This window comes from Paenibacillus doosanensis (assembly GCF_025060755.1).
Taxonomy (GTDB): domain Bacteria; phylum Bacillota; class Bacilli; order Paenibacillales; family NBRC-103111; genus Paenibacillus_S; species Paenibacillus_S doosanensis.
Genome location: NZ_JANYUY010000020.1, coordinates 1 through 56,837, shown reverse-complemented (window position 1 = coordinate 56,837; position 56,837 = coordinate 1). Strand labels below are relative to the sequence as shown.

The window sequence follows — 56,837 nt, the reverse complement described above, 5'->3', positions numbered from 1 at the left end:
AACATGTCCAAGGGCGTAAAGGTCGATGTAGGCCAGAGAGAAGCGGCGATTGACGTCTCCATAGTCATCGAGTTCGGCACGAGAATACCTGAAGTTGCTTCCGGTGTGCAGCAAAATGTGAAACATGCGATTGAATCCATGACGGGACTCAGCGTCGTTCAAGTGAATGTGCACATTCATGATGTCATTTTCAAGGGTGCGGACAAAGTGGAAGAGGTTGAGGTAACGCCTACCAGAGTCAAGTAGACACGTAAATATGCACTTGGCAAACCCCCTTCAACCTGCAAGGGGGTTTCCTCTAATTGGAAGGAGTCCGGTTGTGTGATCAAAGTTATCGACAGACTGCTGCTTTTTTTGTTTAGCCTGGCTATTTTGATCGGATGCGGATTTTTGCTTGTAGGCGCATTCGGATGGATTTCTTATGAAACCGCCATATCTTTCATACATAGCGTTTATTACGATATGGATACGGCGCTGATCTTTATTGCGCTGGCCGTCATCGTCGCGCTTATCAGCATACGCTTTTTATTCGTGTCGGTGCGCAGAGGCAAAGCCGACGTTCCTTCTATCGATCAGCGTACGGATTTCGGGGATATTCGCATTTCCATCGAGACGGTGGAAAACTTGGCTTTGAAGGCGGCACGGCGTTCCCGCGGCGTCAAGGATTTGAAAGCCCGCATCAGAGTCAGCCAAGCGGGACTGGAAATTATTATCCGCGCCATCGTGGACGGGGAGAGCTCGATACCGCAGCTCACGGAGGAGATGCAGGCCGGCATCAAAACCCATATCGAAGAAATTACCGGCATTCCCGTAGCTCTCGTTTCCGTATTCATCGCTAACATTCAGCAGGCATCCCCCACTTTTAAAAGTAGAGTGGAATAGAGGTGATCGCCCAGATGTGGATTCGGCTGTGGGAACAACTATGGGAGGCGCATAGAGGGAAAACGCTCTTCACCCTATTGGGAGCGGTATTAGGACTTATTTACTTGATTTGCGGTCTATGGCATATGTTAATTTTTGTCCTAATCGTATATACTTGTTATCATATAGGGAAAAGAGTGGACCGTGGCGAACGGGCCGTTCCCGTAAAAGAAATGTGGCGCTGGTTAATGGACAAATGGAGATTGTTTAGATGAAATCCCTGGTTCTATCCAAGGATTTTTTTGTTTGCTGGATAGGTTATGATGTAAATGCTTACGATGCAGGCTTTTCTTCGAAAAGCCCTTAGGAGGAAAACAAACGCAATGAGAAGAAGATTGGCAAGGGAACTGGCGCTCCAAAGCCTGTACCAAATGGAAATGAACGAAGTCAGCTCCAAAGAAGCGATAGCCCATGTGGTGGAAGAAGCGCAAACCGAGGACGAAGGACAGCTCACCAAGGACCAGGATAACATCGCGGCCGAGGATATAGCAGAGCTGGTGGAAGGCACCGCTTCGCGCAAAGAACGCATTGACGAGCTGCTGATGGACTATTTGAAGGGCTACAAGATGGACAGGCTGTCCAAAGTAGACCGGGAAATTTTGCGGCTTGCGACTTATGAAATGGTATATCGCGACGATGTTCCGCCGAAGGTGGTCGTGAACGAAGCGATTGAATTGGCCAAGCATTTCGGAACGGATGAGTCGGGGAAATTCGTTAACGGCGTATTGGGGAAAATGATCAAGGAGCTCGACGCCATCAAGTCCAAAAGCTTGTAGCACTGGATAGACGTACCGTTACCTTACATTATATGGGAAGGAGATTGTAAATCATGACAGCGCAAGTCATTAACGGAAAAGAAATCGTCGCTGCTTACCGGGCGCGAATCAAGGAGGAAGTCGAGCGTCTGACGGAAGGGGGCTGTCAGCCCGGCCTCGCGGTAGTTATCGTCGGAGACGACCCGGCCTCTCATGTTTACGTGCGCAACAAAGCCAAGGCTTGCGAAGAAGCGGGCATTTATTCCGAAGTGCACAAGCTGCCGGGAGATACTCCGGAATCGGAAGTACTCGCCCTCATCGAGCAATTGAACGTCAACGACCGAATCCACGGCATTCTCGTGCAGTCTCCGCTGCCGAAGCATATTTCCGAGGAGAAAATCGTCGAGGCAATCGCCGTTCATAAGGATGCGGACTGCTTTCACCCGGTTAATGTAGGCAATCTGATGATCGGCAAGGAAGGCCCGGCCCCGTGTACGCCTGCTGGCGTTATCGAAATTTTGAAGCATATCGGCACAGACATCGCCGGCAAGCATGCCGTCGTCATCGGCCGGAGCAATATCGTGGGCAAGCCGATGGCGATTTTGCTGCTCAGAGAGCATGCGACGGTTACCGTCGTCCATTCCAGAACGCCTAATCTGGCGGAAATTACCCGTCAGGCGGATATTTTGGTTGCCGCGGTGGGCAAAGCCAAAATGGTGAAGAAGGAGCATGTCAAGCCGGGAGCCATCGTCATCGATGTAGGAATTAACCGGCTCGATACCGGCAAGCTGGCGGGTGACGTCGATTTCGACGACGTGCTGGAGACGGCGGGCTATATTACTCCCGTACCGGGCTGCGTAGGGCCGATGACCATTACCATTTTGCTGAAAAATACGCTGGAAGCGGCCAAACGCGCGGCGGCGCAGCTGCAAGCGAATGTATAAACGATGAAAGAAAAGCCAATATTTTCTATTAAAGATTTAAATCGATATATCAAAATGAAGCTGGAAAGCGATCATGTGCTTCAGGACGTATGGGTGAGAGGGGAAATCTCCAATTTCACCCATCATTCCAGCGGGCATATGTACTTCACGTTGAAGGATAAAGACAGTCGTTTGAAAAGCATCATGTTCGCTTCGAACAACCAGCGTCTCGCCTTCATTCCGCGAGAGGGCACGAAAGTGCTCGCCTGCGGCAACGTATCGGTATATGAACGCGACGGGCTGTACCAGTTTTATGTGTCGCAGATGCAGCCCGACGGCATCGGCAGCTTGTATTTGGCCTTTGAACAGCTGAAGAAAAAGCTGGAGAGCGAAGGGTTGTTCGCCGTCTCCAGGAAAAAGCCGATACCCCGTTTCCCGAAAGCGATCGGCGTTATAACTTCGCCTACAGGAGCGGCTGTGCGCGATATTATGATTACGCTTCAGCGGCGTCATCCCAATATGCCGGTGCTGCTGTATCCCGTGCTGGTGCAAGGGAAACAGGCGGCTCCGTCGATCGTGAAGGCGATCGAAACGATGAACGCGCTGAATGAAGTCGACGTGCTGATCGTCGGACGGGGCGGCGGTTCGTTGGAGGAACTGTGGGCATTTAATGAAGAGAGCGTGGCGCGGGCTATTTTTGCCTCCGGTATACCGGTGATTTCCGCGGTCGGACATGAAACCGATTTTACGATCTCCGACTTTGTGGCCGATCTGAGAGCGGCTACGCCTACGGCTGCAGCCGAACTTGCGGTTCCGCATCATATGGAGCTGAAGCAGCAGCTCGGTTTCTTGAATCAGCAGCTGTACGGCGCGCTGTCGAGCAGGCTTAAGCAGGGGAGAGAGCGGCTGACGCGGGCGCAGAAATCGCAAGTGCTGGTGAACCCCCGCAGGCAGCTGCTTGTGCAACCGATGGAGCGTCTGGACCGTACTAAAGAGCAGCTGGTGTTCCAGCTCCGCAGCAAATTGGCCAAGCTTCAGGAACGTAAGATGAGATCGGACAAGCATTTGTCCGCGTATAATCCGAAGGAGCAGGTCATTTATGCCCGCAAACGGCTTGACGCCGCCGGACGCCAATTGCAGTCGACGATACAGCAGGTGAGGAAACAAAAGCAGCAGGAGCTCGTTTCCGTCATCCGCCATCTGGATGCGCTTAGTCCGCTTAAGGTGATGCAGCGCGGATACGGATTGATCTACGACGAGGGCGAGAAAAAACTGGTGAAGTCCATTCAGCAGGTGCAGATCGGGGATGTCTTAAAGGTAAGACTGATGGATGGACGCGTGGATTGTCATGTGTGGTCAATGGAGGAGAAGCAAAATGACACAACCGGAAACGACGCCTAGCTTTGAGCAGGCGATGGATAAGCTGGAAACGATTGTGGCCCGGCTGGAGAGCGGCGATGTTCCTTTGGAACAGGCGATCGAGCTGTTTCAGGAAGGGATGAAGCTATCGCAGCTGTGCGGCCAAAAGCTCGAACAGGTCGAGCGCAAGATTGAAATATTGCTTGAACAGGAAGGCGGCTTGGTGAAGAAGCCTTTCAGTCCCGCTGATGAGAAAGGTGACATAGGATGATTACGGACAGTTCCATAAAGCAATACTTAGAACAAAAAGCGGCGTTAATCGAATCCGAACTGCTGGAATCTCTTCCGCCCGTGTGGAACATTCCTGACAGCTTGAGGGAATCCATGATGTATTCTTTAATGGCCGGCGGCAAAAGGCTGCGTCCGATCATGGTGCTTGCGGCTGTAGAAGCGCTGAACGGAAGCTCGGAGGAGGCTCTCCCCGTCGCCTGTGCCGTGGAGATGATCCACACGTATTCGCTCATTCACGACGACTTGCCTGCGATGGACAACGACGACTACCGCAGAGGCAAGCTGACGAACCATAAAGTGTACGGGGAAGCGATGGCCATTCTGGCCGGAGACGGATTGCTGACCCATGCGTTCTATTCCATCGTGCAGTCTTACCGTGCTTACGGCGTCCCGGCGGAGCAAATCGTAGAGATCGTCGAGGATTTGTCGAAGCTGTCGGGAGCCGCGGGAATGGTCGGCGGCCAAGCGGCCGATATGCTCGGAGAGCAGGGAATTACCGGGCTGGAGCAGCTTGAGTATATTCATCTGCATAAGACGAGCGATCTGATCGTATTCTCTTTAAAGGCAGGCGGCCATTTGGGAGGAGCGACGCCGAAGCAGCTGCAGGCGCTGGAGAAATTCGGCGAAAAGATCGGTCTCGCCTTCCAAATTCAGGACGATATTCTTGACGTCATCGGCGATGAAGAGAAGCTCGGCAAGCCGGTAAACAGCGACGAAAAGCAGCACAAGGTGACTTATCCTTACTTTGTCGGGATCGAAGCTTCCAAAGAGAAGGTCGTTCAGCTGACAGATCAGGGCAAGCAAGCTATCATCGACGCGGGATTTCCGTATCCAGACCGGCTTCTGCAAATCGCGGACTATATGATGAGCCGGGACCACTAGCTAAAAAGAAGCGATTTTGTCCGGCAAACGGCCGGTCCGTCGTACTAGCGGCCTATGTTCCGTTTGAGCGCTTCTTGACTCGTGTGTTATAATGGGGGCAGTATTTGGGAGTGGTGCAGTATTCTAGTCGGTCCCTCCCCCCGTTAAGCCGTACGCATCCAGCTTGGCATTATAGGCTGCAGGAAGGCCGGGACGCCCGAGGAAAGCTCCTAGACTGTTCGCTTCATGGCGAGACTTTCTGGGGATTAAAGTGCGGACTAAGTGGCAATCCAGTCTGGCGTCCGGCGACGGCGTCAAGGCGGGCGTAAAGGGGAACCGCCTCTGCGGCGACGCTGGAGGTGTCCCGCTTGGGAAAACCTACTGGACCTAAGCCGCAGCGTTTACTCAGGAAGTTACCACTCGTACATACGGCACGACTTACCTAATAGGAGAGTCCGACCCAAAGATGAAGTTTTCTTTTATTCACTCCATCCGATGGAGTATTTTTATATTCATGGTAACCTTCATCACGGCCTGTATGTTAACGACGGCTTCGACGATTGCGCTCGAAGGGCTTTCTTGGGGCGCCGGCACGGCCTGTATCCTGCTTCTGATATGCGCCGGAATTGCGTTTGATATCCTCGGAACGGCGGCGGCGTCAGCTCGCGAAGCCCGTTTTCACGCGATGGCTTCCAAGCGGGTCAGAGGCGCCAGACACGCCGCCCGAATAGCCCGAAACGCCGAAAGGGTCTCCTATGTGTGCAGCGGCGTTATCGGGGATATTACCGCTGTCGTAAGCGGAACGGCCAGCGCGCTCGTCATCTTCAAACTGATGGCGGGAATGGGCGCTGGAGACGAGGCGCCGAGGACGGCGGTTATCGTCTTATTTACCGCGTTGGTATCCGGCTTGACGGCGGGAGGCAGAGCGATGGGCAAATCGCTCGCCGCGCATCACTCTACCGCGATCATGCTGATTATCGGGAAGTTCTTATATATATTGGAGCATCGATTAGGCATTACATGGTTTTATCCGAAACGCAAAAAATCCAAACAAGGAAAGCGAGGGAACAAGCGTGCTGCTCGAACAAATCAATCAGCCTGAGGACTTAAAGCGATTATCGATAGAGCAACTGGAACAGCTGGCTGCCGAGATCAGACAGTTTCTTGTTGAGAAGCTTTCGGTCACCGGCGGACATCTCTCGTCTAACCTTGGAGTCGTCGAGCTAACTATCGCATTGCACTACTTGTTTAACAGTCCCTACGACAAATTTATATTCGATGTAGGGCATCAATCCTACGTTCATAAAATGTTTACCGGCCGGAAGGACAAGTTCGATACGCTGCGTAAATACAAAGGGATGTGCGGTTTTGTCAAGCGTTCCGAGAGCGAGCATGACGTCTGGGAGGCTGGACACAGCAGCACCTCGCTGTCCGCGGCGATGGGAATGGCGATGGCCCGCGATTTGAAGGGCGAGCATAACCGCGTCATTGCCATTATCGGCGACGGCGCGCTGACCGGCGGTATGGCTCTTGAGGCAATGAATCATATCGGACATGAGAAAAAGAATCTGATGGTCATTTTGAACGATAATGAAATGTCCATTGCTCCGAATGTCGGGGCTTTGCATAATTACCTGGGCAAAATCCGCTCCGACCGCAACTACGTAAAAGTAAAAGAAGAAGTGGAATATTTGATCAAGAAGATTCCGGCGATCGGAGGCACTCTGGCCAAAACGCTGGAGAAGCTGAAGGATTCTTTGAAATACATGGTCGTATCGGGCGTGTTGTTCGAAGAGCTGGGCTTTACTTATTTGGGACCTGTGGACGGCAACAATTTACCGCTTATGCTGGAAACGCTGAAGCAGGCCGAGAAAGTCGAAGGCCCGGTCATGGTTCATGTTCTGACATTGAAAGGAAAGGGCTATACCCCTGCGGAAAAAGATTCTCACACTTGGCACGGGGCCAGTCCGTACAAGATCGAATCCGGCCAAATGCTCAAAGCGGTCGGTCCTCCGATGTATACGGAGGTGTTCAGCGGCGCCATCATGGAGCTGGCAAGCCAGGACGAACGCATTGTCGCAGTAACGCCTGCGATGCCCGGCGGATCGGGCTTAATGAAATTTGCCGAGAAATTCCCGAAACGGATGATCGATGTAGGTATTGCCGAGCAGCATGCGGCTACTTTGTGTGCGGCGCTTGCAAGCGAAGGAATGAAGCCGGTGTATGCCGTCTATTCGACCTTCCTGCAGAGAGCGTACGACCAAGTTGTGCATGATATTTGCCGTGCCAATTTAAACGTCATTTTCGCCATAGACCGCGCCGGCTTCGTCGGTCCGGACGGCGAAACGCATCAAGGCGTATACGATATCGCTTACTTGCGCAGCATTCCCAACATGGTGCTTATGATGCCGAAGGACGAGAATGAGCTGCGTCATATGATGAAGACCGCGGTCGACTACAATGACGGTCCGATCGCCGTCCGTTATCCGCGAATAGCCGGCCTCGGCGTGACGATGGAGGAGACGATGCGTCCGATTCCTATCGGCACGTGGGAAGTGCTTAGAGCGGGCGACAGCGCGGTCGTGCTTGCCGTGGGCCCGATGATTCAAGTTGCAATGGAAGCGGCGGAGCAGCTTGCCAAAGAAGGCATCCAGCTTCGCGTCGTGAACGCCAGATTCATCAAGCCTATGGACGAAGCGATGCTGCTGCAGCTGGCCAAAGAAAATCTGCCGATCATTACGCTGGAGGAAGGCTCGCAGGCGGGCGGTTTCGGCGGCGGCGTGCTGGAGTTTTATTCGAGCCACAGCTTGCACGGATTACAGATCAAAATTGTCGGGATTCCCGATTATTTCGTCGAGCACGGCTCCGTACCGGAGCAGCGCAAAGAAGTCGGACTTACGGCGGAACGCGTCGTAACCGAGGTGCATGCGCTGATGCCGCGCAAACGGCAGCATGCCTGACGGCTGGAAAGTAGGAAATTGAACAAATGGCAGCAGATAAAGAACGTTTGGATATATTGCTCGTAGAGCAGGGATTTTTCGAATCGCGGGAAAAGGCTAAAACATCCATTATGGCCGGTCTTGTGCTGGTCGACGATGAGCCTCTGGATAAAGCCGGAACCAAAATTCCGAGAACCGCGAAGATCGTCGTCAAAGGAGCCGTACATCCTTATGTCAGCCGCGGCGGCCTCAAGCTGGAAAAAGCGCTGAAGCTGTTCGAGATCGACGTCACCGGCGTGACGATGCTCGATATCGGAGCGTCTACCGGAGGTTTTACCGACTGTGCGCTGCAGAACGGCGCATCGTACGTGTATGCCGTCGACGTCGGCTACAATCAGCTGGACTGGTCGCTGCGCAGCAATCCGAAGGTGAACGTCATGGAACGGACGAACTTCCGCTTCATGCAGCCGGGCGATTTGAAAGGGCCGCAGCCCAGCTTCGCGTCCATCGACGTTTCATTCATCTCGCTGAAGCTGATTCTTCCTCCGCTGAAGCTGCTATTGGCCGAGCGGGGGGAAGTGGTTGCTCTGATCAAACCGCAATTCGAGGCAGGGCGCGAGAAAGTGCCGAAGACGGGCGTCGTTCGGGAGCCGGCAGTTCATACCGAGGTGCTGCAATCGACCTTGCGCTTTGCCGCCGATCACGGTTATGTGCTGAAAGGGCTGACGTTCTCACCGATTAAGGGCGGGGAAGGCAATGTGGAATTTCTCGCTTATTTCCGCGTGAACACGGACGAAGCTTCGGCGCTGCCGGAAAATATGGACGAGCGGATACGGCAAGTGGTGGACGATGCGCAGAAACTTCAAAACTCATCTGGATGATGAGTTTTTTTTATAGTTTCTGCTCCTCCTGGAATTACTGACCAGTTCCGTCTAAAAAAATGGTTGATTTACAAACGTTTGTTCTGATATGATCTGGTTACAGGAACAAGTGTTTGGTCCATTTCGTTTTGCCGCACCAAGACGGGACGGTAAGATCAGTGTACCCGAGCTTTTTTGCTGGTTTTGGAGGAAATTCATTGCTTGTCTCGAATACTATGCCTTGAGGTGAAGGGATGCCATGCAAAGCGGAGATGGATTGATTATCTTTCTCATTTTACTGGTATTGGGAACCTGGCTGTTTTATTATGTCCGGGGACGGATGCGGGAGACGGTGGAGTATGGATTGCAGGAGCTGCCGCGAGCGGACGACGTTCCGGAAGACGAGGCTACCCGTTTGCTGGAGCAAAGCGGATATTCGGTTGTAAGCGGTAAGCAAAAGGTGCCGCTAAACATTGTTGTGGATGATGGAGAACAACTGCAAAGCCGCCTGTTTATCGATTACTTTGCCGAACGCGATGGCTTATACTACGCGGCCAAAATCGCCAAAGACCGCAAGCCTATGGAGATGACCGGCAGCTCGGTTCGGGATCATCTTCTGATCTACCAGCTGTTGTACCCCCAAATATCCGGCGTTCTTTACCTTGATCTTCAGCAGCAGAAAGTGAAGCAATTCGTATTTGAGATGGATTTGGAACATGACGAGGAAGAAGATAAAATAAGCTGAGACCGCTATTCACGAAATAGGGTAGTTTTCCTTAGGAGGTAAGCAATGAAAGGCCAACGCCACATAAAGATTCGGGAAATCGTGACGAACAACGAAATCGAAACCCAGGACGAGCTGGTCGAGCAGCTGAGGGCGGCCGGATTTCCGGTCACGCAAGCGACGATTTCCAGGGATATCAAGGAGCTTCATCTGATGAAGGTGCCTCTGGATGACGGGCGTTACAAATATTCCGTTCCTGCAGATCAGCGCTACAATCCGATGCATCGGTTGAAAAGAGCTTTGAACGATCATTTCGTTCATATCGATTACACCGAAAATTTGGTTGTAATGAAGAGTCTGCCGGGCACCGCCAATGCCATCGGCGCTTTGATCGACAGCCTCGAATGGAGCGAAATAATGGGAACGATTTGCGGTGACGACACCATTCTGATTATTTGCCGCAACAAGGAGCAGAGCGGTACGGTAGTAAACCAAATACTGTCCATGTTGAGTTAAACGGGAGAGATGGGAATGCTGCAAGAAATATCCATTCACAATTTGGCGGTTATCGAAGCTGTCCATTTGCATTTTCGCAAAGGATTTCATGTGCTGACAGGGGAGACGGGGGCGGGCAAGTCGATTATTATCGATGCTCTCACGCTTGTGGCCGGCGGCCGAAGCTCTGCGGATTTGGTTCGCTACGGCAGTGACAAAGCGACGATCGAAGCGCTGTTCGTCATCGATAAAGGGCATCCGGTGTGGGCGGTATTGGCGTCCCTCGGGATTGAAGCCGATTCCGAGGGGCATCTGATCATTCGCCGCGAGATTACGTCGCAAGGGAAAAGCACCAGCCGGATCAACGGCCATCTGGTCAATTTATCGGGATTGAAAGAAATCGGAGAGTGGCTGGTGAATATTCACGGTCAGCACGAACATCAATCCTTATTCCATATAGAAGAGCATATTCGCTGGCTCGACCTGTTCGGTGACGAGGAGATTGCGCCGGCAAAGCGGGATTACGAAGCAGCTTTTCAAATTTACTCCGATATTCGCAGGACGGTCAAAGAGCTTGAAGAAACGAGCAAGCAGTCGCTGCAGATGATGGATTTGTACCGTTTCCAGGTCGAAGAAATCACTTCGGCCAAATTAAAACGCAATGAAGATGAATTATTATTAGAAGAAAAGCGCAAACTATCAAATGCGGAAAAACGATACCAAAATGCTGCGGACGCATACGATTTGCTGTACGGCGGCAACAAAGGGCTCGGTGCCATAAGCAAAGCCGTACAAAAGCTGGAGGAAATAGCGGCCCTCGATCCTGATATGCTGAAGGCTTTGGCCGAGCAGGCGCAGAGCGCTTTTTATCAACTGGAGGATGCCGCTTACCAAATCCGCGATTACCGCGACGAGGTCGAATTCAACCCGGTCCGCCTCGATTTCATCGAACAGCGGCTGGATACGATAGCTTCTTTAAAAAGAAAGTACGGCGAAAACGTCGACGATATTTTGCAGTATCTTGACAAGGTGACCCGTGAGCTCGACTTGATCGAGAATAAGGATGAGAAGCTTCAAGAGCTGCACAAGCAGGAGCAGGAGGCTCTGCAGCAGGTGCGGAGTTTGGCCCGGCGATTGACCGATCGACGGCAGACAGTGGCCGACAAGCTGGCTCAGGAGATTGTAGCGGAGCTCAGGGACTTACATATGGAACGTACGCAGTTCAAGGTTCAAATCGTGTCCAGAGACGATCATTTTACCATCGACGGAGCGGACGAGGTGGAGTTTCTGATCTCGGCCAATCCCGGTGAGCCTCTGCGCAGTCTCAGCAAGATTGCCTCAGGCGGTGAAATTTCGCGGGTGATGCTCGCGCTCAAATCGATTTTTGCAAGAATGGACCGGATTCCGGTACTTGTATTCGACGAAGTCGATACCGGAGTCAGCGGACGGGCCGCTCAAGCGATTGCCGAGAAAATGTCCAGGCTTTCCAGGGGATGTCAGGTTTTCTCGATTACCCATCTGCCGCAAGTCGCTTGCATGGCGGACGCGCATTATCGGATACATAAGTCTACGGACGGGGAGCGCACTTATACGAATGTAGATGATCTGCCGCAGGTCGGTCGTATGCATGAGTTGGCGCGAATGCTGGGCGGCGTAGAGGTTACGGAGAAGACGCTGCAGCATGCTCAGGAAATGCTTGATCTGGCGTTTGATAAGAAATCGAGGATGTAAAAGGTCAAGCGTGGCATCATTTTCACTTATAAAACGGTGGGCACAAGGTTAACTTATAGTTACACAAGCGGCGGTTATACAACACCGCCGAGCGAAGGAAGTAAGGGAGCGTGACACCGTGAGTTCCAACCAAAGAAAAAGAATGATTGGATTAATGCTCGTCTTCTTCGTTTGTTTGGGTAGCCTATCGACGCCCTTCCAAAGCTTTGCCTCTTTTCCAGCAGAACTGCGGCTCTTTACCGGCCAGCAAACCCATCTTCAACTGGCAATGCCCGTCAGTGCGCAAGTAACGGTTAACGATCCGGAAATATTGAAAGTAAACGGATCGGCAAGGCACTCATTTCAAGTTGATCTGCACCATCCGATTTCATTGGAATCCTACAAAGCAGGACAAGCTGAAATGAAACTTAAGCTATTCGGCAAAATTCCGCTGAAGACGGTCAAAGTGAGCGTAGTGCCGGACTTGAAAGTCATTCCAGGCGGACAAACAATCGGGGTGAAGCTGAAATCATCCGGTGTTCTGGTGGTCGGCCATCATTTGGTGGCGGTAGCCGAGGATAAAAAGATCTCCCCCGGCGAGGACGCCAAAATTCAATTGGGTGATTTGATCGTCAAAATTAACGGCAAGCCGCTGAAGGACATTTCCAAAGTAGCTGAATTGGCAGCCGAAGCGGGAGAGAATAAGAAGCCTCTGACCTTGACGCTGCGCCGCAATAACGAAACCATCGATCTGCAAATTCAACCGGTCTACGATATCGTGGATAAAGCTTACCGGCTGGGCCTCTATATTCGCGACTCCGCGGCAGGGGTAGGAACCTTGACATTCTACGCTCCAGATCAAGGAGTGTACGGCGCGCTAGGACACGTCATAACCGACATGGACACGCAAACTCCGATTGCGGTAGGCTCAGGCGAAATCGTGCATTCCAACGTAACCTCGATATCCAAAAGCCAAAACGGAGAGCCTGGAGAGAAAAGAGCGCAGTTCTCTAAAGAAAGCAAGGTGCTGGGCAATATCGAGAAAAACACGCCATTCGGCATTTTTGGCAAAATGGACGCTCTTCCCGATCACGGGTTAATGAAAGAACCGATCCCGGTAGCTTTCGCCGAAGAAGTTAAAGAAGGCCCAGCGCAGATCTACACCGTGCTGAACGGTCAAAAAGTAGAAAAATTCGATATTGAAGTCATACATGTCGCAAAACAGGATTACCCGGCTACCAAAGGGATGGTCATTAAAATTACGGATCAAAAGCTGCTTGAAAAAACCGGTGGTATCGTACAAGGTATGAGCGGAAGTCCCATTATCCAAAACGGAAAAATGATCGGAGCCGTGACCCATGTATTTGTTAATGACCCGACCAGCGGGTATGGTTGCTTTATCGAATGGATGCTTCAAGATGCGGGAATTATGCTGAGGAACACAACAGGTGAACTGAAGGCAAGCTAATTGCCTTTAGTTTTTCTTTTTTGTAGAGCGAAGACCGCTTTTGTCGAAATCTGTATTTATTTGAATTAAATAAATTATTATAAGATAAAAATCAAAAAAAATCTAGAAAAATAATTTTCGACAGAAGGAATTTTATTCGTATTGTCGAAAGTATACTTAGGTAAAAAATGCTAAACCTTATTTGTCGCCATTTGAAGGAGGATGTTACGTTGCAAATGATCGAAGTATTGTTGGCTGATGACAACCGCGAATTCACGAATTTACTTTCCGAATTTATCGATGAACAAGACGACATGCAGGTAACGGGCGTTGCATATAACGGAAATGACGTGCTTCGTTTGATCGAGCAAGGAAATCGAATTCCGGACGTACTCATTTTGGATATTATCATGCCTCATTTGGACGGATTGGGAGTACTTGAGAAGCTGCGCGAAATGGATTTGCATCCGCAGCCCAAAATTATTATGCTTACAGCTTTCGGCCAAGAGAACATTACGCAAAAAGCTGTTCAGCTAGGCGCCTCCTATTATATCCTGAAGCCGTTTGACATGGAAATTTTGACGAATCGCATTCGTCAGCTTGTTTCTAACAATCAGACCACATCGGTAACAACGCATTCTTCTCCAAAAGCAAATGTGGTGCAGCTGCCGAAAACCAAAAATCTTGACGCTAACATCACGACCATCATCCATGAAATCGGAGTGCCGGCTCATATCAAAGGATACCAATATTTGCGCGAAGCGATTACGATGGTATATAACAACATCGAAATTTTGGGCGCGATCACCAAAACGCTCTATCCGGCCATTGCCGAAAAATACAAAACGACGCCAAGCCGCGTCGAGCGCGCCATTCGCCACGCGATCGAAGTCGCCTGGACCCGCGGCAACATCGACAGCATCAGTCACTTATTCGGCTACACGATTAATATCTCGAAAGCAAAACCCACCAATAGCGAATTCATTGCGATGGTCGCGGATAAGCTGAGAATTGAGCACAAGGTGTCGTGAAAGGGGAAGGAGTAACGAATTAGCAAGGCGGTTTGGAGTTGGAAGCAGCTTACAGCCAGACGGAAAGACCAACTAATAGCTTTTGAAAGCCAATAAATTCTTATTGGTAAACCAACTAATTCCTCTTATTCATTGGGTTATAACCAACCTTAATGAGTAGGAGGAATTTGTCTTTTAAATTCAAAGAATGTAACGTTTAAGGAGCTGGTGACGATTATGTTTATAAGGAAAGCGGAATTATCTGATGCTGCTCATTTATCGGCTTTATCAGAACAACTGGGTTATACAGTTACTCCGGAGGATATGGCAGCTCGCTTGGACAAGATTTTCAATGAAGCGGATCATGCTGTTTTCGTGATGGAAACGGAAAATTCCGTCGCCGGATGGGTGCATATTCATGGCAGGCACTTATTGGAAAGCCCGGCGTTTGCGGAAATTGGCGGATTGGTTGTTGATTCTGCCCATCGGCGCAAAGGAATCGGAGAGAAGCTGATGCGTCAGTGTGAACAATGGGCCAGAGAAAAAGGATATGCTGCCGTTCGGCTGCGTTCCAGCGATCAGAGAAAGGAAGCGCATGAGTTTTATAAAAGGATTGGATATGACAATGTAAAGGCACAGCAAGTGTTTCATTTGAAGCTATAAATGTTCAAGTAGAGGTTGGCAGGCGGTGAGCCGATCGATATTGATTTAAATACGAATTAATATAGCGAAATCACAAATACCGCTTATTGATGGGTTCAGCTAAAAGCCAACAAATAAGCGGTTTTTTCTTGTTATATTCTGAGAAAAAACAGATCAACGGCCTATGTCCGCTTATTTTCTAAGCTCTTGCATCTGCTTCATTAAGGGCCGGACCAGCTCCGGGCGAGCTGGGATCAAATTGATAAGCTCTTGCGGATCGTCTTGCAGATCGTATAATTCGTTGATGTCATTATGATTTTCGATGAGTTTGTATCTTCCGTCAAAGATCATGCGCGTATTGTTCAGCTCGCTAAACTGATAAGCTTTATGTTCCGCCTGTTCCCCCTTTAGCTGCGGAACTAGCGATTTACCGTCCAATGTACTCTCCATACGCTCTATGCCCGCCAGCTCCAACATGGTAGGATGCAAATCCATCAGCTCGGCCAAGGCATCGCTGGTTCCGGCATGGGGTTGCCGCGGGTCGGCAATAATAAGCGGAATGCGCAAAGCGCCTTCATACATCGTGCTTTTCTGAAATAAACCGTGATCTCCCATCATTTCCCCGTGATCCGCACAAAATATGACGACCGTTTGATCTGCCGCTCCCGTGGCTTCCAAAGTGTCCAGAATATGTCCTACCCAGTCGTCAATAAGCTTGATAGCAGCCCCGTAATGGCGCTTAACCCGGTGCAGCTCCTCCTCTGACATCCCGCCCGTTTGTTTGTTTGCCTTTTTCTTGATCCACTCCGGTTTATTCCTGAGATCGTCCTGAATGGAAGCGGGGAATCTATCCGGATTATAGACGTCTACATATGATGCCGGGGCATCCCATGGATCATGCGGGCCGACGAAGCTGACAAATAAATGCCACGGTGTTTCCGAGCCGGCCAGTTCGATAAACTCGCATGATTTGCGCCCGATGTAGCTGTCATGGAAATGCTCGGCGGGCAGCGGCGACGGCCATGCGTTCCAATATTTCCAATCCGCGAAGCGCTGCTTGTAATCCTGAACGAAGGCGGTAAGCAGCCCCCGCTCTCGCAAGTAGTTCTGATACGGCCCGGCGATATGCTCGTCGTTACCGGGATCGATATCGAAGCTCATCAGGTTATTTCGTTGAAACGCGGCGTTCATCTTGCCTTCCGTTTCATGCGGGTCTGTAAATCCGAGATGATACATCAGCGGAAGATTGCCGTTTATGCCGTAGAAATGATCCCCCTTGTGCAAATCGCTTTTCCCGACGATCCCCACGCGGTAGCCGGCTTGTCTTAAAGCTTGATAATAGGTGGCTTGATCATTGGGAAAGTTCACGAAGTTCTCCAAGTTCCCCAGCCGGTGCGGGTACTTCCCCGCGGCCAGCGAGCAGCGGCTCGGTCCGCAGACGGGACTATTGCACGCGGCCTTCACGAACCGTATCCCGTTTGCGGCAATCCGGTCAATATTCGGCGTCTCCAGGAAAGAGGCGCCCGCGCAGCTCAGCCAATCGGCTCGAAATTGATCAACCATAATCATAACAATATTCGGATGGTTCAATCGGCATCATCCCTTCTTGATCTATAGGTCATCCCCGAGTATAGCAAAGAGAGGCTGCGGATTCGTTAGCGGATTTTCCGATTTATTCGCATATTATCGCAAGTTGTCCCGCCCGCTTTGCATCCGCGGAAAAAATGCAAACAAATCGGATAATGCGTTAAGGACTTTCCTACCGTGTTCACGGTATAGTTAAGTTGTTTCAACACACATCAATCCGAGATTCCCAGGGGGGAGCAAGTCAATTGAAAAAGAAACCTCATATGATCCTGTTCAATCCCGATCAGTGGCGCGGAGACGTTATGGGGCATTTGGGCAACCCGGCTGCCGTCACGCCGCATTTGGATGAGCTTGTCGCTACGGAGGCTGTGTCGTTCCGCAGCGCCTTTTGCCAAAATCCGGTATGCACCCCGAGCCGCTGCTCCTTTATGTCGGGCTGGTATCCGCATGTCCGAGGTCACCGCACGATGTACCATATGATGCGGCCCGAGGAGCCGGTGCTGCTCAAGACGCTGAAGGATGCAGGGTACTTTGTCTGGTGGGGCGGGAAGAACGATCTGATTCCCCCTACTAGCGGCTTTGACGCCTATTGCGATATCAAGTATGAGCCGGAACGCAAGCCGCGCCCGATGTTCGGCGGAGCATTCCAGGCAGCGGGAGGGAACTGGCGCGGAGATCCCGGCAGCGATAAGTACTATTCGTTCTTCGCGGGAGAGCTGGACACGCAAGGGGAAGATATGTATTACGATTCGGACTGGGCCCATATTTTGGGAGCGATCGATTTCATCAAGAACGCGCCGGCGGATCAGCCGCTATGCATCTACTTGCCGATTCTTTATCCCCATCCGCCGTATGCCGTAGAGAAGTCCTGGTACGACCTTATCGACAAGTTGCTGCTCCCGGAACGGATTCGTCCGGAATATCTGTCCGAGGATAAGCCGTCCATTTTATCCGGTCTGCGCGAGCTGTACCAGATGCAGAGCTGGTCCGAAGAGCGATGGGCGGAGCTTCGAGCGACGTATTATGGGATGTGCGCGCGTGTGGATCACCAGTTCGGCTTGTTGATGAAAGCGCTTAAAGCTGCGGGAATCTATGATGACACCGCGGTATTTTTCTTCTCGGATCACGGAGATTTCACAGGGGATTACGGCCTGGTGGAGAAAAACCAGAATACGTTCGAAGACTGCTTGACGCGCGTTCCGTTCATTGTCAAGCCTCCTGCATCCGAAAAGGTGAAGCCGGGTGTATCCGACGCGCTCGTCGAATTGATCGACATGACGGCCACCGTACACCATTATGCGGGAATTACGCCGGATTACACGCTCTTCGGAAAATCGCTGGCTCCTTTGATCGAGGGGGAAACGGCGGAGCACCGGGATGCCGTATTCTGCGAGGGAGGGCGGCTGCACGGAGAGACGCACTGCAACGAATCGGCGCCTGCCAATGAATCTCCTGCGACGTTATATTGGCCGCGCGGCCAAATGCAGCGAAGCGAGGGACCCGAGCATACGAAGGCGACGATGATTCGGACGCATCGATATAAGTACGTCCGCCGGTATTACGAAACGGATGAGTTATACGATCTGGAGCAGGACCCTATGGAGACGCAGAACCGAATCCATGACGCTTCTTTGGCCCGGGTGAGGGAGGAACTAAGGGAGCGGATGCTGGATTTCTATCAGGAAACCTGCGATGTCGTGCCTCATGTCAGAGATTCCAGAGAAAAGCACTAATTAAGCTATGGGAGGTTATTAAGATAATGAAAACGATGACGGCACTGACCTTAACCGCTGCGCTTCTCGCCTCGGCGCTGGCCGGCTGCGCCAACACTTCCGATCCCGGCAAGAGCAAAGAAGGGAACGGAAAGGGAGCGGCGGACGATTCTAATGAAAAAATTACAATTAATCTGATGACGCGAAGCTATGCCGGGGGAGGCTGGGCCCCCAATCATCCGATGATCGAAGAGATCAACAAGCGTCTGAACATCGATTTGAAGGTTGAGTGGGTTCCGTCCGCGAACTACCAGGAGAAGCTGAACGTGTTGGCCGCTTCGAACAATTTCCCGGATGTGTTCTATGTGCCGAACGCCGAATACGTCAAATGGCAGGGAAAAAATATTTTTATGGATGTGCTTCCTGAAATTGGCAAATATCCGAACATTACGAAGTATATCCCCGAAGATGCGCTGAAGCAGTTCAATCCGAAGGGCAAGTATTACGGCATTCCGTTCTATTACCAGGAGGCGCGGGATTCGCTGGCGATCCGTAAGGATTGGCTGGATAAGCTGGGGCTGAAGATGCCGGAGACGATCGACGAGTTTTACGAGGTGGCCAAAGCCTTCGCTATGAAGGACCCGGACGGCAACGGAAAGCAGGACACGGTAGGCTTCTCGCTTGAGGTTAGTCCGAACGGCAAGTTCGGATTTGGCGGCACGGCGAACTTTTTGACCGCAAGCTTCGGGCTTGCCAACAACTGGACGCTGGACGCGAACGGCAAGCTGACGCCGATGCAAACCCAGAGCAAGGAGCTTAAGGATTTCATCGGATTCATGCGCAAGGCTTATGCCGAAGGAGTGCTTGACAAGGATTCGCCGATTTTGAAATCGCGCGATTCCTTGAATAAACTGGAGGCAGGCAAGTCGGGAATTGCCTATGTGAATCCGCAGCAATTATACACGGAGACGCTGCCCCCGCTGCTCAAGACCGATCCCAAGGCGGAGCTTGCCCAACTGATGCCTCCGAAGGGGCCGGACGGCAAAAGCGGAATTCCCGCTACGACATCGGGAGACCGGATTGCGATTAACGCCAAAATCGACGCCAAGAAGCAGCAGCGTATTCTGAAGCTGATGGACTATATGCTGTCGGACGAAGGCTACGATTTCGTCAAGCACGGCATCGAAGGCGTTCATTATAAGAAAATAAGCGACACGAAATACGAGCAGCTCGAGGCATCGGTGAAGGATCGCCAGTTCCTGCTGCTAGGCTGGTTTTTCAAGCGCTACGATCCGATGTTCCTGATCTACAAGTGGATGGACCCGAAGGAAGTGGACACGATCAAGACGTATTTCGACAACAACGAAAAAGTGAAGGTCAAGGATGCGGCGGCAGGGCTCGTATCCGATACGGCAATCAAGCTCGGTACTAACATCGACAAGAAGTGGATGGATACGATGGTGAAGATCATTGCCGGTCAAGAGCCTATGGATGCGATCGATAAGGCGATTGCGGATTGGAAAGCCGGCGGCGGCGACAAGATCATTCAAGAGATGAACGAAGAATACCAGAAGGTGAAGTAAACGGGCAGGAGGGACCGGAGCGGGGGAGGGCGGAGGCGTCTTCTCCCGAGTCTCTCCGACATGAAAGGGAGGTTATTCGCTTGGGAACTGCTGCCGTACATCCGGAGAAAGTGAGCACCAAGACGGCGGCTCGCAGCCGCTGGTACGAGTGGAAGCGCGGGCTGCCGATCTATATGATGATTTTGCCGGGCTTTCTGTTCTTTATTATATTCAAATATGTTCCTATGGCCGGAATCCTCATTGCGTTTCAGCAATACGATCCGTTTGAAGGATTTATGGGCAGTCCTTGGGTGGGACTGGACCATTTCGGGACGCTGTTTCAGGACCCCGATTTTTGGATGATATTCCGCAATACGCTTATCATAAGCGGCTTGAATTTATTTTTGTTTTTTCCGATGCCGATCGTTCTGGCTCTTCTGCTGAATGAGGTAAGGCTCAAGTGGTTCAAGAAGGGAGCGCAGACGCTGCTGTACGTTCCGCATTTTTTGAGCTGGGTCGTTATCGTCAGCATAACGGCGCTGCTGTTCTCCACCCAGGACGGGGGCATTAACAATCTTATTTCTACATGGGGCTACGAGCGCCTGGACGTTATGACCAATCCCGATTCGTTCCGCGCCTTGTATTTGCTGCAGGTCATCTGGAAGGAAGCGGGCTGGAGCGCGATCATCTTCCTCGCCGCGCTGGCTTCGGTAGACCCTACGCTGTACGAGGCGGCCCGGGTGGACGGGGCGAGCCGCTTGCGCCAAATTTGGCACATCAACTTGCCGGCGCTGAGATCAACCATTATTATCTTGTTTATCCTGAGGCTCGGGCATGTGATGGATACCGGCTTCGAGCATATTTTGCTGCTGCAAAATGCGCTGAATATTCAAGTTTCCGAAGTGTTCGATACGTATGTGTACCGCGTCGGCATCAATCAGGCGGAGTTTAGCTACACGACGGCGGTCGGTCTGTTTAAGGCGCTTATCGGGCTGGGGCTTGTCTATATGGCAAACCGCGCATCCCATAAGATCGGCGAGGAGGGCGTCTATTAATATGAAAACTTATACGCTGCGGAAGGCTTCCTTCTTCGATGCGCTCGTTTACGCGGTGCTGACCGTCGTCTTGCTGGGTGTGCTGCTTCCTTGCTTGTATGTCCTGCTCAGCTCGTTTTCCACCAAACAGGAGATGCTATCCAGAGGCTTCTTCCTGATCCCGGAGACCTGGACGCTGAATGCCTACGGTTACTTGTTTAACAATCATAACTTTCTGACCTCGTTTAAAAATGCGTTCGAAATTACGATCGTCGGGACGGCGCTCAGCATTTCGACGACGACGCTGATGGCTTACGGGCTATCCCGCACATGGCTGAAGGGCAGGAAAACGCTCAATATTATGGTCGTGTTTACCGTGCTGTTCAGCGGCGGGATCATTCCGATGTATTTGCTAACGAGCCAGCTGGGGCTGCTCAATACGTATTGGTCGCTGTTTCTGAACAATTTGATTTTGCCTTTTAACTTGATTGTCATGCGCAGCTTTTTCCAGAATACGCCCAAGGAGCTGGAGGAAGCGGCGCGGATGGACGGCTGCGGCGAGTGGATGCTGTTTTTCCGGGTTATGCTGCCGTTGTCGATGACTTCGGTAGCGACCTTCATCGTCTTTTACGCCGTATTTTACTGGAACTCGTATTTTCAGGCGATTCTTTTCATCAGCGATTCGCAGCTGATTCCGCTGCAGGTCTTTTTGCGTCAAATCGTGCTGGAGTCGGGAAATTCCTTGGAGTCGGTATCGAACGGCTACGAATTCGGTCCTCCCGTTAAAATGGCGGTTGTCGTGATGGCTTCGCTGCCGATGATCGTGATGTATCCGTTCTTCCAAAAGTACTTCGACAAGGGCATGCTCGTAGGTTCCGTGAAAGGGTAAGCCGGCGGCGGGAGCAGCCTCCTGGCGTGCTATAATGGGAAGGACATGTCCCTTCTGCATCATACCGTCATGTCATTACTAAACAATGGGATGGTGTTCTTATGTATCAGGTTATGGTCGTAGAGGATGAACAATGGATTCGCGGCGCTGTCGTCAAAATGGTCGAAAAACTGGGCGGAGCCTTCGAGGTCGCAGCCGAGGCGGGCAACGGCGAAGAGGCGCTGCAGGCTATTTATCAAGTATGGCCGACCATTGTCATTACCGATATTATGATGCCTGTTCAAGACGGCCTGTGGCTTGTGCGGGAGATCGCCGAGCGGCGGCTGCCGGTCATAACGATCATTCTTACCGGATACAACGAATTCGAATATGCGCGCCAGGCGCTGAGATACGACGTCAGCGATTTTCTTTTGAAGCCGGTTCTGGAGGAAGAGCTGAGCAAGGCGCTGGAGAAGGCCAAAGAACGAATTCCGCAATTTCATAAGCTGCGGCAGTATTATTTGGGCATTCAGCTGTTTTTCGATAAAATAACCGAATATGACGCTCAGTCGCTGTTCGAGGAGCAGGGGGGCCTCGTCAGCCGCATCATCAATGCCGCGGACTTGCAAGAAAGCGAGAAGAACGTGCTGCTGCGCACCTTTTCCGGCAAATATAACGAGCTCATTCAAAGCATGCAGCCCGGTTACGCGCGCATTCCGACCGTGGCGGGGGGACGGGCGGAGGAGATCCGGGCTCATTTTCTCAAGCTTACCGAGGAATGGCTGCAATGCTATAACGCGATGACGAGCGGCGAAATGCGGCAAATTATCCGCAAGGTGTGCGATTATTTGCAGGCTCATTATCATGAGGAGCTCTCCGTGTCGGATATGACGCAGCGTTTCCATATCAGCGTCTCGCAGTTCAGCTTGCTGTTCAAGAAATATACGGGGCAGTCGTTTATTAACTACCTTAATGCGCTGCGCGTGCAGCAGGCCAAGCTTCTGCTCGTCGACGGAGAGCGCAAAGTGTACGAGGTTGCCGAACAGGTAGGCTTTCAGTCGCTGCCGCATTTTAACCGGGTGTTCAAGCAAATGACGGGACAGTCCCCTAAGGAATACCGGAAATGGTTAAGCGTGTGAGCGTATGAAGCCAATGTTAAAGCGCTTCCACCTTCATTTCTCCATTAAAACGAAACTAACCGTCGCTTTTTTGCTGGTAGGCTTGCTGACGATTTTGCTGATGGGATTCTTATCGTTTCACTTATACAGCAGCGGGATTAAACGGGATTTCCATCGCATCTCCCAGGAAGCGACGCTTAGGCTGAACCATCATATCGACTTTTACATTTACCAGCTGACCAAATCGACTTCCTCCGTGGCCAAGGATGAGCATGTGCAGCAGTGGATGAAATACGGACAGGCGGCGACCCTTGAGGAGCAGGTTGAGGTTCAGTCCGTGCTCAGAAGATACGTGGCGCTCAATTATCCCGAGATCGTAGGGATGTTCCTGTTGTCTGCGGATAACCGCACCTTGGCTATGACCAATCTGGCGCTCCGATCGGAGGAGCTGCTTGCTCAGGAGCCGTGGTATCATAACGGCATTTCGGAGAAGACGACGGTGATCTCAACCCATGCCGTCAAGTATGTGAACGAGGATGTAAGGGTGCTTTCCTTGGAAATGCCGATTTACAGCGTGGAAAATATGGATTTGCTGGGCAAATTGGTGATCGATTTTCAACTGGACGAAATTCAGCGCACCTTCGAGAAATCGTCTCTTGCGCCCCAGGGGCGGTTCTTCATTATTTCCGATCGGGACAGTATTACATATTATCCCAATTACAAATGGCTCGGCCTGCCGCGGGAGCAGACCGCGTTGCGGCAGCTGGATCTGTCCGATAACGAGAACGCTTCGATTCAGCAGTGGGAAGGACAGCGGACACTGGTCGCCGTGACCCGGTCGGATACGACAGGCTGGACGTTCGTCTCCGTCGTCCCGTACGAGGAGATGGCTTCCGCGTCCAAGCATACGCCCAACACGATGCTTCTCGCTTTTCTCATCATCGCCGTATGTATTATATTGGTGGTTCCTTTTCTATCCGGCGCGTTCGTGAAGCCGATCCTGCATCTCCGGCAGGTGATGGGCAGCGTGGAGCGGGGCGATCTGCAGGTGCGCGCCACATACGCCTCGGGTTATGACGAATTTCAGTATTTGAATCGAAGCTTCAATATGATGATCGAACAGGTCAATCATTTGCTGGAAACGGTAAGCACCTTAAAGCTGCAGGAGGTCAGCCTTCAGCTCAGGGAGAAGGAAGCTTTGGTGAAGGCGCTGCAAACTCAGATCAATCCGCATTTTTTATATAATTCTCTCGATATTATCAAAAGCATGGCATATCTGGAGGATATGCCGGAGATGGTCACGATGGCGCGAAGTCTGGCGGATTTTTACCGTTATACCGCTCAGGATATGAACGCGATTGTGAAGCTGGAGGAGGAGCTTGCGCAGCTCAAGCATTATTTGTCCGTCATTCATGTCCGGTTTCCGGGAACGTTCCGCAGCCAGATCAGCGTCAACGGGAAATTTATGAATTGCCTGATCCCTAAGCTGATCGTGCAGCCGCTCGTGGAAAACGCGGTCAAATACGCGATTGAGCCGAAGGAAGGCAAAGGAAGCATCATCGTCAACGCCTTCGACGATCAGAACGATCTTGTCATCGAGGTGGCGGATAACGGACCGGGCATTCGCCGCGAGCGGCTGGAGTCCATTCAAGCGATGCTTGGCAAGCTCTCGGAAAACGCGCTGCGCGAATACGGCAAGCAGGCGAGCCTCGGCATCGCGAACGTGCATGCGCGCATTGTGCTGCAGTACGGCGCGCCTTACGGGCTGAGCCTGGATTCCTTCGAAGGGCGCGGGACGGTCGCTTCGCTGCGGCTGCCGCTCCACTTATTGCACAACCATAACGAAAGCGAGGGTTAACCATGAAAGCGATCATGCTTATGTTCGACACGCTCAACAGACATATGCTGCCTCCCTACGGCTGCGACTGGATTCACGCTCCCAATTTCAAGCGGCTGGCCGAAAAGACGGTGACCTTCGATCAGGCCTACGTCGGCAGTATGCCGTGCATGCCTGCGCGGCGGGAGCTGCAGACAGGTAGATACAACTTCCTGCACCGCAGCTGGGGGCCGATGGAGCCGTTCGACGACTCGATGCCGGAAATATTGAAGCAGCACGGCGTGTATACCCATATCGTCACCGATCATCAGCATTACTGGGAGGACGGCGGGGGAACGTATCATACGCGCTACAGCTCGTTCGAGCTGATCCGCGGGCAGGAGGGCGATCCGTGGAAGGGGGAAGTAGGCGACCCCGAGCTTCCCGATATGATCGGGATGAAGCAGATGCATCAGCTGATCCGCCAGGATTGGATCAACCGGCAGTATATCCGCGAGGAGAAGGACTTTCCCCAGGCGCAGACGATGGAGAAGGGGCTTGAATTCATACGCCGCAACGGCGATGCGGACAGATGGTTTCTGCAGATCGAAACGTTCGATCCGCATGAGCCGTTCTATGCGCCTCAGGCATACCGGGACTTATATCCCCACAAGTATGACGGGAAGCACTTTGACTGGCCGCCGTACGGCCCCGTGAAGGAGACGAAGGAAGAGATTGAGCATGTCCGTTACGAGTACGCCGCGCTTCTTAGCATGTGCGATCATTATTTGGGCAAGGTGCTCGATACGATGGATGAGCTCGATTTGTGGAAGGATACGATGCTTATCGTCAACACGGATCACGGGTATTTGCTCGGCGAACACGATTGGTGGGCCAAGACGATCATGCCGTTTTACAACGAAATCGCCCATATCCCTTTATTTATTTGGGACCCCCGCAGCGGAGCGCGCAACGAACGAAGACAGAGCCTCGTGCAGACGATCGACTTTGCGCCGACGCTGCTGGACTATTTCGGAGTGGAGATTCCTCCGGATATGCAGGGGAAGCCGCTTAAGCATACGATTGCCCGGGACGAGGCGGTGCGCGAGGCGGCGCTCTTCGGGCTGCACGGGGCGCATGTCAATGTGACCGACGGAAGGTACGTATATATGCGGGCGCCGGTGTCCGAAGACAACACGCCTTTATACAATTACACGCTGATGCCGACCCATATGCGCAGCCGTTTCTCGGTGCGGGAGCTGCAGGAAATCAGCCTGCAGGAGCCGTTCTCATTTACCAAAGGCGTGCGCACGATGAAAATTCGGGCGTCCGGTTACAACCACTACCATACCTTCGGCACCTTGCTGTACGATGTGCAGGACGACCCGTATCAGCAGAAGCCGCTGACCGCTCATCCGGAGACGGAGCGCAGAATGATCGAACTGATGAAGCGGCTGATGGCCGACAGCGACGCTCCGGCGGAGCAGTATGCGCGCCTGGGGCTGGATTAACAAGAGGATACGGCCTGCCTGCTCTATCCGCAATGAAGAGACCCTGTCTGCCGACGCAGATAGGGTCTTTTGCCCGTTCATAAGGGAAAGCGGCTTCTTTGCCGCATAAGCAGGTTTAAACTGCCGCAGAACGCGGCCCGGACATCTGTGGCCAAGACGCCTTTCTCACGCAAGGTCAGCCGAATAAAATATCGAGCACCGTACCCAGCTGCCCCCGCGTTTTGCCTTCGAGAATGGACGGGTTATACACTTCGACGAAACCGCAATGCTCGCAAGATACGAAAAGAAAATGGTTGTGCTGGATGTCGAACATTTTGCTAAGACCGGTGCCGGTCATCGCCACTTCTTTGATTCTGCATGAGGTTGTACTGCACTTGGCGCATTTAAATTTTTCGCGAATCGCATTTTCAATATTCATCGTTAACCTCCTTATCGGTTAGAGTTCACATATTCCGGTTGATTTTATTATCGAACATTCGATATAATAGGAACATATGTTCTTTATTTGAGGTGGGATTACATGAAAATGACAAGTTTGGAATGGCGGACGGACTTCCTGAAGATGCATCCGGGTGATTGGGACCAATCGCTGAATACCATCATGTCGGCAAAGCTGGAGTCTGTCGTTACCGTCCGTACGGACCGGGAGGATCAGACCTTCCAGGGCCAAATAACGCTGCTGGATAAGAAACAAAGACAGATCAAAATAGAGAATGATGAAGAATACTCTTGGATTCTGCTTGACGACATCGTAGATATCTCGCTGATTGAAGAGCCCGTACAATAAAGAAAGCACAGCTTCGCAAGATCGGCTGTGCTTTCCATGGGCGACGAACAGATTGCCTTACGGGTGAATATCGCATTTGTTCTTGATAAAATGGATTTGGTTCTCCAGCCGGTTGATTTGTTCCGCAGATTCCTTGGAACCGTCGGAACCGCTCTTCAGCGCTTGAAGCTGCTCCTGCAGCTCGTGAATATCGCTGCCTGCGTTCGAGCAATCGTAATTGCTTTCCAGATTATGGACCATAGTGGTTAGCCTCCTTGCGGATGAAATCAAGTATAGTATGGATGGTCCGTCAAGGATTATGCCTGCCGCTCAAAATCATAACCTGCCTTGCCCGCTTTACGGCTGACGGTTGGACGACGAACCGGCCGGCAGCGCAGGCACGGGCTGATACGTTTGCTCCGCCCAGCTGAGCCACCCTTCCGGCAGACGGCTGCCAATAAAATCGCGAAGGTGCGGAAAGGTTGTCGCCAACTCCTGAATTAACTCTTCATAGGTGTGGAGTATGGAGTCGAAATCAAGACCGACGTCATCCATCAGCAATTCCTTCAATGCGCTATCATTGTCCTGAAAGTCGCGGTACAGTAAGCCATCATAAATTTCCGTTATAAGACCGTTCTGAACACGAACAATTTTCTGACATGTTTTTTGCATTGACCCTACTCCTTACGCTAAGATAAGTATCATTATAGCATAGAAATTTTGCACAAAATGTAGAATATTGTTGCTGAACTCTAAAAAAAGTATATTTTTGGGAGGACATCATGGAATTCGATTATTGTCAGATGGAAGCGGATTCGAGCGGGGATACGCTGCTGATCGATATCGGCTGCAAATTTACGGATGAGCCGGACGAGCTCTACGTCGTTCAATTGAAGGGACATAAGGACGGCCGATTGGAAGAACTGCGGCTCGTTTTCAATAGGATGGACTGCAAATACAACTTCAAGCCTGAGGAGAAAGCGGCAGTTTTGCAATATGTCGGGGAAGCGCTCGATTCCTCCGAATACGCTAACTGGTTTCAAGGCGGCCTGACGCTAATCGATGAATAAGTTCTGTTCCCCTTAAGCGACATGGTTATGGGTAGCCGCATCGCCATGCTTTGGCTAGGGACGCTTTCGATGCAGTCGTCACATGAAAGAGCATATGTCTAAGCGGGCGGATGCATTCCATCATTTTACAGCATGAATATGAGGACATCTTCGGCAGGTCGCCGGGGATGTTTTTTATTTTTGTTTAGGAAATGATGCGCAGCCATATCCTGTGGATATCCGGGTGCTCCCCCGAAAGTAAAGTCTACCCATAGAACGATCCCAGAGGAATGGTTAGACGCCGATAGACGCCGATCCAGCTTAGGCTGGATGCGGACGGAACAAGCTTCAGAGCATCACGTCACTTCTGGGGGATTTGTTCCTACTTAAGAAAACGATTCGCTCCCCATGTATGAGAATGACGGCAACGACGAAAAATAGTAAGCGAGATCATCTCATGGCGTAGAAAGCGAAGTGCTGGCAATATGGCTATAACCAACAGCAAAACGACGGCAGTTCCGATCGCGAAAGGTACGGCGCGCAAGCATCGCGTGACGAAGGAGCTGCTGCGCATCATACGGCCCGGCTGCATAGCGGTCATCGATCACGACGACTTGGACGATCTGGCTGCGGAAGGCCTGATTGCCGCCGGCGTGACCTGCGTTGTCAACGCGGGACAGACTATGACGGGAACAGCGCCGGTTACCGGACCGCTGCTGCTGCTTGAGCGGGGAGTGACCGTTATGGAGATCGAAGGCTCCGCGCTGTCCTTCATTAACGATGATGAAGAATTGACGGTAACTGCCGAAAGCATAACGGCGGGGAAGCGGACGATTCCATGCGCGGCGTTTACTAGAGAGCGCTGGCTGTACTTTTACAAGCAAGCGCACCACGGTCATCACGAGCGTCTGCGGGAGTTTATCGATAATACTTTGGCTTATGCAGACAAAGAAAAAGACCTTGTCCTGAAACCGTTATATTGCCCGGAGCTGCGGGTTCGCTTAGAAGGCCGCCATGTTCTGGTAGTGACGCGAGGACGCGATTACAAGCAGGATTTGGCAGCGCTCAATGGATACATAGAAGCTTATGCGCCGGTGTTCGTGGGAGTGGACGGCGGAGCCGACGCTCTTCTGGAGCAAGGCTACAGGCCCGATCTGATTATCGGGGATATGGACAGCGCGTCGGATCGAGCGTTGCGCTGCGGAGCGGAGCTGGTCGTGCACGCGTATCCGGACGGGGAGGCTCCGGGCCTGGGCAGAATCAGGAAGCTGGGCCTGGAGGCGGCGGTGCTGTCTTCATGCGGAACGAGCGAAGACATTGCCTTACTCCTGGCATACGATCATCAATGCGAAAAAATCGTGACCGTAGGCGGGCACAGCCATATGTTCGATTTTCTGGAAAAAGGGCGGAAAGGGATGGGAAGCACCGTGCTCGTCCGGATGAAAATCGGAAGCAAACTGACGGACGCCAAGGGCATTGCTCTGCTGAACTGCGGCTTGGATAAGCGGCTCCGGAAGCAAGCTTCATGGAAGAAAGCTTCATGGAAACAAGCGGCCTGCAGCTTGCTGCGCAAACTGCGGATTAGCAAAACGTGAGGGGGGTCAAACTATGATGATGCCAGAAGTGTCGGTCATCGTACCGGCGTTCAATGAGGAGCGGTACATAGAAGAGACGCTGCGCTCGATCCGCAAGGCGTGCGCGGCGCTGAGAGACAGGCGTACCGAGATCGTTGTGGTCGATGACGGAAGCCGCGACGGCACGTTCAAGCTGGCGATGCCGCTCTCGGATCTGGTCGTGCAGCATCCCCGGTCGTACGGCAAAGGAACGGCTCTTCACACGGGCTGCAAAATGGCGCATGGCCGCATACTCGTCTTCCTCGATGCGGATCTTGGAGCGACGGCCGAGCGGTTCCCTTCCTTGGTTGAACCGCTGCTGCTGGGACAATCGGATATGGTGATCGCCAGTTTGCCTCCGGTGAAGAAGAAAAGCGGCTTCGGCTTGGTTAAAAAGCTCGCCAGGAAAGGCGTGCATCGCCTGTCCGGCTTCGAGCCGGTCGCACCTTTATCCGGCCAGCGCGCCGCGCATCGCGGGGTGCTGGAGCATATCGGCCGGTTTGCCGGCGGCTTCGGCGTGGAGGTAGGGCTCACCATCGATGCGGTTAAGCTCGGCTACCGCGTGCAAGAGCTGGATGTGCCGTTCGCTCATAGAGTGTCGGGTCGGGATATCGGAGGCTGGATGCATCGCGGCAAGCAGCTGTGCGCCGTCGGCGGAACGCTGTGGAGCCGCTGGAGGCAGCCGATATGCTAGGGACGGTCTGGATGGGCTGGGCGCTGCAATTCGTCTGCTGGGTTATGCTGGGCAAAGCGCTGTTCCCGGCGGCGATGAAGTTTATGAGCGCGCACGGCCTGACCGACCGCAATTACAGGGGCGAGTCGATCCCGACGTCGGGAGGGCTGATGATCTGGCTGCTGCTAGTATGTCAGGCGCTTTGGTATAAGCTCGCGGCTGCCTTCGGGTTGACCGAAGCCGCAATGGGCACCGGGGCCGCATCTTTGGCGGAGAAGCTGCCCGTTTCTCTGGCCGGGGCGGCCAGCATGGTAGCGCTGGCAGGCTTTATTGACGACACGGTAGGGCATAAAGCCTACAAAGGCTTCGCAGGCCATTTCCGATTGTGGAAGGAACGCAGGGTTATCAGCACCGGCGCCGTTAAAGCGGGGGCGACGGGGATAGCGGCGCTATGGATCATCGTCCCCGAGGGGGGCGGCAGCGGAGCCGGTCCGGCGGTGCTCGGGCTTGCGCTGCAATGGTTATTGATCGGCCTGACGACCAATGCGATCAATCTGCTGGATACGAGGCCCGGACGGGCGCTAAAGGGCTTCGCCCTGATCGCGGCCGTCCTGCTGGCGGTCATGGCGGCGTCCGCAAACAAGGAAGGTTTCGGCGGCGGAATCATACCGTCTCTGCTGCCGGTCATAGCCGCCTGCGCCGTTCTCGCGCAGCCCGATTTGAAGGGGGAGCTGATGCTGGGGGATACGGGCTCCAATCTGCTCGGCTTCCTGCTCGGGGCCTGGATCGCGCTGTGCTTCGGATGGAAGCTGCAGGCTGCCGCCGTTCTTTTGCTCGCGGGACTGCACGCGGTAACATGGCGGCTTTCATTGTCGAAGCTGATTGAGCGCAACCGTTTTTTGCAATGGGTCGATTGGCTCGGAAGAGATACGGCCGGCAAAATATAAGGAGCCTTCCGCGGGATGCGGAACGGCTCCTATTTTTTCGGGCGTTTGGCTTTAAAGCGCGGGGCGACATAGTTGCGCTTGCGGTCGCGGAAAAAGATCCAGCCGCCGATAAAAGCGACGCCGCACAAAAATAAGACGAGACCGAGCGCCAGCTTGCCCCATAGCACGTGCGGATTCGCTTCCAAGGGGCCGAATTGGGCGAACCAAGCGTCCTTCATCGCCAAAAACCCGTAAGTCGCCATAACTCCCGGAATGACCAGAAGCATGACGGCAACAAAACGAAAAAACATCGTTTTCATGTGAACTCCTTTACCTTAAGCGGTCGCGGTATAAATATCTCATCCATTAAGTTATCATATAATCGGCAACATTTCATGATCTTTCGCAAATTGTGCTATATTTATCACATCGAAAGAGGTTACAATAAAGAAACATGAGTGAAAGAAAGAATGATAGATTTCAGGAGGTTGGAACATGACGCAAGCATTTGATATCGTCGTCCTCGGCGGAGGAACCGGAGGCTATATCGCCGCCATCCGCGCTGCGCAATTGGGAAAATCGGTAGCCGTCGTCGAGCGCGACAAGCTGGGGGGCACGTGTCTGCACCGCGGATGTATTCCGAGCAAAGCGCTTTTGCGCAGCGCCGAGGTGTACGCAACGATGCAAGAGAGCGAGCGGTACGGCATAGAGGCCGGCTCGGTGCGTCTTCATTTTCCCGGCGTACAAGCCCGCAAGCAAAGCATCGTCGAGCAAATGCACAAGGGCGTGCAGTTTCTGATGAAAAAGCATAATATTCAAGTGTTTTACGGCAACGGCAGACTGCTGTCTCCGAGCATCTTCTCGCCGCGTTCGGGGTCCGTATCGGTGGAGCGAGAGGACGGCGACATCATTACCCTCGTTCCGGAGAAGCTGATTATCGCCACCGGTTCAAGACCGAAGAGCCTTCCGGGACTGGAGACGGACGGCCAATACATATTGAACAGCGACGACGCGCTCCAAATGGAGGAGATTCCCAAGTCGATCATCATTATCGGCGGAGGGGTGATCGGCGTCGAATGGGCTTCCATGCTAAGCGATTTCGGCGTACAGGTCACTGTGGTCGAATATGCGCCGAGATTGCTGCCTGCGGAGGATGCGGACATATCCCGCGAGCTGGAGCGGCTGCTTAAAAAACGAGGGGTTCGGATCGTCACCGGCGCCAAGGTGCTCTCCGAGACGGTGAAGAAGGATGACGGCGCGGTGACGCTGGACGTGCAGCGCGGCGAAGACCTGCAGCATCTGCAGGCGGACAAAGCGCTTGTATGCGTTGGCCGTCAGGCGAATATCGAAGACATCGGCCTGCAAAACACCGACGTGAAAATGACGGACGGCTTCATTCGCGTCAATGAAACGATGCAGACGGCCGAGGCGCATATCTACGCGATCGGCGACGTCAACGGCGGACTGCAGTTGGCGCATGTCGCCGGACACGAGGGCATCGTCGCCGTGGAGCATATTTGCGGCTTGCAGCCGCATCCGTTCGGCCAGCATCAGGTGCCCCGCTGCGTCTATACGAGACCGGAGGTGGCATCGCTCGGATGGACCGAACAGCAGGCCGCCGAACGCGGCTATGATGTGAAGATCGGCCGGTTTCCGTTCTCGGCCGTCGGTAAAGCGGTCGTTTACGGCGAGTCGGAAGGCTTCGTGAAAGTCATCGCCGATAAGAAAACAAACGATATTCTCGGCGTTCATATGATCGGGCCGCATGTCACCGATTCCATCTCGGAAGCGGCGCTGGCGCAGCTTCTCGACGCCACGCCGTGGGAAGTGGGACAAGCGATCCATCCTCATCCGACGTTATCGGAAGCTTTGGGCGAAGCGATGCTTGCGGTGGACGGCCGATCGATGGGGATATAACGCCGATTTTTTGAAATTGTATTCATACCGGAAACCGTTTATAATATACTTATAGGGGCTAGTATTAGTACCTAGTAATAATTCCAATTGAACAAGGGGGTTGAACCCATGTCCATCGGCCAGCTTATGAAGCATCGCAAGCTTGGATTGTCTGACGAACAGGCAGTCGATATGTATAGATTTATGCAGAAAGCAAGAAAGTTCGATGAGAGATCATACCTTCTCCAGCGTGCCGGTAAAATCGCTTTTCACGTATCCGGTATCGGGCAAGAGGTTACTCAGGTTGCCGCTGCATTCGCTTTGGAGAAAGGAAAGGACTACTTTTTGCCTTATTATCGCGATTATGGATTCGTTCTCTCCGTCGGCATGACCATGAAGGAATTGATGCTGTCCGTCTTCGCCAAGTCCGAAGACCCGAACAGCGGCGGCCGGCAAATGCCGGGCCATTTCGGTCACAGGAAGCTGAATATCGTTACCGGATCGAGCCCGGTCACGACCCAGGTTCCTCATGCGGTCGGATTCGCTCTTGCCGCCAAGATGAAGAAACGGGACTTCGTATCGTACGCGACCTTCGGAGAAGGCTCGAGCAATCAGGGGGACTTTCATGAAGGCTTGAATTTTGCCGGCGTGCATAAGCTTCCTGCTATTTTCTTGTGCCAAAACAATCAATACGCCATTTCGGTGCCTCTGCATAAACAAATAGCGGGAAGCGTGGCGGAACGCGGCGCAGGCTACGGCATCCCGGGCATTAAGGTCGACGGCAACGATGCGCTGGAAGTGTACCGGGTGGTGAAGGAAGCGCGCGAGCGCGCGGTGCGCGGCGAGGGGCCGACGCTGATCGAGTCCGTCATGTACCGGATTTCCCCGCATTCCACGTCGGACGACGATATGCTGTACCGGACGAAGGAAGAAGTCGAGGCCAACCGGGCGAAGGACGGCATTCCTAAATATAGACAGTATTTGACCGATTGCGGCTTATGGAGCGAGGAGCAGGAAGCCGAGCTGGCCGAGCAGTTGAAGCAGGAAATCAACGAAGCGACCCAGTACGCCGATCAGGCTCCTTATCCGCTGCCCGAGGATACGTTGCGCCATGTGTATGCGGAAGAAGGGGAGGTGCGGTAATGGCGGTCATCAGTTATTTGGAAGCCATTCGTTCCGCAATGAAGGAAGAAATGGAACGGGACGATAATGTATTCGTTCTTGGGGAGGACGTCGGCAAGGGCGGCGTGTTGAACGCTACCAAAGGACTGCGGGATTTGTTCGGTGAGGAACGCGTTTTGGATACGCCTCTGTCGGAGTCGGCGATCGTAGGCAGCGCTATCGGGGCGGCCATGTACGGGATGAGGCCGATTGCCGAAATGCAGTTTGCCGATTTTATCTTCCCGGCGACGAACCAGATCGTAAGCGAAGCGGCCAAAATCCGCTACCGTTCCAATAACGACTGGAACTGTCCGATCGTCGTTCGCGCTCCGTACGGGGCGACCAGCGGCGGGGCGCTGTATCATTCGCAATGTCCGGAATCGGTGTTTTTCGGAACGCCGGGCTTAAAGATCGTAGCCCCTTCCAATCCTTACGATGCCAAAGGGCTAATGAAGGCGGCGATCCGCGACGAAGATCCCGTGCTTTATTTTGAACATAAAAAATGTTATTTGGGCGTAACCGGAGAAGTTCCCGACGGCGAGTACATCGTGGAGATCGGCAAAGCCGATGTGAAGCGCGAAGGGACGGACATTACCGTCATCTCCTACGGCCTGACCGTGCAGTATGCGCTGCAGGCGGCCGAAGAGCTGGCCAAGGAAGGAATCAGCGCGCATATTCTCGACCTGCGGACGATTCAACCGCTCGATAAGGAAGCTATTTTGGCGGCCGCGGCGAAGACAGGCAAAGTGCTGATCGTTCACGAAGATAATAAAACCGGAGGCGTCGGCTCCGAGGTTTCGGCCATCATCGCCGAAGAGCTGCTGTTCGAGCTGGATGCGCCGATCAAGCGTCTGTGCGCGCCGGATGTTCCTGCCGTAGGGATGAACCCCAGCATGGAAAAATATTTCCTGCTCAGCGCCGACAAAATTAAAGCTGCGATGGAAGAACTCGCCGCATTTTAAGACGGCCCGCATGATGAAACTGAGTTTTGCTTCGGCAAAGCTCAGTTCATGCTTATAGCGGTTTTATTCATCACATTGTTATAGGAGGAAATGAACCCAATGACCGAAAACCAACGGGAAACCGAAGTTACTGTGCCGCATCTTGCGGAGAGTCTTGTCTCTGCGACGATCGGCAAATGGCTGAAGCAGCCGGGCGATTACATAGAGCAGTACGACGTATTGTGCGAACTGATTACGGAAAAGGTGACGACGGAGATGCCCTCGCCGGTAGCCGGACGGCTAACCAAGCTGCTGGTAGCCGAAGGAGAGACGGCGGCCGTAGGCGAAGCGATCTGCCTCATACAGGAGCCGTCTTCCGGTTCGGCTGAAGCGGCAGGGACGCCGCAGGCGGGCCATTCTCAGACAGCGGCCGAAGATCCGTCTTCCGGGTCGGACGAATCGATGCGCAGCCGCTACTCCCCGGCCGTGTTAAGACTGGCGGGCGAGCATGGGATTCGCTTGGAGGATGTTCAGGGCACGGGGCTCGGCGGAAGAATTACGCGCAAGGATATCGAGGCGTTCGTCGCTTCGGGAAGCCAAGGCCGGGCCGGCGCCGCTCCAAAGCAACAGCCTGCTGCGCCGGCGCCGTCCGAGCGTCCTGCCGCCAAGGCGCAAGAGGAACTGTTTCTCTCCAGCCCTCCGAAGGGGCCGCTGCGTTCGACGGGAATCCATCTGTCGGAAAATCCGCCGCTGCCGCGGATTGAAGTGGAGGGGCAGCCGCTTGAAGGCAGGGGAGAATATTTGGTGGATGTGACGCCGATCCGCAGCGCAATCGCGCGGAACATGCGTCAGAGTGTAACGGAAATTCCTCACGGCTGGATGATGATCGAGGTCGACGTAACGAATATGGTGCTTCTTCGCAATAAGCTGAAGGATGAATTCAAACGGCAGGAAGGCGTCAATCTGACATATCTTTCCTTTATGATGAAGGCGGTCGTCAGCGCGATCAAGGATTACCCGATCATGAACTCCGTATGGGCGGTCGACAAAATTATCGTGAAGCGGGACATCAACATTTCGCTGGCCGTCGGGACGGAGGATTCGGTCTTAACGCCGGTTATCAAACGCGCCGATCAGAAGAATATCGCCGGGATAGCGCGGGAAATCGAAGAATTGTCCCGCAAAACCAGAGCCGGCAAGCTGTCGCTCGACGATATGCAGGGCGGTACCTTCACCGTCAACAATACCGGTTCGTTCGGGTCGATTTCGACGCAGCCGATTATTAACTACCCTCAGGCGGCGATTATTACGTTCGAATCGATCGTGAAGCGGCCTGTCGTCATTCAGGACATGATAGCGGTCCGCTCTATGGCCAATCTGTGCTTGTCCCTGGATCACCGTATTTTGGACGGGGTCATATGCGGCCGCTTCCTGCAGCGCGTGAAGGAAAACATGGAATCGTACAATCAGGAAACCAAGTTGTATTGACGGTTTCTTTTTGCATGAATCGGGCTAGGACTAAATAAACATGTTAACGGTAAATAATATCGAAGATAACAGCATGCAGCCAAGCATCACATAAACGATGATTTTAAACAGTAATTTATTGCGCATCATAATCAACTCCTCTTTATTGCGGTACAAGCAATTCTATTTTAACTTAAATGGTACATAGGAGGAAAGAGATGATTCAGGAAAAACGATTGGTCGACGAATTTATCGAACTCGTGCAGGTGGACAGCGAAACCCGCCACGAGCAGGAAATTAGCCGGGTGCTGAAGGAGAAATTCGCCGCCCTCGGATTGACGGTGGAGGAGGACGATTCCGCGGCCAAAACGGGACACGGTTCCGGCAATCTGATCTGCACGCTGGCGGCAACGAGCGAACAAGCGTGCCCAAGACTGTTCTTCACGTCGCATATGGACACGGTGACGCCGGGCCGCGGAGTCAAGCCGATCATCGGCGAAGACGGCATCATCCGCAGCGACGGAACTACGATTCTCGGCAGCGACGACAAGGCGGGGCTTGCCGCGATGTTCGAAGCGATTCGCGTGCTGAAAGAGCATCATATTCAGCACGGTCAAGTTCAATTCGTCATTACCGCGGGAGAAGAATCCGGGCTTAAAGGCTCGCGGGCGATGGAAGCAAGGCGGCTCCAGGCGGACTTCGGCTACGCGCTCGATTCAAACGGCGAAGTCGGCGCCATTGCCGTGGCCGCGCCTACGCAAGCCAAAATCAACATCGCCTTCACCGGGCGGTCCGCCCATGCCGGCGTCAATCCCGAGGCGGGCGTAAGCGCGATTACCGTCGCCAGCAAAGCGGTGGCGAGAATGCCGCTGGGCCGCATCGACAAGGAAACGACGGCGAATATCGGACGCTTCGCCGGCGGCGTGAACGGCGCGACGAATATCGTCGTCGACCGCGTGGAGCTGGAAGGCGAAGCGCGCAGCATCGTGCAGGAGAAGCTCGACCGCCAGGTGGAAGCGATGCGCAAGGCGTGCATCGACGTCGCTGCCGAGATGGGCGCGGAGGTCGATTTTCAGGCCGATGTGATCTACCCCGCTTATATGTACGACGAGAGCGCTCCGGTCGTTAAGACTGCGATGCAGGCGCTGGAGCAAGTCGGCTGCAAGCCTCGGACGTTCCATACCGGCGGAGGCAGCGACGCTAACGTCTTCAACGGACTGGGCGTGCCGACGGTGAACCTCGCTGTAGGCTACCAGAACATCCATACGACGCAGGAGAATATCGCGATCAAGGATTTGGTCAAAGTCGCCGAAGTCGTCGTGCAGCTGATCCGCCAGGTCGCCCGTTCTTAAAACCAATAGCATCATGCGGAACCGTCACTTTCACAGGTGGCGGTTTTTTTGACAGCCAGATTTTACAAATTTCGGGGCTCCCCGCAAAGTACCTGAATCAGCTTCGAAGCCAAGGCCTCACTTTGTGGGGTTATTTTAGCATATTAACGCCAATATAGCGATAGCCCTAGTGGGATAAAATGATGGGAAGCGCGCATCCTGTGTACGACTCACTAACGGCTGCGTTTTGTTCATGCCGATACGGCTGGCGGCATATATTGGAGATGATAGAGTACAGGAACGGGTAAGGGGAGGTTCGCAGTGATCGATTGGGTGGCGGCGGAAGTGATCGAAGCGGCGGAGACGGAAGGGCCGGCGGCAGGAAAGCAGGTGGTAGTTGTGCGCTGCGAGGATGGCTCGGTCGGGCCGGCGATTCATTACGGCGAGCAGATCCCCGTTCTTGTGCCGGGGGATCGGGTGCTGCTGAATACGACGGCCGGTAAGCTCGGACTCGGCACCGGCGGCGTGCATTTTGTCCATGCGCTGCTGTCGCGGGCTTCCCGCGCCGGCGGGTTGCCTGCCGAAGATCAAACGGAAAGAGGCCCGGGTCATATTATGAAGCTCAAATATACGTCCCTCCAACGTCCGGTACTGGCGGCGGAGGAGCCTGCGAGTCCGCACCATGAGGTGTTTGCCGGGAAGCGTTCGCTGGAAGGCATGCCGGTACTGATCGGCGAGCTGCACAGCATGCTTCCGGCCGCGATCGGCCGCCTCCGGCAGCGAATGCACCGCGAATCGGCACAGCTGCGCATCGCTTATATTATGACCGACGGCGGGGCGCTCCCGCTTGCCTTCAGCAACCATGTGCGTCGTCTCCGCCAGCTCGGCTGGCTGGACGGTACCGTCACTTACGGCCAGGCTTACGGCGGCGACGTGGAGACGGTGAACAAATTTACGGCTCTGCTTGCGGCCAAACATATTCTGGCTGCGGATCTGGCTATCGTTCTTCCCGGCCCCGGCACGGTCGGCACGAATACGCTGCTCGGCTTTAGCGGTACCGAGGCCGGGGAATTGATCAACGCGGCGGGGCTTCTTCACGGACGACCGGTGGCAATTCCCCGAATCGGCTTTGCCGACCGGCGCGAACGGCATCAGGGAATCAGCCATCATACGATCACCGCCCTGTTGGAGATTGCTCTGCTCCCCGCCGAGCTGGCTCTGCCTGAGCTGGCTTCGGCCCAGGGCGCCGCGCTGCGGCAGCAGATCGAGCGGACGGGGCTGGGCGGCAAGCATACCGTAACCTGGCATAAGCCGGCGGGAGAGGAAGAATGGCTCGCGGCGCTTGAGGCGTACGGAGAGCCTATTGTTTCGATGGGAAGGGGATTACGCGAAGATCCGGCGTTTTTTGCGGCGATTGGCGCTGCGGCGGATAGGGCGTGGAGCCTTCGGAGCAGGCGGGAAGGGTAAGCTCTCCGTCCAGCATCAATCCGCCCGCACGCTGATGAGAATGGCCGGTCTGCTGCGACAGGAAGGCGAGCAGGCTCACATCGGTCGTCAAATGCTGCTGAGCCATTTTCAAATAACGGCGAATCTCCCAAACGCGGCCTACCAGACGGATTTGCTTTTCGGACATATACGTTTTCATAGATTGTTCCCTCTTTTCCCGAATTGATTTCACCTGATACACCCTATGCTGCCCAAGGACAAGATATGCTAAACCTTACCGGGAAAACTATGAATGCGCGAATATGATATAATAGACAGGAAAGCAGTTATAGATATCCGCGGCTGAAGCGCTGCTTCGGCTGCCTAAACATATAAGGAGGAACAGCTTCATGAGCGAGACAAAGCATAACGCCAAAAAATTCGAGGAAGTGACGATCTCCTCGCAGCCGGTTTTTCAAGGAAAAGTCATCTCTCTTCAAGTGGATACGGTCAGATTGCCTAACGGGGAAACCGCACAGAGAGAAATCGTCAAGCATCCGGGCGCGGTGGCCGTGTTGGCACTGAAGGACGACAAGATGCTGGTCGTCGAGCAGTACCGTAAGCCGCTGGAGAAAAGCCAGGTTGAGATTCCGGCAGGCAAGCTCGATCCGGGAGAAGCGCCTCTGGAGGCAGCGATACGAGAGCTGGAAGAAGAAACCGGTTATCGTGCGGGCACGATTCGGCCTATTTGTTCTTTTTACACGTCGCCGGGATTTGCCGATGAAATTCTGCATTTGTTCGCGGCGGAGGAACTGACCAAAGGCGAGGTTCGTCTCGATGACGACGAGTTTCTCGAATGCGAGGCTCTCACTCTCGAACAAGCGCAGCAATATATCCGGGAGGGGCGTATCAGCGACGCGAAGACGATTACCGCGGTGTACGCCTGGCAGGCTTATACGCTGACGGGGCGGTTCTAAGATGACATTGCGACCGTTTTACGCCGATCTGCACATTCACATTGGACGAACCGAAGAAGGAAAGGCCGTAAAAATCAGCGCATCGGACCAGTTAACTTTTTATAATATCGCTCACGAAGCTTCCTCCCGCAAAGGGATGGATATGATCGGCATTATCGATTGCCAGTCTCCTTCCGTACAGAAGGACATCCGCCATTATTTGGAGCAGGGGGAGATGGAGGAACTGCCCGGGGGCGGCATCCGTTATCACCGGAGCACCGTCATTCTGGGGAGTGAAATCGAGGTTCGCGACCCCGGCATGGGCCCGGCCCATCTGCTTGCTTATATGCCAACGCTGGAAGCGATGGAGGCTTTTACCGGCTGGCTTGACAAGCATATGAAGAATGTCGGGCTCAGCTCGCAGCGCATTTACGTGCCGGCGAGGGTGCTTCAGGAGGAAGTGCTTGGCCGCGGGGGACTGTTCGTTCCGGCTCATATTTTCACGCCGCATAAGAGCGTCTACGGCAGCAGCTCCTCGCGGATGGAGCATCTGCTGGAGCTGGACGGCATTGACGCCGTCGAGCTCGGCTTGAGCGCCGATTCGCAAATGGCCGGCTATTTGTCGGAGCTGGACCGCTATACGTTCCTGACGAATTCCGATGCCCATTCGCTGGCCAAAATCGGCAGGGAATACAATAAACTCCAGCTCGCCGAACCGAGCTTCGCCGAACTGCGGCAGGCGCTGGCCGGAAAGAACGGCAGAGGCGTACTGGCCAATTACGGGCTGAATCCGCGGCTTGGCAAATACCACCGCACCTATTGCTCCGTCTGCAACGCCGTTGCCGGCGACGGAGAACTGGCCCCGGAGCGATGCCCGGACTGCGGAAGCGCCAAGATCGTCCGCGGCGTTATGGACCGCATCCTCGACATTAGCGACCGCAAGGAAACCGGGCCGTTCGTGCCGCAAAACCGGCCGCCCTATTATTATCAGGTGCCGCTCGAATATATCCCCGGCCTCGGCCCGAAAAAGCTGGATGCGCTGCTTGCGGAATACGGCACCGAGATGAATTTGCTGCACCGCGTCGCCCGGGAAGATCTGGAGCGCACGGCGGGGCCGGACATCGCCGACTTCATCATGAAGGCGCGCGAGGATAAGCTCGTGCTGGAGGTCGGCGGCGGCGGCAAATACGGCAAAGTAGCCGGCAAATAACGGCGAACGCGAGGAAGCGGCGAAACGCGGGCGGCATCTTACGGTCATATCGCGGTCTTCCCTCTCATATGCTTGTACTAATGATGCAGGGGAGGGAATGCAGCATGAACCGTAATCGTTCGCTACAGCTCTATATCAAGGAGCATCTGTCGCTGTACGTTTTTGTCGGAATCATTTTTATAATAGGAGTCGTATTCGGAGCGGTCATGGTCAATGCGCTGTCTTTGGAACAAAAGCAGGAAATGATGCGGTATTTGAGCAATTTTTTTTCTTCGGTCGAACAGGGCGATTTTACGGATGTCAGACAATCGTTCGAGCAATCCTTCGCTCTGCATATCAAATGGATTCTTATCATATGGATACTCGGAATGTCCGTGATCGGGCTTCCTCTTATATTGATTCTTGATTTTCTCAAGGGGGTTCTGGTCGGCTTTTCCGTCGGTTACCTGGTCGGACAGCTGTCATGGAAAGGGCTGCTGTTCGCGCTCGTATCGGTGGCGCCGCAAAATATCGTTATTATTCCGGCTCTTATCGTATGCAGCGTAACCGCGATGGCCTTCTCGATTCACATGGTGAAACACCGTTTTATGATGCGCAAGGGATCGTTCTACGAGCCCTTTATGCGTTACTCGGCTACGATCCTGTTGTCGGGCGCTTTGCTGGCCGGGGTGGCGATGTTCGAAGCCTACGTTTCGCCGGTCATGATGAAATGGGTAACGCCGATGCTGATGACAATGTCTCCTTAAATGTTTGACTTTCCGGCCGACCACCACCTATAATGTAAGATGAAGCCCCAAAAGCTGTTACAGCTTTTTTTGTTCATTTCTCTGGGCGCAGACTTACGCAGCAGGTTTTGCATTGGGCAAAACCCGTAGGGGGAGTAGCATGGAATCTCGCATTGAAAAAATCAAACAACAGCTGCAGTCACAGGGCTACAAGCTAACTCCTCAACGGGAGGCTACGGTTCGTGTGCTGCTTGAAAACGAAGAAGATCATCTGAGCGCGGAAGACGTATTTATGCTCGTAAAGGATAAAGCTCCCGAAATCGGCCTCGCTACCGTATACCGGACGCTTGAATTATTGAGCGAACTGCATGTAGTCGAGAAAATGAATTTCGGCGACGGCGTAGCCCGTTACGATTTGCGCAGCGACAGCAATCATCATCATCATCATCATTTGATCTGCGTGCAATGCGGCGCCGTGGATGAGATAATGGAAGACTGGCTGACTCCGTTGGAAGAGCGGCTTGAGAAGGAGTACGGCTTCCAGGTGTTGGACCACCGTCTCGATTTTCAAGGAATTTGCCACCGCTGCAGGGATAAAAACAAAAGCTAAATCGAACAAAACCTCCATTCCGTTGCCAACGGGACAGGAGGTTTTTTACGTTCCCTTATAATTTGATTCCGAGCACATGATCGAGCGGAATGAATCCGATACTGCGGCTGTCCTTGCTGTTGTTGCGGTTATCGCCCATGACGAAAATATGGCCTTCGGGAACAACGAGCTTCTCGTTGCTGGAATAATTCATCGTTTCGTTAAGATAAGGCTCGTCCAGCGCTTCGCCGTTGCGGTAAACCTTATGGTCTTTAAACTCAAGAGCGTCCCCCGGCTTGCCGATGACCCGCTTGACATAAATAATTTCGTTCTCGCCTTCACCTGTAAACAGAGAAATGAGCGGATGCTCTTCAATATCGTCCATAAGAGTGCGGCTGCGGTCTACGCGGCTGTCGATAATGACGATATCGCCGTATTTGGGCTCATACCGGAACGTATGCGATAGCTTGGAGATAAAAATCCGCTGCTGGTCGTGAAGCGTCGGGTCCATTGAATGCCCCATCACCTTGGTCGGCTGTATAACGAATATGCCTATAAGCAGCGCGCAGACGATGGCAGCCCCTATAGAACCTGCCCAGCTTCGAATCTCGGCACCTAAATTTTTCATGATCGTTCCCCTTCCCCGAATTGAACTGCTGAATAGAGTATACCATGAGGCTGCGCAAAGAGCCAAAGGAGATGATTGGCCTCTCTCCAAACGGACGGCGCCTAATCATCGGCCAAGTTCACTGACGCGGTCTCAGGCGGTTAAATTGCCCTGTTGCAGGGGAAATTAACGCATAGGAGCTTGCACGAACGCTATGATGAAGGAGCGGTCAAGAATGGATACACAGCGTATTATCGGAGTACCCAAGGAAATCAAGAACAACGAGAACCGCGTCGCCTTAACGCCAGGAGGGGCCGGGATGCTTCATCAGCACGGGCACAGGGTTTTGATCGAAGCGGGTGCGGGAGAAGGCAGCGGGTTTAGCGATCAGGATTACGCGAGAGAGGGCGCAGAGCTCGTAGAACACGCGGCCGATGTCTGGGCGCAGTCGGATATGATCATGAAGGTGAAGGAGCCGCTTCTTTCCGAGTACGGGTATTTCCGCGAGCATCTGACTTTGTTCACCTATCTTCATCTGGCGGCGGAGCCGGCGCTGACGGAAGCGTTGGTGGACAGTAAAGTAACGGCGATCGCTTATGAAACGATTCAGCTGGCAAACGGAAGCCTGCCGCTGCTTACGCCGATGAGCGAGGTGGCCGGGAGAATGTCCGTTCAGGTCGGGGCGCAGTTCCTTGAGCGGTTTTACGGCGGCAGAGGGATTCTGCTCGGCGGCGTCCCGGGCGTTCCGCCTGCGGACGTCATCATCTTGGGCGGAGGCATTGTCGGCACGAATGCGGCCAAGATGGCGCTGGGGCTGGGAGCGAATGTCGTCATTATCGACCGGAACGCGGAGCGGCTGCGCTACCTCGACGATGTGTTCCACGGCCGCATCCGCACGCTGATGTCCAATCCCTACAACATCGCAAGCGCCGTGCAAAAAGCGGATTTGCTGATCGGCGCGGTGCTGATACCCGGAGCCAAAGCGCCCAAGCTGGTGACCGAGGATATGGTCAAACAGATGAAGCCGGGAGCGGTGATTGTCGACGTAGCCGTTGACCAGGGCGGCACGATCGCCACCGTAGACCGCGTAACGACGCACAGCGATCCGGTCTATGTCAAGCACGGAGTCATCCATTACGCCGTAGCCAATATGCCCGGCGCCGTGCCGCGCACTTCTACGCTGGCCTTGACGAACGTGACGCTGAACTATGCGGTGGAGCTGGCCGACAAAGGGGTCGTCCATGCGCTGATGGTGCATCCGGAGCTGAAGCGCGGAGTCAATACGTTCCAAGGGAATATCACTCATGCCGCCGTCGCGGAAGCGGTGGGAGGGGCTTATATCGATCTGGACCGGCTGCTCGTAACCACGATGAACGATCCATCATAATTGACCCCTATCGATCATAGTCTAACCTTAAGAGGGAGGTACAGGCTATGATCTTTTCTTTTCGCAAGCTTGTGGAACGGGCGAAATTTGCCGCGGTCTTTATCGTCTTCACGTATGCGCTGTATCATATGCTGCTTGCCGTCAGTCACTGGATCGATCCCGCCGAGAGGTACAAGCAGCCCGAGGGCAGGGCCGTCAAAGTGTTTCAGGAGCATGTTCCGCTCGGCGACAGCGTTCCGATGGGCGAACGTTTGAAGCTTTTTTACTGGATCGGAGAATAAGCTTTTGAAGCGCAAGCAGGATTCTTTTCGCGCGCGTTGAATTTACTAACTGACTGTGCAAACACGGGCAAACACGGGGACTGACATAGAAAGGGAAATTAGCATGAAAAAGGAATTGGACTCGTTTGTCCGGTTTTTATCCGACGAACGGGGTTTGGCGAAAAATACGATGGATTCCTATGAAAGAGATATCGTCCAGTATCTCGATTATTTGCAATCGCAAGGCATCGCCTCTCTCGCCGATACGAAAAAATTGCAAGTCGCAAATTATTTGCTGCACTTGAAACGATTAGGCCGAGCCGCAGCGACGCAATCCCGCACTATCGTGTCTTTAAGGGCTTTTTACCAGTTTCTGGTTCGAGAGCGTCGACTGGATCAAGACCCTACCGTACATATAGAAACGCCGAAGATAGAAAAGCGTCTGCCCCAGGTGCTGACGATCCGGGAGGTGGAAGCTTTGCTCGACGCTCCGCAAATTTCCGCGCCTAACGGTATGCGGGATAAGGCGATGCTGGAGCTTCTCTACGCCACCGGAATCCGCGTTTCCGAGCTCATATCGCTGAACGTGGAGCATGTGCGCCTTGATATGGGCTTTCTCCGCTGTATCGGCAAGGGGGCGAAGGAGCGGATTATACCGCTCGGAGCAATCGCTTCCGAATATGCCGGACGTTATATTGAAACGATGCGTCCGAAACTGCTTAAGCAATCGAAAGAAGAGGAAGCGCTGTTCGTCAATCATTTGGGCACCCGGATTACGCGGCAGGGCTTCTGGAAAATTATTAAGCGCTATGCCGCCGAAACGCAAATCGTCAAAGAAATTACGCCGCATACGCTGCGTCATTCGTTTGCCGCGCATTTGCTGGAGAACGGAGCGGATTTGAGGTCGGTCCAGGAAATGCTCGGTCATGCCGACATATCTACCACGCAAATTTACGCCCAGGTAGCCCGGGGGAAAATGAAGGAAGTATACGATAAGGCTCATCCCCGAGCGAAGCGGGACGCGGCCGACCGGTAACAGGGCAGCTTGCTTGCAGAGAGCAGGCTGTTTCTTTTGCAAACGAACGGTCGATTTGCGATAATACATAAGATGGCAGCATGAGAGCGGATGGCGCTCTAATCAATCACTAAACCTTAAAACACGATCAAGGAGAGGTAGAAAACGATGGAAAACTCCAACATATTAAACAACATTAAAGAGGCCGCCGCTTATATTCGCAGCAAGTACGCGGATGCCCCGCAAATCGGGCTTATTCTCGGCTCCGGTCTTGGAGTTATCGCCGATCTGGTGGAAAATGCAACGGTAATTTCGTATGAGGACATCCCTCACTTTCCGGTTTCGACGGTTGAAGGACATGCAGGCGAGCTGCTGCTCGGCACGATTCAAGGCAAGCATGTGCTTTTGATGAAGGGACGTTTTCACATGTACGAAGGGTACGGGGTCGACGTCGTATCGTTCCCTGTGCGGGTAATGAAAGAGCTGGGCGTGCAGAAGCTCATTGTAACGAATGCGGCCGGCGGCATCAATACGTCCTATGAAGTGGGAGATTTGATGCTGATCAAGGACCATATCAATTTTACGTCCCGCAATCCGCTCATCGGACCGAACTACCCCGAGCTGGGCGCGCGCTTCCCGGATATGTCCGAGGCATACAGCCGTGCCTTGCGTCAAACCGCCAAGGAGGTTGCCGCGGAGCAGGGCGTGAAGCTGCAAGAAGGCGTCTACATCGGCCTGCTCGGTCCGTCCTATGAGACACCCGCTGAAATCCGTATGATGCGCACGCTCGGCGCCGACGCGGTCGGAATGTCCACAGTGGCCGAAGTCATCGTCGCCCGTCATGCGGGTATCGAAGTGCTGGGCTTCTCCTGCATCAGCAATATGGCCGCAGGCATTCTGGATCAGCCGCTGTCGCATGAGGAAGTGATGGAGACGACGGAACGCGTGAAGCCGAAGTTTCTCCAGCTCATATTGGGTATCGTAGGCAAATTGTAAAGCGCACGCCATAGCAAGGATAAAGGACGAAGATGCCGCTTCTTGGATAGAAGGGCGGCTCTTCGTCCTTTTGACATGTTCATATTAATACACCTCGATCGAATGGCCGCGATAGCGGAGCTGCAGCCGTTCCTTCTCCGATTCCCGCCGCACCAGCTCCTTCAAATAAGCGAGCAGCTGGGGGCGAAGCTCTTCGCGCCGCAAGCCGATTTCGGCGATCGCCTTCATGTAGCCGAATTTATCGCCGATGTCGTAGCGGTCCGCCGTCAAATCCAGGGCGAGCAGCGGCTCCCGCCGGCATGCTTCCCGCAGCGCGTCCGTCAGCTGGTATTCGTTGCCCGCGCCGCGGTCGATTTGCTCCAGGACGGGGAAAATCGACGGTTTCAAAATATACCGTCCCATCACGGCAATCTGCGAGGGCGCGTCCTGCGGTTGCGGCTTTTCCACCAAATCCTTGACCTCGTATACCGGCTGATAGGCGTTGGCCGGGGCGATGATGCCGTATTTGCTCACATCGGTCAGCTCGACGGACTGCACCCCAACCACTTGGGCGTCATAGGTTTCGTACACGTCGATCATCTGCTGCAGCGCCGGCTTCTCCGACACCATAATATCGTCGCCGAGCAGAACGGCGAAAGGTTCGTCGCCGATAAACTGGCGGGCGCACAGGATGGCGTGACCGAGTCCAAGCGGTTCTTTTTGCCGAATATAATGAATCGCAGCCATGTCGGAGATGCGCTGCACTTCGCTCAGCAGGCCGTGCTTGCCTTTCTCAAGCAGCGTCTGTTCGAGCTCGTAAGACTTGTCGAAGTGATCCTCGATCGATTTCTTGTTGCGGCCGGTGACGATAATAATGCTTTCAATGCCGGAGCGAACGGCTTCCTCGACGATATATTGAATCGCCGGCTTGTCGACGATGGGCAGCATTTCCTTGGGCTGCGCCTTGGTGGCCGGAAGAAAGCGGGTGCCGAGCCCGGCTGCGGGAATGACGGCTTTTCTAATCTTCATCATGGTCCACTCCTATCTTGAGATAATCGGAACACCCAGAGCCGGCTTCCGGCGAAGTTGATGCAGACGCCCGCGGCGGCAGAGCCCAGCTTGCTGACGAGCAGCGGCAAATCCAGCTGCGCATAAAGGAAAGACAGCACGCCTGAAGTCAGGAGCAGCACCGCTGTATTCAGCGTCAGAAATTTCAGGAATTCCCTGCGATCGATGCGGCCGGTGCGCTGGAACGTCCACGACCGGTTGAACGCATAGCTGTTCAGCACGCCGCACAAAAACGAGATGCATTGGGCAGCGAGATAATACATTTGAAAATACGTCAGAACGGTAAATACCGCCAGGTCGATTAAGGAATTCATCGCCCCGACGGCGCTGAATTTTAGAAAGCGGACATACGGTTTATTCATAGCCGGACCCCGCCGCCTTCGGCAGCCGATGCTGCTTAATATCGATGCCGCTGCTTTTCCGGATAATGTAAAGAGGGCGTCCTTTGGTTTCGTCGTAAATGCGTCCGATATATTCGCCGACGATACCGAGAATGATCAGAATAAAGCCGTTAAAGATCAGCTGAATAATCGTGATGGACGTCCAGCCGGGAATGGCGGCGTCGGTAAACAGCTTCGCGTAAAATACGTACAGCATATACATGAAGCCCGAGACGGAAAGCAGGAAGCCGAGATAGCCGGCCAGCTTCAACGGCTTGTAGGAAAAAGAAGTGATGCCGTCCAAGCTCAGCTTGAGCATTTTCTTCAGCGGATAATGGGTTTGTCCGGCATGGCGTTCATCCCGCTCGTATTCGACCGACGTCTGCCGGAAGCCGATCCAGCTGACCAGTCCGCGCACGAAGCGGTTGCTCTCGGGAATCCGTTTCATTTCGTCGCACACCCGCCGGTCGAGCAGCCGGAAATCTCCGGTGTCCAGCGGAATGGCGATATCGGTCGATAAACGGAGGAGGCGGTAAAACATCCGGGCGGTCAGTTTTTTGAACCAAGATTCGCCTCTGCGCTTCGTCCGTTTGGCATAGACGACGTCGAAGCCTTCCCTCCACTTGGCGATCATATCCGGAATCAGCTCAGGCGGGTCCTGGAGGTCCGCGTCGATCACGATGACGGCGTCTCCGGCCGCATAATCCATGCCCGCCGTAATGGCGATCTGATGTCCGAAATTCCGGGAGAAATCGAGCAGCTTCACCGTATCGTCAATCTGACTGTATTCCATCAAGATTTCCGCCGTCCGGTCGCGGCTGCCGTCGTTGACGAAGAGCAGCTCGTACGTTTCGCCCATGCCGTTCATGACCGTTTTGAGGCGGCGGTATGTCTCGTGAACGACCGCTTCTTCGTTATATACCGGAATAACAACGGAATAGCGTATCTGTGCGCCCATTTTCCTGCGCCTCCTTCTTTACGCGGCTATCGGCCGTCAAGATTTGAGTTCGTATAAAGTCATATTGCCGTCTCTTCCGAACGATCGCCCGCCCGCCGAGGATTCGTCCTGAGCCGCGGATTGCCATTCGGATTGCGGCACTACAGTACTGTTCTCCTTGATCCACTGCAGCGCCTCGGAGCTGCCTCCTCCTCCGGGACCGCCAAAGCCGCCGCCGGAAAGCAGGACGTATTTGAGCTGCTTGCTTGCCGCCAGCTGCTTCAGCTTGTCGACCGTCATAATCGGGTCGCTGCCGCTGTAGCCTCCCATGGCCATAACCGCTTTGCCGGTTTCGATAATATACGGTGCCGCCGTCGTCGCGTTGGTCGTGGCGAACAAATACGTTTCGCCCGTGTTGTGGCTGGTCAAGTATTCGATCAGCTTCGCATTGACCTGATCGTCGCCGGCACCCGGCTGCATGCCGCCTCTGGCGCCGGACGCTTGAGGGCCGGCTTGCGGCAGCTTGCTGTTTTGTCCGTACAGGATCGGCGTTGCCGACCAGTACAGAGGCGCTATCAGCAGGATGAACAGACTGCCCAGGGCCGTATAGTAGGTCCAAGACGGCTGTTTCCGTCTTACCACAAGCTGGGCAAGAGTAACGGCGGCGCCGACCGCTCCGACGCCGTACATCCAGACGGCGCTGATAGCTTGACGATTTTCATACAGCACGATCGTCTCAACCGCCGTTGTGACCAGCACCGCCGCCGGAAGCAGCCAGGACGCCCAGCCTGAGCGCAGCTTGTACAGACCCCACAGCTGCGTCCAGCCCGCTCCGACGAGCGCCGCGACAGGAGGAGCCAGCATGATGAGATAATATTGATGGAAGAAGCCTGCAACACTGAAAAAGATCATGCCGGGGATAAGCCAGCTTAACCAGAACAAGGTTTGCTTCTGCTGATCCGTGAAGCGGAACCCTCTGCGGATTCGCATCCCGGCCAGCAGGCCGACGCATCCGAAGGCCGCGAAAGGGATCAGCCAGCTGACTTGACCGGACAGCCCGGATTGGAACAGGCGAAGGGGGCCGGGATTGCCGGTGCCGAACATGCCTCCGCCGCCTCCGGCACCTCCGCCCATAGGGCCGCCGTTCATGCGGCCGTCCGTCCCGCCTGCGGGAGCATCGGGCATCTGGCCGCGTGCGCCGTCCGGCTGCTGCCGCCCGGGTTGAGCGCCGCCATCCTGTCCGGGCTGAACTCCGAATGAGCTTCCGCCATCCTGGCGCTCCTGCATTTGCCCGTTTTGGCTGCCGCCGGCCGTGCGTTCCGCCTGCGATCCCATCTGGCGTTCGCCGTCGGTCCCGCTCTGCGGGCGTTCCCCCGGCGAGCGGTTCTCGTTCATCGCGCCTCCGCCGTCTTTGCCTCCGCCCCGTCCGGTGAGCCTCTGAATCCCATTGTAACCGAAGGCCAGCTCCAGCACCGAATTCGTTTGGCTGCTGCCGATATACGGGCGTTCTTCCTTGGGAACGGAGTCGACGACGACGGCCCAGGACATCGACACGAGCAGGAGCACGGCCGCTGCGGCGGCGCCGATGCTCAGCTTCTTTTTCCAGTTTACCTTGTAGGCGAGCAAATACAATAAGCCGAAGGCGGGCACGACCATATAAGCCTGCATCATTTTCATATTAAATCCGACGCCGATGACGGCGAAGGCGCCGATCATCCAGCTTGCTTTCTGCTTCTGCACGCCTTTGAACAACAGCCAGGCGGCAACCAGAAGGGTGAAGACGAGCAGGCTGTCCACGTTATTGGTTCTGGCAACCGCCGCAGCGACGGGAGTGACGGCCATAGCCAGAGCGCCGAGCCGGGCCGCCGCCAAGCCGAAGGAGGGCTTGACGAGAAAGTAAATCAGCAGAATGGAGCCTACGCCGGCCAAAGCCTGCGGTAAGATGACGCTCCAGCCGTGAAGCCCGAACAAATAGGCGCTGAAGGTTTGTACCCAGAAGGTTACCGGAGGCTTGTCGACCGTAACATATCCCGCCGGGTCGAACGATGCGTAGAAGAAGTTGTGAAAGCTTTGCAGCATGCTGCGTACGGCGGAAGTGTAATAAGCATTGACGTAGTTTTCCTTCCATATATCGAACAGGTTAAGAAAAGCGGACAGGAGCGCAATAGCAAGAAGAACCATATCCGCTTTCCGGGTTCGTTGTCGTTTCATCTCGAATTCCACTCCTGATTGTCAATTTAAGCTTCTATATGCCGGAAGTCATGAGGCCCATTTGCGTTTCGAGCTCATAGACTCGCCCTGCTTCGGAAAAGCGAGAAAACGGGTCAGCGTCACCGCGATCACAGCCATGATCGTGAGCAAATACATCCAGCGTATCCCGGTCGAAGCGGTATCGGTTCCGAGGAAATAACCGTGTACGAACGACATGACGAAAATCGGATAAGATAACAAATGAATCCAGCGCCACAGCTTCTTTTTCAATTTATGGCGAAAATCCGAAGTGAATATGACCAGCAGCAAACCGTATTCGGACAGCGATCCGATCCCGGTCAGCATCGGTGAAGATCTGGCCGTAAACGGGACAAGTACTTCCCTCCACTGAAACGGGGCGTAGGCGTCGATGACGGTGATGCTGCCGTGCAGTAACCCGAGGATCATCGCGGTGCTGGTGACATACATGTGCAGCTTGTATAAGGCCGCCTTCCGTTTGCCGGACCAGATCGGGAAGCTGTACGCAATGCCCAGACAGATGCCGGCTGCGAGCAGCATATAGGCGATAACGCCCAGTGTGCGAATGATTTGCCAAGAAGGCCAAGCGGCTATCCATTCCGCCATAGGTATCTCTCCATTCTGTTAATCAGCGGATTTATGCATCCGCGTAATGATAGTGGTCGATCGTCAGACCGTTCCACTGCTTGCCGAGGGACAGCTTGCTGCCATAGTAGACGACCTCATGCTTATCGGTAAATACCAGCGCTTCATAGTTGCGGCTATTGCGGGCCAAGAGGGATAGCCCTTCGGTTACTCCCAAAATACAGATCGTCTTGGCCCATATCTCGCAGCCGATAATATCCCAGCCGCTGACCGTACATTGCACTGCGTCGCTTTGACTCGGCCGCATCGTGGACGGATCGATAAGATGATGACGCATGATTCCGTCTGCCGCCGGCCATGTCCTTCCCAGCTTGCTTGATGTGGCTGCGGAACCGTTCGAAATCGCGAGCGTCCCGATATCGGCTTCAGGCTTCCAGGCGTTCTCGATCCCGATGAGCCAAGGCTCATCCTCATCCCGGGGCTTGCTCCAGACGGTCAAATCGCCGCCTGCGTTAATGAAGCCGCGGGTAATGGCCAGCTTATCCTGAAAATAGCTTTCCAGACGCTTGACGGTCCAGCTCTTGACGATACCGCCCAGATCGATCTCCATGTTCAGCGGAAGCCTGACCGATTTCATGACCGGATCAACGAGCAGCTGCCGTTTGGTGTCCGGCCTGACCGGGGCTGAGCTTGCCGGCGGATCGGTTCGCCGCTTGACTTCATCGAATGTCCGATCATAGCCTGCATGGCGCAGTGCATTCAATATAAACGGGTCAAAAGTCCCTTCAGTCTGAAGATGGAATGCTTCGGCGAGCAGAAGCACCTCCAGCATGGCGTCGGAAATCAGGAAGCGCCCGCCTTCCAAGCGATTTAACCAGGAAAGCTCGCTATGGGGGCGAAACCGGCTGAATCGCATTTCCGCCGCTTCGAACCAGTCTTTGGCCAATTGTTCGACGCGCTGAATATCGGCCGGTTCGCAGCGTACGGCTATTTCAACGTTGGAGCCCATTGCGCGAAAGCGGAACCGGTGCATAATGAAGCTGCTTTGATCCGTCGTGTCGGTCATTGTGTACTCCTCCTTCGCATCGCTTCATACCTTATTTTCAAGAACGTCCCGTGCGCGTTTGCGTACGTGTTTGCGGCGACGGATCGCCGCTTCCCGGCGAGCCGCTCCAGCTCTGTCCGCCTTCGGAAGAGGCGTCTCCGCCGGCGATTCCGCGATGATTGCGGGAACGCGCATCGCCGGTCGCACGATCCAGACCCTTTACTTGCGGCTGTCCTGTCGCTTTGTCCGATGACTGCTCCTGGGCGGCAGCGCCTGATTTTTCGGCAACCGCCTTTTCGTGAGCAGACTCAAAGGCCGGGCTTGCTTTCACTTGATGGAAGACGATTCCCATGCATAATGCGCTGACGGCGCCGATCTTCCATTTAAACCATTTGGACTTATTCATGATGGAACACCTCATTTTGATTGCGGCTGCAATACATTGCTTCCAAGTGATTTTCATTATGAATCAGCAACCTTAATCCAACTTGAGTCTGCGCTGAATGTTTGCTGAGAAGCGTCTTCCCGGACCGCAGAATGCCGAAGGACGCGGGGGCGAAACATTTTCAGCGGGCGTTCAGCTTAGCTTCAGACGGTATTCAGCTCGGTGTCGGATAATAGGAAGGCAATTCGGAAAAAATGGTGTACAATGGAATTCGGGGGGATTGGGCATGAACCATCAGTTAAAAGGAATTAAAATTTTATTGGTAGACGATGAACCTAATATATTGCAATTTTTGGAGCTGGGGCTGCAAAACGAGGGCTTTGATGTGGAAACGGCCCAAGACGGGTTTGCGGCTATTACGGTCGCCAGACAGTTCCAGCCGCATTTGGCGATCTTGGACGTTATGATGCCGGGCATGGACGGCTTCGAGGTGTGCCGTATGCTGAAGAAAACGGAGAATATCGCGGTCATCATGCTGACGGCCAAAGAGGAAGTCGAAGACCGGGTGAAAGGACTTACGCTGGGCGCGGACGATTATATGGTGAAGCCTTTCAGCTTTGAAGAGCTGCTGGCCCGCATTCATGCGAGAATCCGCAATCACTTTCCGAATTTGCTCGGCGAGGTAGTGATCGGTCCGTTTCGCATCGACGACCGCCGCAAGGAAATCAGCTACGATAACCGGGTTCTTGAGCTGTCGCCGACCGAATATGAGCTGCTGTCGTTTCTGGTCATAAATCACGGGCTTGTGTTAAGCAAAAGTAAAATATTGGATAAAGTATGGGGTTATGACTTTGGAGGAGAAGAAAACATCGTCGAGGTGTATATTCGCTCCTTGAGGGACAAGCTGAGCGACAAGGAGCACCGTCTGATACGTACTTTGCGCGGGGCGGGGTATAGGGTCGATTTGCCATGAAGCAAAAAGCCATCGGCAGCATAACCCGCTTTATCGCTCCGCGCTCTTTGCGCTACCAGCTTTTATCGCGGTCCTTGCTCATACTGGCCTGCCTGCTGCTGCTTATCGGTTTTTTTCAATATTTGTACATGAAGCAGTTTATTTATAAAAACAAGGCCGAGAGCATCCACAGCCAGATTATGTCCATACCTCGAGAAGCTTGGCCTATGATGGGCGGCAACAACAATCAGGGAGCTCGAAGAGATCCGCCGATGCGGCTCATGTTTTTCTCGCCCGACTCTTCGGTAGCCTTTATCGATACGGAAGGGAAATATACTCTTATTGTAGAACCGCCGGACAGCGGAGCGTCCGTCCAGCTTTCGCAGGAAGAGTATGAAAATGCGCTGCAGGGCAAGCCGGATTTTCGCTATTTGATCGTCAAAGGCGCTGACGGCGTCGAGCAGCTCGTCGTGCTCCAGCAGATCAACAGCAGGGGCAAGACGACGGGGCTCGTCCAGGTCAGCTCCTGGACGGCACCGATGAAGGAAGTGCTGCTTGGCCAGCTGCTGACGTTCATTGCACTGGCGACGATCGCGCTTGTGTTCGGCTTGTTTACGTTTTTGCCTGTATTGAAGCGGACGCTGGTGCCGTTGTCCAAAATGGTCGGAACCGTAGAACGGATCGATGCCGGCAATTTGGACGAACGGCTGCCCGAGAGGCAGAACCAACTGGAAATCGATAAGCTCTCCCTTTCCTTCAATCATATGCTGGAGAGGCTGGAGGCCTCCTTCGAGGCGGAGAAAGAAGCGAAGGAACGGATGCGCAGGTTTATCGCCGACGCTTCGCATGAGCTGCGGACGCCGCTCACCTCGATCCACGGGTTTCTGGAAATATTGCTGCGCGGCGCGGCTAGCCAGCCCGATCAGCTGCATAAAGCGTTATCCAGCATGTATTCGGAATCCGAGCGAATCAATAAGCTGGTGCAGGATCTGCTGCTGCTGGCGCGGCTCGACCGTTCCCCAACGGTTCAACTGGAGGAGGGGGAGCTCGACTTGGTCATCCAAAGCATGGAGCCGCAGCTGCGGCTTTTGGCGGGAGAGCGTTCGGTCGGCTTCAAGCTGGAGCCGCATATGACTTGCATGTTCGATCAGGATAAAATGAAGCAGGTCGTGCTCAACCTGTTCCATAATGCGGTCCAGCATACGAATCCCGCGACCGGTCATATCGATGTTGAGCTCGGGCGCGTCCGGGGCGGAGTGGAATTGACCGTGAGGGATAACGGTTCGGGCATACCGGAAGAGCATCTTCCTCATTTGTTCGACCGGTTTTACCGGATCGATACTTCGCGCGCGCGCAGATACGGCGGCGCAGGCTTAGGTCTATCCATTACGAAAACCATTGCCGAGATACACGGAGGAACCATCGACGTTGAGAGCGAAGTAGGGCGCGGAAGCGCATTTCGAATCTGGATTCCCGAGCATTATGAAGGGCAGGAGGAAGAACGCGCGAAGGAACCGGAAGACGGCAGGGCATGACCTTCCCGGACTTGCTCTGCAATACCCAAGCGCATCGTTTTCCCGCAGCGATGAACAAAAAGAGCCTGGCACCGTCACGGAAGCCAGGTTCTTTTTGTTATCTCTAAGCTTGCTGCAAGCAGCCGCGATGGACGGCGGAACACGCCTTGCTCCGCCGCGCCTTCGCTTATCGTTTGTTAGATTTTTTAGCGCCCTTGTCGCTTGTACGGGTCGTCGTGTTTTGGTTGCCGTGTCCTTGTTGCTTATCCGACATAAGAAGTCACCTCCGCAGCTGCTTGATTATCGTGGAACAAGCTTTTATAGTATGACAAGCCGTCTTTGCGCATATACATGACTATGAGCGGACGAGGCAAGCCCGTTCCAGGCTGCAGGACCGTGTGCAAGAGGCGGCGTTTTATGCCGTTGGGAGATGATTTTCAGTTTGGCTCTGATGCTTGGATGAGCCTAAACGCTCCGAAGCGGGAAAAAAATCTAACATAGGGCTTGCTGAACAAATCAAAAATTCAACAGTAACAAGGGTTTGGCGCCTCTTTTGTCGAATTTAGGTGCAAGGAAAACGAAGGCTAACCCGTGAAAAACCTTGCACTTGGAGGCGTCCGAATTG

At 53.8% G+C, this 56,837-nt stretch carries 60 protein-coding genes (1 of these 60 running past the window's edge); 45 read left to right on the top strand and 15 right to left on the bottom strand.

Annotated features, from left to right (window positions below; genetic code table 11):
• The 17 genes from N0M98_RS15815 to N0M98_RS15735 all read left to right on the top strand — a co-directional run.
• A protein-coding gene (locus N0M98_RS15815; protein WP_249864248.1) for an Asp23/Gls24 family envelope stress response protein crosses the window boundary here: on the top strand, nt 1–246 show its 3' portion. 165 nt of this gene lie to the left of the window's left edge; 246 of the gene's 411 nt are visible here — the last part of the coding sequence; its start codon lies off the left edge, out of view; the stop codon is at nt 244–246.
• A gap of 75 nt (nt 247–321) precedes the next feature.
• A complete protein-coding gene (gene amaP / locus N0M98_RS15810; protein ID WP_249864247.1) occupies nt 322–882 on the top strand; it encodes an alkaline shock response membrane anchor protein AmaP in 561 nt (186 codons plus the stop codon).
• A gap of 14 nt (nt 883–896) precedes the next feature.
• On the top strand, nt 897–1,136 hold the full coding sequence (locus N0M98_RS15805) for a DUF2273 domain-containing protein (protein ID WP_249864246.1): 240 nt from the start codon (nt 897–899) through the stop codon (nt 1,134–1,136).
• A gap of 108 nt (nt 1,137–1,244) precedes the next feature.
• Nucleotides 1,245–1,697 carry a transcription antitermination factor NusB gene (nusB, locus tag N0M98_RS15800; RefSeq protein WP_249864245.1) on the top strand — a complete coding sequence of 151 codons (453 nt, stop codon included), beginning with the start codon at nt 1,245–1,247 and terminating at the stop codon, nt 1,695–1,697.
• Between the two features lie 53 nt (nt 1,698–1,750).
• Complete coding sequence (folD, locus tag N0M98_RS15795) at nt 1,751–2,620, top strand: bifunctional methylenetetrahydrofolate dehydrogenase/methenyltetrahydrofolate cyclohydrolase FolD (protein WP_259618508.1); 870 nt, start codon at nt 1,751–1,753, stop codon at nt 2,618–2,620.
• 3 nt (nt 2,621–2,623) lie between these two features.
• Entirely contained in the window at nt 2,624–4,000 is a 1,377-nt protein-coding gene (gene xseA, locus N0M98_RS15790; protein WP_259618507.1) for an exodeoxyribonuclease VII large subunit, read from the top strand.
• A complete protein-coding gene (xseB, locus tag N0M98_RS15785) occupies nt 3,975–4,229 on the top strand; it encodes an exodeoxyribonuclease VII small subunit (RefSeq protein ID WP_249864242.1) in 255 nt (84 codons plus the stop codon). The genes xseA and xseB overlap by 26 nt, the downstream gene beginning before the upstream one ends.
• Nucleotides 4,226–5,131 (top strand): polyprenyl synthetase family protein, encoded by a 906-nt coding sequence (locus tag N0M98_RS15780; protein ID WP_249864241.1) that lies wholly within the window; start codon nt 4,226–4,228, stop codon nt 5,129–5,131. Before xseB ends, N0M98_RS15780 begins: the two co-directional genes overlap by 4 nt.
• 445 nt (nt 5,132–5,576) lie before the next feature.
• Nucleotides 5,577–6,212, top strand: coding sequence for a hypothetical protein (locus N0M98_RS15775; RefSeq protein WP_259618506.1), 636 nt, complete (start codon nt 5,577–5,579; stop codon nt 6,210–6,212).
• On the top strand, nt 6,184–8,070 hold the full coding sequence (dxs, locus tag N0M98_RS15770; protein ID WP_249864239.1) for a 1-deoxy-D-xylulose-5-phosphate synthase: 1,887 nt from the start codon (nt 6,184–6,186) through the stop codon (nt 8,068–8,070). Before N0M98_RS15775 ends, dxs begins: the two co-directional genes overlap by 29 nt.
• A gap of 26 nt (nt 8,071–8,096) precedes the next feature.
• Nucleotides 8,097–8,930 (top strand): TlyA family RNA methyltransferase, encoded by an 834-nt coding sequence (locus N0M98_RS15765; protein WP_249864238.1) that lies wholly within the window; start codon nt 8,097–8,099, stop codon nt 8,928–8,930.
• A gap of 238 nt (nt 8,931–9,168) precedes the next feature.
• On the top strand, nt 9,169–9,654 hold the full coding sequence (locus N0M98_RS15760; protein ID WP_259618505.1) for a hypothetical protein: 486 nt from the start codon (nt 9,169–9,171) through the stop codon (nt 9,652–9,654).
• Between the two features lie 45 nt (nt 9,655–9,699).
• Complete coding sequence (gene ahrC, locus N0M98_RS15755; RefSeq protein WP_249864236.1) at nt 9,700–10,149, top strand: transcriptional regulator AhrC/ArgR; 450 nt, start codon at nt 9,700–9,702, stop codon at nt 10,147–10,149.
• A gap of 15 nt (nt 10,150–10,164) precedes the next feature.
• On the top strand, nt 10,165–11,859 hold the full coding sequence (recN, locus tag N0M98_RS15750; protein ID WP_259618504.1) for a DNA repair protein RecN: 1,695 nt from the start codon (nt 10,165–10,167) through the stop codon (nt 11,857–11,859).
• 142 nt (nt 11,860–12,001) lie between these two features.
• Nucleotides 12,002–13,306, top strand: a complete 1,305-nt coding sequence (gene spoIVB / locus N0M98_RS15745) for a SpoIVB peptidase (protein ID WP_249866194.1) — start codon at nt 12,002–12,004, stop codon at nt 13,304–13,306.
• Nucleotides 13,307–13,515: 209 nt separating this feature from the next.
• On the top strand, nt 13,516–14,316 hold the full coding sequence (gene spo0A, locus N0M98_RS15740) for a sporulation transcription factor Spo0A (protein ID WP_249864234.1): 801 nt from the start codon (nt 13,516–13,518) through the stop codon (nt 14,314–14,316).
• A 216-nt stretch (nt 14,317–14,532) separates the two neighbouring features.
• Nucleotides 14,533–14,958 carry a GNAT family N-acetyltransferase gene (locus N0M98_RS15735; protein ID WP_259618503.1) on the top strand — a complete coding sequence of 142 codons (426 nt, stop codon included), beginning with the start codon at nt 14,533–14,535 and terminating at the stop codon, nt 14,956–14,958.
• A 171-nt stretch (nt 14,959–15,129) separates the two neighbouring features.
• Here the strand turns inward: N0M98_RS15735 and N0M98_RS15730 are convergent, their stop codons facing one another.
• Complete coding sequence (locus tag N0M98_RS15730) at nt 15,130–16,527, bottom strand: sulfatase family protein (RefSeq protein WP_259618502.1); 1,398 nt, start codon at nt 16,525–16,527, stop codon at nt 15,130–15,132.
• Between the two features lie 242 nt (nt 16,528–16,769).
• Here N0M98_RS15730 and N0M98_RS15725 point away from each other — a divergent pair, with 242 nt between their 5' ends.
• The 7 genes from N0M98_RS15725 to N0M98_RS15695 all read left to right on the top strand — a co-directional run bounded on the left by N0M98_RS15725 (nt 16,770) and on the right by N0M98_RS15695 (nt 26,145).
• On the top strand, nt 16,770–18,257 hold the full coding sequence (locus N0M98_RS15725) for a sulfatase family protein (protein WP_259618501.1): 1,488 nt from the start codon (nt 16,770–16,772) through the stop codon (nt 18,255–18,257).
• Nucleotides 18,258–18,283: 26 nt separating this feature from the next.
• Complete coding sequence (locus tag N0M98_RS15720; RefSeq protein WP_259618500.1) at nt 18,284–19,819, top strand: extracellular solute-binding protein; 1,536 nt, start codon at nt 18,284–18,286, stop codon at nt 19,817–19,819.
• 74 nt (nt 19,820–19,893) lie between these two features.
• Entirely contained in the window at nt 19,894–20,853 is a 960-nt protein-coding gene (locus tag N0M98_RS15715; protein ID WP_375295492.1) for an ABC transporter permease, read from the top strand.
• Nucleotide 20,854: 1 nt separating this feature from the next.
• Nucleotides 20,855–21,721, top strand: a complete 867-nt coding sequence (locus tag N0M98_RS15710) for a carbohydrate ABC transporter permease (RefSeq protein WP_259618498.1) — start codon at nt 20,855–20,857, stop codon at nt 21,719–21,721.
• A 101-nt stretch (nt 21,722–21,822) separates the two neighbouring features.
• The gene (locus N0M98_RS15705) at nt 21,823–22,839 is read left to right on the top strand and encodes a helix-turn-helix domain-containing protein (RefSeq protein WP_259618497.1); all 1,017 of its coding nucleotides are present in this window, start codon (nt 21,823–21,825) and stop codon (nt 22,837–22,839) included.
• Nucleotides 22,840–22,843: 4 nt separating this feature from the next.
• A complete protein-coding gene (locus tag N0M98_RS15700) occupies nt 22,844–24,676 on the top strand; it encodes a cache domain-containing sensor histidine kinase (RefSeq protein ID WP_259618496.1) in 1,833 nt (610 codons plus the stop codon).
• A gap of 2 nt (nt 24,677–24,678) precedes the next feature.
• On the top strand, nt 24,679–26,145 hold the full coding sequence (locus N0M98_RS15695) for a sulfatase (protein ID WP_259618495.1): 1,467 nt from the start codon (nt 24,679–24,681) through the stop codon (nt 26,143–26,145).
• Between the two features lie 175 nt (nt 26,146–26,320).
• On the opposite strand, the gene N0M98_RS15690 is transcribed toward N0M98_RS15695, so the two are convergent.
• Nucleotides 26,321–26,563, bottom strand: coding sequence for a zinc ribbon domain-containing protein (locus N0M98_RS15690; RefSeq protein ID WP_249864224.1), 243 nt, complete (start codon nt 26,561–26,563; stop codon nt 26,321–26,323).
• A gap of 102 nt (nt 26,564–26,665) precedes the next feature.
• Between N0M98_RS15690 and N0M98_RS15685 the strand changes: the two genes are divergently transcribed.
• Nucleotides 26,666–26,932, top strand: a complete 267-nt coding sequence (locus N0M98_RS15685; protein ID WP_249864223.1) for a hypothetical protein — start codon at nt 26,666–26,668, stop codon at nt 26,930–26,932.
• A gap of 57 nt (nt 26,933–26,989) precedes the next feature.
• Here the strand turns inward: N0M98_RS15685 and N0M98_RS15680 are convergent, their stop codons facing one another.
• Nucleotides 26,990–27,172, bottom strand: coding sequence for a DUF2524 domain-containing protein (locus N0M98_RS15680; protein WP_249864222.1), 183 nt, complete (start codon nt 27,170–27,172; stop codon nt 26,990–26,992).
• 96 nt (nt 27,173–27,268) lie between these two features.
• Entirely contained in the window at nt 27,269–27,583 is a 315-nt protein-coding gene (locus N0M98_RS15675; RefSeq protein ID WP_249864221.1) for a hypothetical protein, read from the bottom strand.
• A gap of 110 nt (nt 27,584–27,693) precedes the next feature.
• On the opposite strand from N0M98_RS15675, the gene N0M98_RS15670 reads away from it, so the two are divergent.
• From N0M98_RS15670 to N0M98_RS15655, 4 genes are all read left to right on the top strand, one after another.
• Nucleotides 27,694–27,981, top strand: coding sequence for a hypothetical protein (locus tag N0M98_RS15670; protein WP_249864220.1), 288 nt, complete (start codon nt 27,694–27,696; stop codon nt 27,979–27,981).
• A gap of 464 nt (nt 27,982–28,445) precedes the next feature.
• On the top strand, nt 28,446–29,555 hold the full coding sequence (gene steA / locus N0M98_RS15665; RefSeq protein ID WP_259618494.1) for a putative cytokinetic ring protein SteA: 1,110 nt from the start codon (nt 28,446–28,448) through the stop codon (nt 29,553–29,555).
• A gap of 13 nt (nt 29,556–29,568) precedes the next feature.
• The gene (locus N0M98_RS15660; RefSeq protein ID WP_249864218.1) at nt 29,569–30,267 is read left to right on the top strand and encodes a glycosyltransferase family 2 protein; all 699 of its coding nucleotides are present in this window, start codon (nt 29,569–29,571) and stop codon (nt 30,265–30,267) included.
• On the top strand, nt 30,261–31,193 hold the full coding sequence (locus N0M98_RS15655; protein WP_259618493.1) for an MraY family glycosyltransferase: 933 nt from the start codon (nt 30,261–30,263) through the stop codon (nt 31,191–31,193). Before N0M98_RS15660 ends, N0M98_RS15655 begins: the two co-directional genes overlap by 7 nt.
• Before the next feature lie 29 nt (nt 31,194–31,222).
• On the opposite strand, the gene N0M98_RS15650 is transcribed toward N0M98_RS15655, so the two are convergent.
• Nucleotides 31,223–31,492, bottom strand: coding sequence for a DUF2627 domain-containing protein (locus tag N0M98_RS15650; protein WP_249864216.1), 270 nt, complete (start codon nt 31,490–31,492; stop codon nt 31,223–31,225).
• A 175-nt stretch (nt 31,493–31,667) separates the two neighbouring features.
• Between N0M98_RS15650 and lpdA the strand changes: the two genes are divergently transcribed.
• The 4 genes from lpdA (at nt 31,668) to N0M98_RS15630 (ending at nt 36,658) form a co-directional block, all read left to right on the top strand.
• Nucleotides 31,668–33,089 (top strand): dihydrolipoyl dehydrogenase, encoded by a 1,422-nt coding sequence (gene lpdA, locus N0M98_RS15645; RefSeq protein ID WP_259618492.1) that lies wholly within the window; start codon nt 31,668–31,670, stop codon nt 33,087–33,089.
• A 108-nt stretch (nt 33,090–33,197) separates the two neighbouring features.
• Nucleotides 33,198–34,211 (top strand): thiamine pyrophosphate-dependent dehydrogenase E1 component subunit alpha, encoded by a 1,014-nt coding sequence (locus N0M98_RS15640; protein ID WP_249864214.1) that lies wholly within the window; start codon nt 33,198–33,200, stop codon nt 34,209–34,211.
• The gene (locus N0M98_RS15635) at nt 34,211–35,191 is read left to right on the top strand and encodes an alpha-ketoacid dehydrogenase subunit beta (protein WP_249864213.1); all 981 of its coding nucleotides are present in this window, start codon (nt 34,211–34,213) and stop codon (nt 35,189–35,191) included. The genes N0M98_RS15640 and N0M98_RS15635 overlap by 1 nt, the downstream gene beginning before the upstream one ends.
• A gap of 99 nt (nt 35,192–35,290) precedes the next feature.
• Nucleotides 35,291–36,658, top strand: coding sequence for a dihydrolipoamide acetyltransferase family protein (locus N0M98_RS15630; protein WP_249864212.1), 1,368 nt, complete (start codon nt 35,291–35,293; stop codon nt 36,656–36,658).
• A gap of 30 nt (nt 36,659–36,688) precedes the next feature.
• Here the strand turns inward: N0M98_RS15630 and prli42 are convergent, their stop codons facing one another.
• Nucleotides 36,689–36,787 carry a stressosome-associated protein Prli42 gene (prli42, locus tag N0M98_RS15625; protein WP_249864211.1) on the bottom strand — a complete coding sequence of 33 codons (99 nt, stop codon included), beginning with the start codon at nt 36,785–36,787 and terminating at the stop codon, nt 36,689–36,691.
• Nucleotides 36,788–36,855: 68 nt separating this feature from the next.
• Between prli42 and N0M98_RS15620 the strand changes: the two genes are divergently transcribed.
• Together N0M98_RS15620 and N0M98_RS15615 are read left to right on the top strand one after the other, a co-directional pair.
• Nucleotides 36,856–37,989: a M20/M25/M40 family metallo-hydrolase gene (locus N0M98_RS15620; protein WP_259618491.1), complete on the top strand. Its 1,134-nt coding sequence runs from the start codon at nt 36,856–36,858 to the stop codon at nt 37,987–37,989.
• A gap of 300 nt (nt 37,990–38,289) precedes the next feature.
• The gene (locus tag N0M98_RS15615; protein WP_259618490.1) at nt 38,290–39,435 is read left to right on the top strand and encodes a DUF3866 family protein; all 1,146 of its coding nucleotides are present in this window, start codon (nt 38,290–38,292) and stop codon (nt 39,433–39,435) included.
• Here N0M98_RS15615 and mciZ read toward each other — a convergent pair.
• Nucleotides 39,329–39,601, bottom strand: coding sequence for a Z-ring formation inhibitor MciZ (gene mciZ, locus N0M98_RS33895; RefSeq protein ID WP_434006888.1), 273 nt, complete (start codon nt 39,599–39,601; stop codon nt 39,329–39,331). The two genes, N0M98_RS15615 and mciZ, sit on opposite strands and share 107 nt — an antisense overlap.
• A 202-nt stretch (nt 39,602–39,803) precedes the next feature.
• Here mciZ and N0M98_RS15610 point away from each other — a divergent pair, with 202 nt between their 5' ends.
• The 4 genes from N0M98_RS15610 to fur all read left to right on the top strand — a co-directional run bounded on the left by N0M98_RS15610 (nt 39,804) and on the right by fur (nt 42,894).
• On the top strand, nt 39,804–40,370 hold the full coding sequence (locus N0M98_RS15610) for an NUDIX hydrolase (RefSeq protein WP_259618489.1): 567 nt from the start codon (nt 39,804–39,806) through the stop codon (nt 40,368–40,370).
• 1 nt (nt 40,371) lies between these two features.
• Nucleotides 40,372–41,559, top strand: a complete 1,188-nt coding sequence (locus N0M98_RS15605) for an endonuclease Q family protein (RefSeq protein WP_259618488.1) — start codon at nt 40,372–40,374, stop codon at nt 41,557–41,559.
• Nucleotides 41,560–41,663: 104 nt separating this feature from the next.
• Complete coding sequence (spoIIM, locus tag N0M98_RS15600; RefSeq protein WP_249864206.1) at nt 41,664–42,305, top strand: stage II sporulation protein M; 642 nt, start codon at nt 41,664–41,666, stop codon at nt 42,303–42,305.
• 139 nt (nt 42,306–42,444) lie between these two features.
• Nucleotides 42,445–42,894 (top strand): ferric iron uptake transcriptional regulator, encoded by a 450-nt coding sequence (gene fur / locus N0M98_RS15595; protein ID WP_249864205.1) that lies wholly within the window; start codon nt 42,445–42,447, stop codon nt 42,892–42,894.
• 55 nt (nt 42,895–42,949) lie between these two features.
• Here fur and lepB read toward each other — a convergent pair whose 3' ends face one another.
• The gene (gene lepB, locus N0M98_RS15590) at nt 42,950–43,501 is read right to left on the bottom strand and encodes a signal peptidase I (protein WP_249864204.1); all 552 of its coding nucleotides are present in this window, start codon (nt 43,499–43,501) and stop codon (nt 42,950–42,952) included.
• Between the two features lie 214 nt (nt 43,502–43,715).
• Between lepB and ald the strand changes: the two genes are divergently transcribed.
• The 4 genes from ald (at nt 43,716) to N0M98_RS15570 (ending at nt 47,138) form a co-directional block, all read left to right on the top strand.
• On the top strand, nt 43,716–44,867 hold the full coding sequence (ald, locus tag N0M98_RS15585; RefSeq protein ID WP_249864203.1) for an alanine dehydrogenase: 1,152 nt from the start codon (nt 43,716–43,718) through the stop codon (nt 44,865–44,867).
• 47 nt (nt 44,868–44,914) lie between these two features.
• A complete protein-coding gene (locus tag N0M98_RS15580) occupies nt 44,915–45,148 on the top strand; it encodes a DUF4227 family protein (RefSeq protein WP_249864202.1) in 234 nt (77 codons plus the stop codon).
• Between the two features lie 103 nt (nt 45,149–45,251).
• Complete coding sequence (xerD, locus tag N0M98_RS15575; RefSeq protein WP_259618487.1) at nt 45,252–46,163, top strand: site-specific tyrosine recombinase XerD; 912 nt, start codon at nt 45,252–45,254, stop codon at nt 46,161–46,163.
• 147 nt (nt 46,164–46,310) lie between these two features.
• Nucleotides 46,311–47,138: a purine-nucleoside phosphorylase gene (locus N0M98_RS15570; protein WP_259618486.1), complete on the top strand. Its 828-nt coding sequence runs from the start codon at nt 46,311–46,313 to the stop codon at nt 47,136–47,138.
• A gap of 84 nt (nt 47,139–47,222) precedes the next feature.
• Here the strand turns inward: N0M98_RS15570 and galU are convergent, their stop codons facing one another.
• From galU to N0M98_RS15535, 7 genes are read right to left on the bottom strand one after another with little or no spacing between them, the layout of a single operon-like run.
• Nucleotides 47,223–48,146: a UTP--glucose-1-phosphate uridylyltransferase GalU gene (gene galU / locus N0M98_RS15565; protein ID WP_310943818.1), complete on the bottom strand. Its 924-nt coding sequence runs from the start codon at nt 48,144–48,146 to the stop codon at nt 47,223–47,225.
• Nucleotides 48,146–48,547 (bottom strand): GtrA family protein, encoded by a 402-nt coding sequence (locus N0M98_RS15560; protein ID WP_259618484.1) that lies wholly within the window; start codon nt 48,545–48,547, stop codon nt 48,146–48,148. The genes galU and N0M98_RS15560 overlap by 1 nt, the downstream gene beginning before the upstream one ends.
• Entirely contained in the window at nt 48,540–49,523 is a 984-nt protein-coding gene (locus tag N0M98_RS15555) for a glycosyltransferase family 2 protein (RefSeq protein WP_249864198.1), read from the bottom strand. Before N0M98_RS15555 ends, N0M98_RS15560 begins: the two co-directional genes overlap by 8 nt.
• Nucleotides 49,524–49,559: 36 nt before the next feature.
• Entirely contained in the window at nt 49,560–51,713 is a 2,154-nt protein-coding gene (locus N0M98_RS15550; protein WP_259618483.1) for a glycosyltransferase family 39 protein, read from the bottom strand.
• A gap of 48 nt (nt 51,714–51,761) precedes the next feature.
• Nucleotides 51,762–52,337: a ferric reductase-like transmembrane domain-containing protein gene (locus tag N0M98_RS15545; protein WP_249864196.1), complete on the bottom strand. Its 576-nt coding sequence runs from the start codon at nt 52,335–52,337 to the stop codon at nt 51,762–51,764.
• A 31-nt stretch (nt 52,338–52,368) separates the two neighbouring features.
• A complete protein-coding gene (locus tag N0M98_RS15540) occupies nt 52,369–53,382 on the bottom strand; it encodes an FAD:protein FMN transferase (RefSeq protein ID WP_259618482.1) in 1,014 nt (337 codons plus the stop codon).
• A 37-nt stretch (nt 53,383–53,419) separates the two neighbouring features.
• Nucleotides 53,420–53,767: a hypothetical protein gene (locus tag N0M98_RS15535; RefSeq protein ID WP_259618481.1), complete on the bottom strand. Its 348-nt coding sequence runs from the start codon at nt 53,765–53,767 to the stop codon at nt 53,420–53,422.
• 265 nt (nt 53,768–54,032) lie between these two features.
• Between N0M98_RS15535 and N0M98_RS15530 the strand changes: the two genes are divergently transcribed.
• Both N0M98_RS15530 and N0M98_RS15525 read left to right on the top strand, forming a co-directional pair.
• Entirely contained in the window at nt 54,033–54,719 is a 687-nt protein-coding gene (locus N0M98_RS15530) for a response regulator transcription factor (RefSeq protein ID WP_249864193.1), read from the top strand.
• Nucleotides 54,716–56,233, top strand: a complete 1,518-nt coding sequence (locus N0M98_RS15525) for a sensor histidine kinase (RefSeq protein WP_259618480.1) — start codon at nt 54,716–54,718, stop codon at nt 56,231–56,233. The genes N0M98_RS15530 and N0M98_RS15525 overlap by 4 nt, the downstream gene beginning before the upstream one ends.
• Nucleotides 56,234–56,837 lie beyond the last annotated feature (604 nt).

Coding starts and splice junctions, on each gene's coding strand:
- N0M98_RS15805 (WP_249864246.1), top strand. CDS start 897: ATGTGGATTCGGCTGTGGGAACAACTATGGGAGGCGCATAGAGGGAAA.
- nusB (WP_249864245.1), top strand. CDS start 1,245: ATGAGAAGAAGATTGGCAAGGGAACTGGCGCTCCAAAGCCTGTACCAA.
- folD (WP_259618508.1), top strand. CDS start 1,751: ATGACAGCGCAAGTCATTAACGGAAAAGAAATCGTCGCTGCTTACCGG.
- xseA (WP_259618507.1), top strand. CDS start 2,624: ATGAAAGAAAAGCCAATATTTTCTATTAAAGATTTAAATCGATATATC.
- xseB (WP_249864242.1), top strand. CDS start 3,975: ATGACACAACCGGAAACGACGCCTAGCTTTGAGCAGGCGATGGATAAG.
- N0M98_RS15780 (WP_249864241.1), top strand. CDS start 4,226: ATGATTACGGACAGTTCCATAAAGCAATACTTAGAACAAAAAGCGGCG.
- N0M98_RS15775 (WP_259618506.1), top strand. CDS start 5,577: ATGAAGTTTTCTTTTATTCACTCCATCCGATGGAGTATTTTTATATTC.
- N0M98_RS15765 (WP_249864238.1), top strand. CDS start 8,097: ATGGCAGCAGATAAAGAACGTTTGGATATATTGCTCGTAGAGCAGGGA.
- N0M98_RS15760 (WP_259618505.1), top strand. CDS start 9,169: ATGCAAAGCGGAGATGGATTGATTATCTTTCTCATTTTACTGGTATTG.
- ahrC (WP_249864236.1), top strand. CDS start 9,700: ATGAAAGGCCAACGCCACATAAAGATTCGGGAAATCGTGACGAACAAC.
- recN (WP_259618504.1), top strand. CDS start 10,165: ATGCTGCAAGAAATATCCATTCACAATTTGGCGGTTATCGAAGCTGTC.
- spoIVB (WP_249866194.1), top strand. CDS start 12,002: ATGATTGGATTAATGCTCGTCTTCTTCGTTTGTTTGGGTAGCCTATCG.
- N0M98_RS15735 (WP_259618503.1), top strand. CDS start 14,533: ATGTTTATAAGGAAAGCGGAATTATCTGATGCTGCTCATTTATCGGCT.
- N0M98_RS15720 (WP_259618500.1), top strand. CDS start 18,284: ATGAAAACGATGACGGCACTGACCTTAACCGCTGCGCTTCTCGCCTCG.
- N0M98_RS15710 (WP_259618498.1), top strand. CDS start 20,855: ATGAAAACTTATACGCTGCGGAAGGCTTCCTTCTTCGATGCGCTCGTT.
- N0M98_RS15705 (WP_259618497.1), top strand. CDS start 21,823: ATGTATCAGGTTATGGTCGTAGAGGATGAACAATGGATTCGCGGCGCT.
- N0M98_RS15700 (WP_259618496.1), top strand. CDS start 22,844: ATGAAGCCAATGTTAAAGCGCTTCCACCTTCATTTCTCCATTAAAACG.
- N0M98_RS15695 (WP_259618495.1), top strand. CDS start 24,679: ATGAAAGCGATCATGCTTATGTTCGACACGCTCAACAGACATATGCTG.
- N0M98_RS15690 (WP_249864224.1), bottom strand. CDS start 26,563: ATGAATATTGAAAATGCGATTCGCGAAAAATTTAAATGCGCCAAGTGC.
- N0M98_RS15685 (WP_249864223.1), top strand. CDS start 26,666: ATGAAAATGACAAGTTTGGAATGGCGGACGGACTTCCTGAAGATGCAT.
- N0M98_RS15680 (WP_249864222.1), bottom strand. CDS start 27,172: ATGGTCCATAATCTGGAAAGCAATTACGATTGCTCGAACGCAGGCAGC.
- N0M98_RS15675 (WP_249864221.1), bottom strand. CDS start 27,583: ATGCAAAAAACATGTCAGAAAATTGTTCGTGTTCAGAACGGTCTTATA.
- N0M98_RS15670 (WP_249864220.1), top strand. CDS start 27,694: ATGGAATTCGATTATTGTCAGATGGAAGCGGATTCGAGCGGGGATACG.
- steA (WP_259618494.1), top strand. CDS start 28,446: ATGGCTATAACCAACAGCAAAACGACGGCAGTTCCGATCGCGAAAGGT.
- N0M98_RS15660 (WP_249864218.1), top strand. CDS start 29,569: ATGATGATGCCAGAAGTGTCGGTCATCGTACCGGCGTTCAATGAGGAG.
- N0M98_RS15655 (WP_259618493.1), top strand. CDS start 30,261: ATGCTAGGGACGGTCTGGATGGGCTGGGCGCTGCAATTCGTCTGCTGG.
- N0M98_RS15650 (WP_249864216.1), bottom strand. CDS start 31,492: ATGAAAACGATGTTTTTTCGTTTTGTTGCCGTCATGCTTCTGGTCATT.
- lpdA (WP_259618492.1), top strand. CDS start 31,668: ATGACGCAAGCATTTGATATCGTCGTCCTCGGCGGAGGAACCGGAGGC.
- N0M98_RS15640 (WP_249864214.1), top strand. CDS start 33,198: ATGTCCATCGGCCAGCTTATGAAGCATCGCAAGCTTGGATTGTCTGAC.
- N0M98_RS15635 (WP_249864213.1), top strand. CDS start 34,211: ATGGCGGTCATCAGTTATTTGGAAGCCATTCGTTCCGCAATGAAGGAA.
- N0M98_RS15630 (WP_249864212.1), top strand. CDS start 35,291: ATGACCGAAAACCAACGGGAAACCGAAGTTACTGTGCCGCATCTTGCG.
- prli42 (WP_249864211.1), bottom strand. CDS start 36,787: ATGATGCGCAATAAATTACTGTTTAAAATCATCGTTTATGTGATGCTT.
- N0M98_RS15620 (WP_259618491.1), top strand. CDS start 36,856: ATGATTCAGGAAAAACGATTGGTCGACGAATTTATCGAACTCGTGCAG.
- mciZ (WP_434006888.1), bottom strand. CDS start 39,601: ATGTCCGAAAAGCAAATCCGTCTGGTAGGCCGCGTTTGGGAGATTCGC.
- N0M98_RS15610 (WP_259618489.1), top strand. CDS start 39,804: ATGAGCGAGACAAAGCATAACGCCAAAAAATTCGAGGAAGTGACGATC.
- N0M98_RS15605 (WP_259618488.1), top strand. CDS start 40,372: ATGACATTGCGACCGTTTTACGCCGATCTGCACATTCACATTGGACGA.
- spoIIM (WP_249864206.1), top strand. CDS start 41,664: ATGAACCGTAATCGTTCGCTACAGCTCTATATCAAGGAGCATCTGTCG.
- fur (WP_249864205.1), top strand. CDS start 42,445: ATGGAATCTCGCATTGAAAAAATCAAACAACAGCTGCAGTCACAGGGC.
- lepB (WP_249864204.1), bottom strand. CDS start 43,501: ATGAAAAATTTAGGTGCCGAGATTCGAAGCTGGGCAGGTTCTATAGGG.
- ald (WP_249864203.1), top strand. CDS start 43,716: ATGGATACACAGCGTATTATCGGAGTACCCAAGGAAATCAAGAACAAC.
- N0M98_RS15580 (WP_249864202.1), top strand. CDS start 44,915: ATGATCTTTTCTTTTCGCAAGCTTGTGGAACGGGCGAAATTTGCCGCG.
- xerD (WP_259618487.1), top strand. CDS start 45,252: ATGAAAAAGGAATTGGACTCGTTTGTCCGGTTTTTATCCGACGAACGG.
- N0M98_RS15570 (WP_259618486.1), top strand. CDS start 46,311: ATGGAAAACTCCAACATATTAAACAACATTAAAGAGGCCGCCGCTTAT.
- galU (WP_310943818.1), bottom strand. CDS start 48,146: ATGAAGATTAGAAAAGCCGTCATTCCCGCAGCCGGGCTCGGCACCCGC.
- N0M98_RS15560 (WP_259618484.1), bottom strand. CDS start 48,547: ATGAATAAACCGTATGTCCGCTTTCTAAAATTCAGCGCCGTCGGGGCG.
- N0M98_RS15555 (WP_249864198.1), bottom strand. CDS start 49,523: ATGGGCGCACAGATACGCTATTCCGTTGTTATTCCGGTATATAACGAA.
- N0M98_RS15550 (WP_259618483.1), bottom strand. CDS start 51,713: ATGAAACGACAACGAACCCGGAAAGCGGATATGGTTCTTCTTGCTATT.
- N0M98_RS15545 (WP_249864196.1), bottom strand. CDS start 52,337: ATGGCGGAATGGATAGCCGCTTGGCCTTCTTGGCAAATCATTCGCACA.
- N0M98_RS15540 (WP_259618482.1), bottom strand. CDS start 53,382: ATGACCGACACGACGGATCAAAGCAGCTTCATTATGCACCGGTTCCGC.
- N0M98_RS15535 (WP_259618481.1), bottom strand. CDS start 53,767: ATGAATAAGTCCAAATGGTTTAAATGGAAGATCGGCGCCGTCAGCGCA.
- N0M98_RS15530 (WP_249864193.1), top strand. CDS start 54,033: ATGAACCATCAGTTAAAAGGAATTAAAATTTTATTGGTAGACGATGAA.
- N0M98_RS15525 (WP_259618480.1), top strand. CDS start 54,716: ATGAAGCAAAAAGCCATCGGCAGCATAACCCGCTTTATCGCTCCGCGC.